At 58.8% G+C, this 54,517-nt stretch carries 61 protein-coding genes and 2 tRNA genes (2 of these 63 only partly in view); 47 read left to right on the top strand and 16 right to left on the bottom strand.

Annotated features, from left to right (window positions below):
- A protein-coding gene (locus ACQ4W0_RS21930; protein WP_070290657.1) for a TerD family protein crosses the window boundary here: on the bottom strand, window positions 1-494 show its 5' portion. It extends 82 nt beyond the left edge of the window; the window shows 494 of its 576 coding nt (coding positions 1-494); it begins with the start codon at window positions 492-494; its stop codon lies beyond the left edge, outside the window.
- 100 nt (window positions 495-594) lie between these two features.
- Window positions 595-1,677, bottom strand: a complete 1,083-nt coding sequence (locus ACQ4W0_RS21925; RefSeq protein ID WP_436578672.1) for a DUF475 domain-containing protein — start codon at window positions 1,675-1,677, stop codon at window positions 595-597.
- A gap of 244 nt (window positions 1,678-1,921) precedes the next feature.
- Between ACQ4W0_RS21925 and ACQ4W0_RS21920 the strand changes: the two genes are divergently transcribed.
- The 3 genes from ACQ4W0_RS21920 to ACQ4W0_RS21910 all read left to right on the top strand — a co-directional run bounded on the left by ACQ4W0_RS21920 (window position 1,922) and on the right by ACQ4W0_RS21910 (window position 6,988).
- Window positions 1,922-2,347, top strand: a complete 426-nt coding sequence (locus ACQ4W0_RS21920; protein ID WP_436578671.1) for a divergent PAP2 family protein — start codon at window positions 1,922-1,924, stop codon at window positions 2,345-2,347.
- Window positions 2,348-2,587: 240 nt separating this feature from the next.
- Window positions 2,588-3,763, top strand: a complete 1,176-nt coding sequence (locus tag ACQ4W0_RS21915; protein WP_436578670.1) for an efflux RND transporter periplasmic adaptor subunit — start codon at window positions 2,588-2,590, stop codon at window positions 3,761-3,763.
- Between the two features lie 3 nt (window positions 3,764-3,766).
- On the top strand, window positions 3,767-6,988 hold the full coding sequence (locus ACQ4W0_RS21910; RefSeq protein ID WP_436578669.1) for an efflux RND transporter permease subunit: 3,222 nt from the start codon (window positions 3,767-3,769) through the stop codon (window positions 6,986-6,988).
- A gap of 205 nt (window positions 6,989-7,193) precedes the next feature.
- Here the strand turns inward: ACQ4W0_RS21910 and ACQ4W0_RS21905 are convergent, their stop codons facing one another.
- The 4 genes from ACQ4W0_RS21905 to ACQ4W0_RS21890 form a co-directional block, all read right to left on the bottom strand.
- Window positions 7,194-8,117 carry an SAM hydrolase/SAM-dependent halogenase family protein gene (locus tag ACQ4W0_RS21905; RefSeq protein ID WP_436578668.1) on the bottom strand — a complete coding sequence of 308 codons (924 nt, stop codon included), beginning with the start codon at window positions 8,115-8,117 and terminating at the stop codon, window positions 7,194-7,196.
- Between the two features lie 18 nt (window positions 8,118-8,135).
- Window positions 8,136-10,649, bottom strand: a complete 2,514-nt coding sequence (locus ACQ4W0_RS21900) for a TonB-dependent receptor plug domain-containing protein (protein ID WP_436578667.1) — start codon at window positions 10,647-10,649, stop codon at window positions 8,136-8,138.
- A gap of 180 nt (window positions 10,650-10,829) precedes the next feature.
- A complete protein-coding gene (locus ACQ4W0_RS21895; RefSeq protein ID WP_436578666.1) occupies window positions 10,830-11,594 on the bottom strand; it encodes a histidine phosphatase family protein in 765 nt (254 codons plus the stop codon).
- Between the two features lie 80 nt (window positions 11,595-11,674).
- Complete coding sequence (locus tag ACQ4W0_RS21890) at window positions 11,675-13,075, bottom strand: L-cystine transporter (RefSeq protein ID WP_436578665.1); 1,401 nt, start codon at window positions 13,073-13,075, stop codon at window positions 11,675-11,677.
- Between the two features lie 276 nt (window positions 13,076-13,351).
- Here ACQ4W0_RS21890 and ACQ4W0_RS21885 point away from each other — a divergent pair, with 276 nt between their 5' ends.
- Both ACQ4W0_RS21885 and ACQ4W0_RS21880 read left to right on the top strand, forming a co-directional pair.
- Window positions 13,352-13,729 (top strand): nuclear transport factor 2 family protein, encoded by a 378-nt coding sequence (locus ACQ4W0_RS21885; protein ID WP_436578664.1) that lies wholly within the window; start codon window positions 13,352-13,354, stop codon window positions 13,727-13,729.
- Between the two features lie 10 nt (window positions 13,730-13,739).
- Complete coding sequence (locus ACQ4W0_RS21880; RefSeq protein WP_436578663.1) at window positions 13,740-14,129, top strand: hypothetical protein; 390 nt, start codon at window positions 13,740-13,742, stop codon at window positions 14,127-14,129.
- Window positions 14,130-14,238: 109 nt separating this feature from the next.
- Here ACQ4W0_RS21880 and ACQ4W0_RS21875 read toward each other — a convergent pair whose 3' ends face one another.
- From ACQ4W0_RS21875 to ACQ4W0_RS21865, 3 genes are all read right to left on the bottom strand, one after another.
- Window positions 14,239-14,955, bottom strand: a complete 717-nt coding sequence (locus ACQ4W0_RS21875) for an SH3 domain-containing protein (protein WP_436578662.1) — start codon at window positions 14,953-14,955, stop codon at window positions 14,239-14,241.
- Between the two features lie 261 nt (window positions 14,956-15,216).
- The gene (locus tag ACQ4W0_RS21870; protein ID WP_436578661.1) at window positions 15,217-15,810 is read right to left on the bottom strand and encodes an IMPACT family protein; all 594 of its coding nucleotides are present in this window, start codon (window positions 15,808-15,810) and stop codon (window positions 15,217-15,219) included.
- Between the two features lie 68 nt (window positions 15,811-15,878).
- On the bottom strand, window positions 15,879-16,136 hold the full coding sequence (locus ACQ4W0_RS21865) for a hypothetical protein (RefSeq protein ID WP_436578660.1): 258 nt from the start codon (window positions 16,134-16,136) through the stop codon (window positions 15,879-15,881).
- A 66-nt stretch (window positions 16,137-16,202) separates the two neighbouring features.
- Between ACQ4W0_RS21865 and ACQ4W0_RS21860 the strand changes: the two genes are divergently transcribed.
- Window positions 16,203-16,979 carry an AraC family transcriptional regulator gene (locus ACQ4W0_RS21860; protein WP_436578659.1) on the top strand — a complete coding sequence of 259 codons (777 nt, stop codon included), beginning with the start codon at window positions 16,203-16,205 and terminating at the stop codon, window positions 16,977-16,979.
- A 192-nt stretch (window positions 16,980-17,171) separates the two neighbouring features.
- On the opposite strand, the gene ACQ4W0_RS21855 is transcribed toward ACQ4W0_RS21860, so the two are convergent.
- From ACQ4W0_RS21855 to ACQ4W0_RS21840, 4 genes are all read right to left on the bottom strand, one after another.
- Complete coding sequence (locus ACQ4W0_RS21855) at window positions 17,172-18,908, bottom strand: hypothetical protein (RefSeq protein WP_436578658.1); 1,737 nt, start codon at window positions 18,906-18,908, stop codon at window positions 17,172-17,174.
- A gap of 167 nt (window positions 18,909-19,075) precedes the next feature.
- The gene (locus tag ACQ4W0_RS21850) at window positions 19,076-19,408 is read right to left on the bottom strand and encodes a hypothetical protein (protein WP_436578657.1); all 333 of its coding nucleotides are present in this window, start codon (window positions 19,406-19,408) and stop codon (window positions 19,076-19,078) included.
- A 168-nt stretch (window positions 19,409-19,576) separates the two neighbouring features.
- On the bottom strand, window positions 19,577-19,999 hold the full coding sequence (locus tag ACQ4W0_RS21845; RefSeq protein WP_436578656.1) for a hypothetical protein: 423 nt from the start codon (window positions 19,997-19,999) through the stop codon (window positions 19,577-19,579).
- A gap of 143 nt (window positions 20,000-20,142) precedes the next feature.
- Window positions 20,143-20,520 carry a helix-turn-helix domain-containing protein gene (locus ACQ4W0_RS21840; RefSeq protein WP_436578655.1) on the bottom strand — a complete coding sequence of 126 codons (378 nt, stop codon included), beginning with the start codon at window positions 20,518-20,520 and terminating at the stop codon, window positions 20,143-20,145.
- 226 nt (window positions 20,521-20,746) lie between these two features.
- Between ACQ4W0_RS21840 and ACQ4W0_RS21835 the strand changes: the two genes are divergently transcribed.
- The gene (locus tag ACQ4W0_RS21835) at window positions 20,747-21,148 is read left to right on the top strand and encodes a helix-turn-helix domain-containing protein (protein ID WP_436578654.1); all 402 of its coding nucleotides are present in this window, start codon (window positions 20,747-20,749) and stop codon (window positions 21,146-21,148) included.
- Window positions 21,149-21,157: 9 nt separating this feature from the next.
- On the opposite strand, the gene ACQ4W0_RS21830 is transcribed toward ACQ4W0_RS21835, so the two are convergent.
- On the bottom strand, window positions 21,158-21,454 hold the full coding sequence (locus ACQ4W0_RS21830) for a hypothetical protein (RefSeq protein ID WP_436578653.1): 297 nt from the start codon (window positions 21,452-21,454) through the stop codon (window positions 21,158-21,160).
- 189 nt (window positions 21,455-21,643) lie between these two features.
- Between ACQ4W0_RS21830 and ACQ4W0_RS21825 the strand changes: the two genes are divergently transcribed.
- The 38 genes from ACQ4W0_RS21825 to ACQ4W0_RS21640 all read left to right on the top strand — a co-directional run bounded on the left by ACQ4W0_RS21825 (window position 21,644) and on the right by ACQ4W0_RS21640 (window position 52,393).
- Entirely contained in the window at window positions 21,644-22,051 is a 408-nt protein-coding gene (locus tag ACQ4W0_RS21825; protein ID WP_436578652.1) for a hypothetical protein, read from the top strand.
- Window positions 22,048-24,147, top strand: coding sequence for a Mu transposase C-terminal domain-containing protein (locus ACQ4W0_RS21820; protein WP_436578651.1), 2,100 nt, complete (start codon window positions 22,048-22,050; stop codon window positions 24,145-24,147). Before ACQ4W0_RS21825 ends, ACQ4W0_RS21820 begins: the two co-directional genes overlap by 4 nt.
- Before the next feature lie 69 nt (window positions 24,148-24,216).
- Window positions 24,217-24,948 (top strand): AAA family ATPase, encoded by a 732-nt coding sequence (locus tag ACQ4W0_RS21815; protein ID WP_436578650.1) that lies wholly within the window; start codon window positions 24,217-24,219, stop codon window positions 24,946-24,948.
- The gene (locus ACQ4W0_RS21810) at window positions 24,949-25,353 is read left to right on the top strand and encodes a hypothetical protein (protein WP_436578649.1); all 405 of its coding nucleotides are present in this window, start codon (window positions 24,949-24,951) and stop codon (window positions 25,351-25,353) included.
- The gene (locus ACQ4W0_RS21805; protein WP_436578648.1) at window positions 25,346-25,672 is read left to right on the top strand and encodes a hypothetical protein; all 327 of its coding nucleotides are present in this window, start codon (window positions 25,346-25,348) and stop codon (window positions 25,670-25,672) included. The genes ACQ4W0_RS21810 and ACQ4W0_RS21805 overlap by 8 nt, the downstream gene beginning before the upstream one ends.
- Complete coding sequence (locus tag ACQ4W0_RS21800; RefSeq protein WP_436578647.1) at window positions 25,669-25,893, top strand: hypothetical protein; 225 nt, start codon at window positions 25,669-25,671, stop codon at window positions 25,891-25,893. Before ACQ4W0_RS21805 ends, ACQ4W0_RS21800 begins: the two co-directional genes overlap by 4 nt.
- A complete protein-coding gene (locus tag ACQ4W0_RS21795; protein ID WP_436578646.1) occupies window positions 25,890-26,237 on the top strand; it encodes a hypothetical protein in 348 nt (115 codons plus the stop codon). Before ACQ4W0_RS21800 ends, ACQ4W0_RS21795 begins: the two co-directional genes overlap by 4 nt.
- Complete coding sequence (locus tag ACQ4W0_RS21790; RefSeq protein ID WP_436578645.1) at window positions 26,237-26,479, top strand: hypothetical protein; 243 nt, start codon at window positions 26,237-26,239, stop codon at window positions 26,477-26,479. The genes ACQ4W0_RS21795 and ACQ4W0_RS21790 overlap by 1 nt, the downstream gene beginning before the upstream one ends.
- A gap of 14 nt (window positions 26,480-26,493) precedes the next feature.
- Window positions 26,494-26,949, top strand: a complete 456-nt coding sequence (locus ACQ4W0_RS21785) for a hypothetical protein (RefSeq protein WP_436578644.1) — start codon at window positions 26,494-26,496, stop codon at window positions 26,947-26,949.
- A gap of 18 nt (window positions 26,950-26,967) precedes the next feature.
- Complete coding sequence (locus tag ACQ4W0_RS21780; RefSeq protein WP_436578643.1) at window positions 26,968-27,585, top strand: DUF3164 family protein; 618 nt, start codon at window positions 26,968-26,970, stop codon at window positions 27,583-27,585.
- Complete coding sequence (locus ACQ4W0_RS21775) at window positions 27,566-27,841, top strand: hypothetical protein (RefSeq protein ID WP_436578642.1); 276 nt, start codon at window positions 27,566-27,568, stop codon at window positions 27,839-27,841. The genes ACQ4W0_RS21780 and ACQ4W0_RS21775 overlap by 20 nt, the downstream gene beginning before the upstream one ends.
- A 23-nt stretch (window positions 27,842-27,864) precedes the next feature.
- On the top strand, window positions 27,865-28,242 hold the full coding sequence (locus tag ACQ4W0_RS21770; protein WP_436578641.1) for a hypothetical protein: 378 nt from the start codon (window positions 27,865-27,867) through the stop codon (window positions 28,240-28,242).
- Window positions 28,242-28,943, top strand: coding sequence for a DUF2786 domain-containing protein (locus ACQ4W0_RS21765; RefSeq protein WP_436578640.1), 702 nt, complete (start codon window positions 28,242-28,244; stop codon window positions 28,941-28,943). The genes ACQ4W0_RS21770 and ACQ4W0_RS21765 overlap by 1 nt, the downstream gene beginning before the upstream one ends.
- Window positions 28,940-29,419, top strand: a complete 480-nt coding sequence (locus ACQ4W0_RS21760) for a gp16 family protein (protein ID WP_436578639.1) — start codon at window positions 28,940-28,942, stop codon at window positions 29,417-29,419. Before ACQ4W0_RS21765 ends, ACQ4W0_RS21760 begins: the two co-directional genes overlap by 4 nt.
- Window positions 29,409-29,834, top strand: a complete 426-nt coding sequence (locus ACQ4W0_RS21755; RefSeq protein ID WP_436578638.1) for a Mor transcription activator family protein — start codon at window positions 29,409-29,411, stop codon at window positions 29,832-29,834. Before ACQ4W0_RS21760 ends, ACQ4W0_RS21755 begins: the two co-directional genes overlap by 11 nt.
- Before the next feature lie 81 nt (window positions 29,835-29,915).
- The gene (locus ACQ4W0_RS21750; protein ID WP_436578637.1) at window positions 29,916-30,452 is read left to right on the top strand and encodes a lysozyme; all 537 of its coding nucleotides are present in this window, start codon (window positions 29,916-29,918) and stop codon (window positions 30,450-30,452) included.
- Entirely contained in the window at window positions 30,449-30,970 is a 522-nt protein-coding gene (locus ACQ4W0_RS21745) for a hypothetical protein (RefSeq protein ID WP_436578636.1), read from the top strand. The genes ACQ4W0_RS21750 and ACQ4W0_RS21745 overlap by 4 nt, the downstream gene beginning before the upstream one ends.
- On the top strand, window positions 30,967-31,209 hold the full coding sequence (locus ACQ4W0_RS21740; RefSeq protein ID WP_436578635.1) for a TraR/DksA family transcriptional regulator: 243 nt from the start codon (window positions 30,967-30,969) through the stop codon (window positions 31,207-31,209). Before ACQ4W0_RS21745 ends, ACQ4W0_RS21740 begins: the two co-directional genes overlap by 4 nt.
- Window positions 31,206-31,589 (top strand): hypothetical protein, encoded by a 384-nt coding sequence (locus ACQ4W0_RS21735; protein ID WP_436578634.1) that lies wholly within the window; start codon window positions 31,206-31,208, stop codon window positions 31,587-31,589. Before ACQ4W0_RS21740 ends, ACQ4W0_RS21735 begins: the two co-directional genes overlap by 4 nt.
- Window positions 31,586-31,894 carry a hypothetical protein gene (locus tag ACQ4W0_RS21730; RefSeq protein WP_436578633.1) on the top strand — a complete coding sequence of 103 codons (309 nt, stop codon included), beginning with the start codon at window positions 31,586-31,588 and terminating at the stop codon, window positions 31,892-31,894. Before ACQ4W0_RS21735 ends, ACQ4W0_RS21730 begins: the two co-directional genes overlap by 4 nt.
- Before the next feature lie 2 nt (window positions 31,895-31,896).
- Entirely contained in the window at window positions 31,897-32,436 is a 540-nt protein-coding gene (locus ACQ4W0_RS21725; protein ID WP_436578632.1) for a DUF3486 family protein, read from the top strand.
- Window positions 32,433-33,965: a hypothetical protein gene (locus ACQ4W0_RS21720; RefSeq protein ID WP_436578631.1), complete on the top strand. Its 1,533-nt coding sequence runs from the start codon at window positions 32,433-32,435 to the stop codon at window positions 33,963-33,965. Before ACQ4W0_RS21725 ends, ACQ4W0_RS21720 begins: the two co-directional genes overlap by 4 nt.
- Window positions 33,962-35,536: a DUF935 domain-containing protein gene (locus ACQ4W0_RS21715; RefSeq protein WP_436578630.1), complete on the top strand. Its 1,575-nt coding sequence runs from the start codon at window positions 33,962-33,964 to the stop codon at window positions 35,534-35,536. The genes ACQ4W0_RS21720 and ACQ4W0_RS21715 overlap by 4 nt, the downstream gene beginning before the upstream one ends.
- A complete protein-coding gene (locus ACQ4W0_RS21710; RefSeq protein ID WP_436578629.1) occupies window positions 35,536-36,792 on the top strand; it encodes a phage head morphogenesis protein in 1,257 nt (418 codons plus the stop codon). The genes ACQ4W0_RS21715 and ACQ4W0_RS21710 overlap by 1 nt, the downstream gene beginning before the upstream one ends.
- Complete coding sequence (locus tag ACQ4W0_RS21705) at window positions 36,776-37,315, top strand: phage virion morphogenesis family protein (protein WP_436578628.1); 540 nt, start codon at window positions 36,776-36,778, stop codon at window positions 37,313-37,315. Before ACQ4W0_RS21710 ends, ACQ4W0_RS21705 begins: the two co-directional genes overlap by 17 nt.
- Before the next feature lie 64 nt (window positions 37,316-37,379).
- Window positions 37,380-37,844, top strand: coding sequence for a hypothetical protein (locus ACQ4W0_RS21700; RefSeq protein ID WP_436578627.1), 465 nt, complete (start codon window positions 37,380-37,382; stop codon window positions 37,842-37,844).
- 234 nt (window positions 37,845-38,078) lie between these two features.
- Window positions 38,079-39,116: a phage protease gene (locus tag ACQ4W0_RS21695; RefSeq protein WP_436578626.1), complete on the top strand. Its 1,038-nt coding sequence runs from the start codon at window positions 38,079-38,081 to the stop codon at window positions 39,114-39,116.
- A gap of 33 nt (window positions 39,117-39,149) precedes the next feature.
- Entirely contained in the window at window positions 39,150-39,551 is a 402-nt protein-coding gene (locus ACQ4W0_RS21690; RefSeq protein WP_436578625.1) for a hypothetical protein, read from the top strand.
- A 55-nt stretch (window positions 39,552-39,606) separates the two neighbouring features.
- Window positions 39,607-40,530, top strand: coding sequence for a Mu-like prophage major head subunit gpT family protein (locus tag ACQ4W0_RS21685; RefSeq protein WP_436578624.1), 924 nt, complete (start codon window positions 39,607-39,609; stop codon window positions 40,528-40,530).
- Window positions 40,531-40,605: 75 nt separating this feature from the next.
- Window positions 40,606-41,073 (top strand): HI1506-related protein, encoded by a 468-nt coding sequence (locus tag ACQ4W0_RS21680; RefSeq protein ID WP_436578623.1) that lies wholly within the window; start codon window positions 40,606-40,608, stop codon window positions 41,071-41,073.
- Entirely contained in the window at window positions 41,070-41,474 is a 405-nt protein-coding gene (locus ACQ4W0_RS21675; RefSeq protein WP_436578622.1) for a gp436 family protein, read from the top strand. Before ACQ4W0_RS21680 ends, ACQ4W0_RS21675 begins: the two co-directional genes overlap by 4 nt.
- Window positions 41,471-41,890, top strand: coding sequence for a phage tail terminator protein (locus tag ACQ4W0_RS21670; RefSeq protein ID WP_436578621.1), 420 nt, complete (start codon window positions 41,471-41,473; stop codon window positions 41,888-41,890). The genes ACQ4W0_RS21675 and ACQ4W0_RS21670 overlap by 4 nt, the downstream gene beginning before the upstream one ends.
- A gap of 280 nt (window positions 41,891-42,170) precedes the next feature.
- Window positions 42,171-43,118 (top strand): phage tail tube protein, encoded by a 948-nt coding sequence (locus ACQ4W0_RS21665; RefSeq protein WP_436578620.1) that lies wholly within the window; start codon window positions 42,171-42,173, stop codon window positions 43,116-43,118.
- A gap of 64 nt (window positions 43,119-43,182) precedes the next feature.
- Entirely contained in the window at window positions 43,183-43,524 is a 342-nt protein-coding gene (locus tag ACQ4W0_RS21660; RefSeq protein WP_436578619.1) for a phage tail assembly chaperone, read from the top strand.
- Between the two features lie 80 nt (window positions 43,525-43,604).
- Window positions 43,605-43,889 (top strand): DUF1799 domain-containing protein, encoded by a 285-nt coding sequence (locus ACQ4W0_RS21655; protein WP_436578618.1) that lies wholly within the window; start codon window positions 43,605-43,607, stop codon window positions 43,887-43,889.
- Window positions 43,882-49,005, top strand: a complete 5,124-nt coding sequence (locus tag ACQ4W0_RS21650) for a phage tail length tape measure family protein (protein WP_436578617.1) — start codon at window positions 43,882-43,884, stop codon at window positions 49,003-49,005. Before ACQ4W0_RS21655 ends, ACQ4W0_RS21650 begins: the two co-directional genes overlap by 8 nt.
- Window positions 49,002-49,901 carry a hypothetical protein gene (locus tag ACQ4W0_RS21645; RefSeq protein ID WP_436578616.1) on the top strand — a complete coding sequence of 300 codons (900 nt, stop codon included), beginning with the start codon at window positions 49,002-49,004 and terminating at the stop codon, window positions 49,899-49,901. The genes ACQ4W0_RS21650 and ACQ4W0_RS21645 overlap by 4 nt, the downstream gene beginning before the upstream one ends.
- On the top strand, window positions 49,898-52,393 hold the full coding sequence (locus ACQ4W0_RS21640) for a hypothetical protein (protein WP_436578615.1): 2,496 nt from the start codon (window positions 49,898-49,900) through the stop codon (window positions 52,391-52,393). The genes ACQ4W0_RS21645 and ACQ4W0_RS21640 overlap by 4 nt, the downstream gene beginning before the upstream one ends.
- Window positions 52,394-52,754: 361 nt before the next feature.
- Here ACQ4W0_RS21640 and ACQ4W0_RS21635 read toward each other — a convergent pair.
- Both ACQ4W0_RS21635 and ACQ4W0_RS21630 read right to left on the bottom strand, forming a co-directional pair.
- A tRNA-Lys gene (locus tag ACQ4W0_RS21635) sits at window positions 52,755-52,830 on the bottom strand.
- 72 nt (window positions 52,831-52,902) lie between these two features.
- Window positions 52,903-52,978 (bottom strand) — tRNA-Lys (locus ACQ4W0_RS21630).
- 118 nt (window positions 52,979-53,096) lie between these two features.
- Here ACQ4W0_RS21630 and ACQ4W0_RS21625 point away from each other — a divergent pair.
- Both ACQ4W0_RS21625 and ACQ4W0_RS21620 read left to right on the top strand, forming a co-directional pair.
- Entirely contained in the window at window positions 53,097-53,555 is a 459-nt protein-coding gene (locus ACQ4W0_RS21625; RefSeq protein ID WP_436578614.1) for a MarR family winged helix-turn-helix transcriptional regulator, read from the top strand.
- On the top strand, window positions 53,552-54,517 hold the 5' portion of the coding sequence (locus tag ACQ4W0_RS21620) for an MDR family MFS transporter (protein ID WP_436578613.1). 534 nt of this gene lie beyond the right edge of the window; 966 of the gene's 1,500 nt are visible here — the first part of the coding sequence; its start codon is at window positions 53,552-53,554; the stop codon falls past the right edge of the window. The genes ACQ4W0_RS21625 and ACQ4W0_RS21620 overlap by 4 nt, the downstream gene beginning before the upstream one ends.

Here is a 54,517-nt window from a genome sequence, read left to right as displayed (position 1 = left end):
CCGTTGTAGCGGTAGATTTCGCCAAAGATCATCGCCGTTTCCGTCGAACTGTCTTCGGACAGGTCGTAGCGGGCGATTTCTTTTTCGCCTTCCGCGTTCAGGCAGCGGATGAAGGCTTTCGAAACCATGCCGAAGTTCTGGCGGCGCGCGTCGGCGTCGTGAATGGTGACGGTGATGCTGATGCGGTCGATATCGGCCGGCACGCGGGTCAGGTCGATTTCGATGCGCTCATCGTCGCCTTCGCCTTCGCCCGTGGTGTTGTCGCCCGTGTGCACGACGGAACCGTCGGTCGACTTCAGGTTGTTGTAGAAGATAAAGTCAGAGTCGCCACGGACTTTGCCGTCGTTTTTCAGGAGGAAAGCACTGCCGTCAAGGTCGAAGGTGGCGCCGTCGGTCGAACGAGGATCCCAGCCGAGGCCGACGATGATCTTCTTCAGGTTCGGTGCTTCCTTGCTCAGGTTGACGTTGCCGCCTTTTTGCAAGCTGATTGCCATGTGGTGCTCCTTTTCAGTAAATAACTCAAACATGCCTTCATGGGATGAGCGCAAGGCGCTCGTGCCATTACTCTCTCAATTGGGGGCGGAACCCCCGATTTCAAGCTTGTGCCGCGTGCCGTTTGCGATAACGCAAGGACGACCACAGCGAGACCAGGATGAAGGCCACGCCCGACAGGCCCGTAAACCACTCCGGAATATGGTACTTGACGGACGCCAGCATGATCAAGGCCAGGATGCCGATCGCATAATGGGCGCCGTGCTCCAGGTAGACGAATTCGTCCAGGGTACCCTTGTGCACCAGGAAGACCGTCATCGAGCGCACGAACATGGCGCCGATGGCCAGGCCCAGCATGATGATGACGACGTCGTTGGTGATGGCAAAGGCGCCGATCACGCCGTCAAAGCTGAACGAGGCGTCGAGTACTTCCAGGTACAGGAAGCCGCCGATGCTGCCGCGCGCCACCGTTTTCACCAGGTCGCCATTGCCGTTTTTCGCCGGTGCGACGCCTTCTTCCGCGTCATCCTGCAAGTCCGGTTCGCCTTCTTCCAGCAAGCCGCTGATCCAGTTCACGCCGATGTAGACGGCGATGCCGACGACGCCCGAAGCGAGCACGCTGTATTTTTCTTCCGCAGGGCCCATCGCCACGCAGGCGGCCACGGCGCCCATGGTGATCAGCACGGCCAGGCCTTCGGTGCCCAGCGCGTTGACTTTTTCCTCAGCCCAGCCCAGCCAGTGCAATTCCTTCTCGTCGTCGAACAGGAAGTTCAGGAACACCAGCAACAAAAAGGCGCCGCCGAAAGCCGCCACTTGCGCATGGTTGTCCGTCAGGTGCTTGGCATACACGTCCGGCGTGGTGGTAGCCATGGTCCACACGTCGACCAGGCCCAGGCCCGTGGCGACCGAAACGATGACCAGCGGGAACAACAGCCGCATGCCGAAGACGGCGACGAGAATACCCACCGTGAGGAACAGTTTTTGCCAGAATGCATTCCAGTGACGCAAGACCGAGGCATTCACCACGGCATTGTCAAACGACAGCGACACTTCCATGACGCCCAGAACGCCCGTGATCCAAAGCGCCTGGATCATGCCCGGCATGCCGCCATGGCTGTAACCCCACCAGCCCGACACCGCCATCAGGATAAAAGTGACTAAAAAGGAAATTCTGAAATGCCGCATGAGGACCCCGTTGCAAGTGTGAAAGACGTTTGATTATCCGTGCCGCTGTGCGCGCCGCACTCTGTGTTGATATACGTCAATTGTTGTATATGCCATGATTTTATATTAGTTGCCGCCGGGGGCGGCGTTTTATAGGCTGACGACAGACAGTTCTGCTGGCGCGGATGATCTGCGATAATTGCGGCGCGCCCATCCGGCTGCCGCTACCCCTGACACACTCTATACATATAAGAAGGAATACCCCGTGGATATCGCTTACCTCGTCACGCCCCTGATCGCCTGGATCCTGGTCGGACCGATCAAATTCCTGATTAACAGTGTCCGCACGCGGCAATGGGCGTTCGGCCTGGTCGGCAATGGCGGCTTTCCCAGCAACCACAGCGCCGTCGTTTCCAGCATGGCAACCCTGATCGCCCTGCGCGAAGGCATAGGCCACCCGGCCTTCGGCGTGGCTGTGACGTTGGCCTTCATCGTCATCATCGACGCCAACAGCCTGCGCCAGCACGTGGGCAAGCAGGCGGCGGCCATCAACCGCCTGGCCGGGGAAGCGGCCAGCGCCGCGCACAAGACCTTGCGCGAGCGCATGGGCCATACCCTGGTGGAAATCGCCGGCGGCCTGTGCACGGGCGTGGCCATCGGTTTCCTGATCAACACCATTTTTGCCCGCTAAGCGTCCTTTCCCCTGAAACGCAAAACCCCGCTTCACGGCGGGGTTTTGCGTTTCAGGGCGTAAAAACTACGTTTCATCCATTGATTAAAGCATTACAGGAAACCGCCGATTGACATGCCCGGATGTGCTCATGGATACTTTGGCGCTTGTGGTTTTAATAAAAATAAATGCCTGCTATCGCCTGCAGCCCTATCCGGGCCGCCGGGACGGTCGTGGTCCTATCTATCCGGAGAATTACCCATGTTGCGCAAAACCCTGTTTGTTCTGGCAATTGCTTCTGCCCTGGCCGCCTGTGGCAAAGAGTCCAAAGATCCTGGCAAAGGCGCTGGCAAGGGCGCCAAGGAACAGGCGGGCGCCGCCGTCAATTTGCTGGTCTCCCCGGAAGACCTGCTGACCATACAAAGCAATGCGCTGGCGTCGGGGCCCGTCATCACCGGTTCCGTGCAGCCCGAGCGCAACGCGGACTTGCGTGCCGAAGTGTCGGCCGTGGTGATCCAGGTCATGAAGGAAAACGGCGAAGCCGTCAAGCGGGGCGACGTGCTGGTGCGCCTGGACGAAACATCCATCCGCGACAGCCTCAATTCGGCCGAGGAAGCCAGCCGCGCCGCCAGCCAGGTGCTGGAACAGTCCGAACGCATGTTCCAGCGCATGAAAACCCTGCGCGCTTCGGGCATGACGTCGACGCAGGCGCTGGAAGACGCGGAAATCCGCCGCAACAATGCGCAAAGCGATTTGTCCGCCGCGAAGAGCCGCGCTGCCCAGGCGCGCCAGCAGTTGCAGCGCACTCTCGTGCGCGCGCCGTTCGACGGCATCGTGAGCGAGCGCAAGGTATCGAATGGCGATACGGCGCAAATCGGCAAGGAATTGATCAAGGTCATCGATCCGACCAGCATGCGCCTCGAAGGTCTGGTGTCGGCTGACAAGATTGGCGTTGTCAAGGTGGGCCAGCCCGTATTGTTCCGCATCAATGGTTATCCAGGCCAGGATTTCGCGGGCAAGGTGCGCCGCGTCGATCCTGCCGCCAACGCCGTCACGCGCCAGGTGGCCGTGCTGGTCGATTTCAACGACAAGGAACAGCCAAGAGTGGCGGGCCTGTATGCGGAAGGGCGCATCGAGACGGACAGCATCAGCGCGCTGATGATACCCGACTCGGCCCTGGTGAAGGCGGGCGACGTCACGTATACGTGGAAAGTCAAGGACAAGGCTTTGCATAAAGTCACGCTGCACATCGGCGCGCGCGACGTGCGCACGGGTCAGTGGGAAGTGCAAAGCGGCCTGGCCAGCGGCGACACCGTGCTGCGCACGCCTGGCTCGACCTTCAAGGATGGGCAGAAAGTGGAATTGACGGCCGGCAAGGCCGTGCCAGCGGCCGCCATGGCCAGCAGCAGCACCGCCGTTGCCGGTAAAGGAAACTAAGCCATGTTCCTTTCCGATTTCAGTATCAAGCGGCCCACCGCCACCATCGTCCTGATCCTGGCAATGATGTGCGTCGGTTTGCTGGCGCTCAAGAAACTGCGCGTCAACCAGAATCCCGACGTCGAAGTGCCCTTCATCGTCGTCAGCATCCCTTACCCTGGCGCATCGCCCGATACGGTCGAGCGCGAAGTGGTGAACCGACTGGAAAAGTCGCTGCAAAGCATTTCCGGCGTAACCGAAGTCAACAGCGACTCGAATGAAGGTTCGGCCAGCATCTTCCTGAAGTTCTCCTTCAATACCAACCTGATCGAGGCGTCCGACAATATCCGCAATGCGATTGCCGCCGTGCGCTACAAGTTGCCGACGGAAATGCGCGAGCCTATCTTGCAGCGCATCGACCCGGCCGCCGAACCGATCATGCAGTTGGCGCTGTCGTCGAATACGCAAAGCCACGCGGAAATTTCGCGCCTGGCCGAAGACGTGCTGTCGGACCGCTTCCGCACTGTTGATGGCGTGGCGCTGGTCAACGTGGGTGGTTCGCTGAAGCGCGAACTGTCCGTGCTGCTGCGGGCGGAAAAGTTGCGTGAATACAATGTGTCCGTCAGCGATGTCGTGACCGCCTTGCGCAACCAGAACACGAATGCGCCGGTGGGCAAGGTGCGCGGCACCCTGGACGAGAAAAGCATCCGCCTGGTGGGCCGCATCGAGTCGCCGGCCGATTTCGAGAAAGTGGTGATCAAGCGCCGCGGCGAGGAAATCGTGCGCCTGGCGCAAGTGGCCACCATCGAGGATGGCTTTGCCGAAATTAACAGCCTGAGCATGCGCAGCGGCAAGCCCAACGTGGGCATTTCAATTACCCGCGTGCGCGACGCCTCCACCGTCAGCGTGGCCAACAAGATCCGCGACATGGTGGCGGAAATCAACAAGACCTTGCCGAAAGGCACGATCCTGCAAGTGACGCGCGACGGCGGCGAAAACGCCCAGCATAGCCTGAACAATGTGATCGAATCGCTGGTCCTGGGCGCCGTGCTGACGATTTTCGTCGTCTACGCCTTCCTGAACTCCTGGCGTTCGACGCTGATCACTGCGCTGAGCCTGCCGACGTCCGTGATTGCCGCCTTCATTGCCGTGTGGCTGTGCGGCTTTACCCTGAACTTCATGACTTTGCTGGGCCTGTCGCTGGCCATCGGCGTGCTGATCGATGACGCCATCGTGGTGCGCGAAAACATCGTGCGCCACATGCAGATGGGCAAGGACCGCCGCACGGCCGCGCTGGAAGGTACGGCCGAGATCGGCATGGCCGTGGCCGCCACGACTTTCTCCATCATCGCCGTCTTCATTCCCGTGGCCTTCATGCCGGGTATCTCTGGCGAATGGTTCCGTCCGTTTGCCTTGACGGTGACGTGCTCGGTGCTCGTCAGCCTGGGCATCTCGTTTACGCTCGACCCCATGCTGTCGGCCTACTGGGGCGACCCGGTTGACGAACACTCGGCGCCGAAAAAGGGTATTGGTCGCGTGCTGGAGAAATTCAACCACTGGTTCGACCATCAGGCCGACCGCTACGGCCGCGTGATTGCCTGGGCCCTGCATCACCGCCGCTGGATGGCCGTCATCGCCTTCGGCAGCCTGGTGGGTGCCATCGTCCTGCACGCAACACATGGCGGCACGAGTTTCTTGCCGGCATCCGATTCGGGCAACTTGATGATCAATGTACGCACGCCATCGTCGAGCAGCATCGAGTATTCACGTTTGAAACTGGAAGCGGCGGCCGTGCTGGCGCGGTCCTTGCCTGAAACCAAGGATACCAACAGCTCCATCAATGCCGGTGGCGGACGCGTGTATGTCGACATCGGCAAGCGCAACACCCGCAAGCGCTCGGCCAAGGAAATCGCCGTCGAGCTGCGCGAGAAGATGTCGCGCCTGGTGGGCGCCGAATACGTGGTGCAGGATGACTTGAGCAACGGTTCGCAAAAACCCATCCAGGTGGAATTCACGGGTCCCGATTCGCGTAAACTCATGGAAATTACCAACGCCTACATGGACAAGCTGCGCGCCATTCCCGGTGCCGTCGACGTGGGCCTGTCCGAGCAAGATCCGAAGAATGAGCTGCAGATCGAGCTCAACCGTGGCCTGGCCAACTCGATGGGTATTTCCGTCAATGATGCGGCGCAATCGTTGCGCGTGGCGTTCGCGGGCGTGGAAGTGGGCGACTGGGTCGATCCGACGGGCGAAACGCGCGACGTGGCCGTACGCCTGCATCCTGATGACCGCGTGGCGTCGGAAAACATCGAGCGCCTGCCGATCAGCGTGACGGGCACATCGCAAATGGTGCCGCTCGACCAGATCGCCACCATTACCATGGGGAAGGGTCCGTCCGGCATCGAGCACAAGAATGGCAAGCGCACGATTACCGTATCGGCCAATGCGCAAGGCCGCTCGAATGGCGAAGTGACGAGCGATGCCATGAAGCTGGCCAATTCCATCGACTTCCCGCCCGGCTACGGCCTGGCGCTCGGTGGTGCCGGCCAGGATCAGCAAGAGCTGTTCACGGAAATGCTGATCGCGCTGGTGATGGGTATCGGCCTGATGTATTTGATCCTGGTCATGCAGTTTGGTTCCTTCACGGCGCCCGTGGCCGTGATGATGTCCTTGCCGCTCAGTCTGATCGGCGTGGTGGTGGCGCTGGTGATCACCAACAATACCCTCAACCTGATGAGCTTTATCGGCATCATCATGCTGATGGGCCTGGTCGCCAAGAACGCCATCCTGCTGCTCGATGCGGCGCGCAAGCGCGAGGAAGAAGGGCATGGCCGCGAAGACGCGCTGATGTATGCGGGCCGCATGCGTTTGCGTCCCATCCTGATGACGACGTTTGCGTTGATCGCCGGCATGTTCCCCGTGGCGCTGGGCCTGGGCGAGGGCGGCGAGTTCTACCGTCCATTGGCGATCGCCATCATCGGCGGCACCATCACCTCGACGATTTTGACCCTGCTGGTGGTGCCGACCTTCTATGACAGCATCGAAATCGCCCGCGATGGCGCCGTAGCCAAGTTCCACCGCCGCGCCGCGCGCATGCCCGTGGCCGTGGCCCTGATCCTGACCTTGATCGAGTGCGTGCTGACCTTGCTGCTGGTGCGCTTCGTCTATCGCATGCTGAAAAAGGCCGTGCTGTTCCTGATGGGACGCCGCACGCCGAAAGCAGCGTCGGTCAGCCTGCAAAAGTAATACCGGGCCAAGGCCAGCTTGCGCTGCGCCGTGGTATTTCAAGAGTCTTCTGCGGAAGGCTCTTTTTTTTGCCTGGACTTAGCCGTACTTAGCTGCTGCGCGGCGGCGGGGGCGTTCCCGCGCCGGTGCCCGTACTCGGCGTGGCAGGTGGCGGGGATATGGTCAGATGGGCCAGGACCGGGTGTCCTGGCCGCGAACGAAGGGTTTATTTGGCGGCAGGGGCCTTGCTCACTTCCACTTCCCAATCCACGCCCGACTCGACGTGGTGTTTGGCGGCAAAGTCCCCCTGGCTGATGGCCACGGCCACGTCGAGCAGGCTGTTCAGGTAGACCAGGGGTTTGCCCTTGGCGACGCCGCCAAACGTGTGCTCGAATGGCGCCGTGACCTTGGCCACTTGCTTGCCCTTGTGCAAAATGCGCACTTGTAGCGGGTCATGCAGTTTCACCTGCAATTCGTCGAGCAGGGATTTCGGGATATTCGTCCACACATTGCCATACTTGACGTCGAGCACGGGCACGATGCCCCGGATGGTATTGCCATCGTGCACAGGTTTTTGATAGGCAATCTTGACCACGGATTCGCTCGGCAATTGCGGACCCACCTGTTCATAGCTGATGGCGCCCGACGCCAGGCGCGCACCCACGTAGGCGTACACGTCGCGGCCATGGAAGGTGTAGGACTCGCCTGATCCAGCCAGGCGGTTGACCTTTTCATCGATTTCGCGCAGTTCGGCCACGCCGTCGCGCTCGGCGATCAGGGTGAACAGGCCGTTGTCCGGCCCCACGAAGTAGCGTCCACCCTTGGTTTTCAGCACCACCGACTTGCGGTTGGTCCCCACGCCCGGATCGATGACGGAAACAAACACCGTGCCTTGTGGCCAGTAATTGGCTGTCTGGTACAAGCGGTAGGCGCCCAGCCAGATGTCGTAGTCGGGAATCTGGTGCGTGAGGTCCGAGATGGTGAGTTTGGGGTCGACGCCATAGGCGACGCCATGCATGGCGGACACGGCGCCGTCGGCCGTGCCGAAGTCCGTCATCAGCACCAGCGGTGCGGCAGCCTGGGCGCTGGACAGCAGGAGGGCGCTCAGGCAGGCGCCGGCGACGAGGTGGGAGATGCGTTTGATGATCATGATTTATCCTTATCCGTGTTAGAACGTGTAGTTGAGCTTGGCGTAGAAATACGCGCCATTGACGCCGATGGGGTTGATGAAATTGTAGGGCTGGGCGCCGCCATACGTGGCGTTATTCGTCTGGCGCACGCGCTGCGGGTAACGGTCGAGGATATTGTTGCCACCCACGCTAACCGTCAGCTGCTTGCTCAGTTTCAATTGGCCTTCCAGGTCCAGCGACCAGACGGCGCCGAAGCGTTGCGCGGGAATGCCGTCGATCAAGGGCGCATCGCTGTCATACGAAAAATCTTTCAACTCGCCGAAGCGCGTGGCGCGCGCCTGCACGCCCCAGCCGGCCGCTTGCCAGTCGGCACCGAGGATCAATTTGCTGGTGGGTGACGCATGTTTGATGCGGAACAAACTCGTCTCCGTCAGCAAGGTCAGACTGGGATCGATATTGGTCAGCGCAGCGGAACTCTGGCGCACCTTGTCGAGACTGGTCTTGTTCAGGTTCAGTGCCGCGTTCAGGTTCAGCTTGCCTGACGTGAAGGCCAGGTCATGATTCAGCACCACGTCCAGGCCTTTTGTACGCGTGTCGAGCAGGTTGGCCAGGTACGCCACGGACTGGATGTCACTGCGGCCATTGGCGGCCAGGTAGGCGGTGACGGCGTCGCTTTGCAAGTCGCTAGAGCGCGTGATGCGGTCGCGGATGCGGATCACGTAGGCGTCCACCGTCACGCTGGTGGCGGCGGCCGGTTTCCAGGCCAGGCCCAGGGACAGGTTGGTCGACTTTTCCGGTTTCAGCTGTTGTGCGCCAAAGTTGCGTGCCAGCGGGTCGCTGGCCGGCAGCAGGGCCGCGGTTTGCAGGGCCGTGCCATCGGCGTTGAAGTTTAACGTGGCAAAGCGGAAACCCGTCTGCACGAGGGCCGGCGCGCGGAAGCTGTTCGACAGCGAACCGCGCACGAGGAAATGCTCCGTCACTTTATAGCGCGTGGACAGCTTGCCCGTGCTGGCGCTGCCGAAGTCGCTGTAGTCGGAATAGCGGGCGGCGGCGCCCACCAGCAGGCGTGGCGTGAGATCGCTTTCCACGTCCGCATACACGGAGCGGATTTGCCGGCTGCCGTCATAGGCGTCGGATGGCCGCAAGCCTGGCCCCGCCTGCGCACCCGGCGGTGCATCGGTGAAACTGCCGGCCGCATACGAGGCGGGGTCGCCGGCCGAGCTGGTGTAGGTTTCGCGCATCCATTCGGCGCCCACCGCCAGGCTCAAAGGCGCGGGCAAGCCGATGTCGATGCTGCGCGTGGCATCGACGTTCAAGGCGTTCTGGCGGAAGTCGAAGCCGGCCAAGTTGAAACGCGTGGGGCTGGCAGCGCCCAGCGAGGCGTTGACGGAGTGGCTGACGCCATAGTCAAAGCGATCGCTGCCGTGGCGCGCGCTGGCGTCCCAGTTCCATTCGCCCGCGCTGCCGCTTACGCCGGCCACGATACTGAGGTCGCGCTTGTCGCCGTTGGTGACGGGGCGGTAGCCGTTCGGATACAGGGACAGTACGTTGGACGGGTCGCCCGGATAGCGGAAGTAGGCGCTGCCGTCGGATTTGCGCTCGTTCAAGGTGGCAAACGAGTACAGGTCCAGGCCGTTGGCGAGGGTGAGCTGGGTGTTGTAGAACAAATAGTTGTTGCGCTGGCGCGAGTCGCCTGACTTGAACAGCACCTTGCCGTCGAGCGCCTGGTCGGCTGGCGTGAAGTTGTAGGAGGTCCAGCCCGCGTCGCTGGGACCGGCCCGTTCCGTGGGCGAGCGGCGCCGCGTTTCCGCGCCGAAGCGGAAGTAGCCGGCCTCGCCCAGCGGCACGCCATAGTCGGCGTTGACGATGACGGTCTGGCCATCCGTCAGGGTTTGATCGGTCGGGTCGAAATGCGTGTGGTTGGCTCCATAGCTGACGGAGGCGGCGCCGCCCGTGCGGGCTTTTTTCAGCACAATGTTGATCACGCCCGCCACGGCGTCGCTGCCGTACTGGGCGCCCGCGCCATCGCGCAGGATTTCGATGTGATCGATGGCGTTCGGCGGAATGGCATTGATGTCGACCGGCACGGTGCCGGCAAAGCTGCTTTCCGTGTCGAGCACGGCGCTCGTGTGGCGGCGCTTGCCGTTGATCAGCACCAGCACCTGGTCGGGCGCCAGTCCCCGCAACTGGATGCCGCGCACGGAGTCCGACGCGCCGCTCGACTCGATACGGGGGAAGTTGATCGAGGGCGACAGGTTTTGCAGGGCCGCGCCCACGTCGCCTGTCGACAGCGCATTGCTCACTTCGCGCGTGCCGAAGCGGTCGATGGGCACGCTGCTGTCGAAGACGGTGCGGTTGCGCGCGCGCGAGCCGACGACGGTGACCTGGTCGATGCTGGCGGTGGCCGTTTCAGCGCTGGTGCCTGCGCCGGCGGTGGCTTGCGCATCTTGTGCCCAGGCGGACGGTGCCCCCAGCATGGCGCAGGCCAGGACGATGGCGCGCAGCGGCGTGGCGGGAGTGGCAGATACAGGATAGAAGTGGCGCGGATGCACGGCGGTGTCCTTTGGGCTCAATTAGTGTTAGTACGGAAACAGTTGCCATGAGCTTAAGGGAGGCGGCGGTGCGCGCTAACGATTCTTTCTGGATATGCTTATGCTGTTGTTTTTATGCCGCCATCAGCGCAGCAGGGAAGGCGTGATGTCGATAGCGTCCATGCATGCCCCCGCGAAGTATCAGGATTTCGGCGCGGCCGGCATGTCGGGCTGGGCCGTGACGGGTGTGCCCGCCGCTTCCAGCGGCGCGACGAAGTTGCACAGGTCCAGCTGCAGCTTGCCGTACCTGCCGAGGGCGGGATTAAAAGCGTACGAGGTGACGCCGCAATTGGGTACGTCGGCGGCCTTGTCGATGGCCAGGATGGCCTGCTCGTCGCAGCGTTCCAGCAGGTAGCGGAAGCAATTGACGATGACCTGGTGGCCGACGATCAGCACCCGTTCGCCCCGGTATTCGCGGGTGATGGTATCGAGCACGCTGCGCAGGCGCAGGATGACGTCGCACCAGCTTTCGCCACCCGGCGGGCGGAAATAAAACTTGCCCACATGCTGGCGCTGTTCGTGCAGTTCCGGGTATTTGCTGGCGATGCCGTGCACGGTCAGGCGGTCGAGGATGCCGAACTCCTTTTCACGCAGGCGCTCGTCGGCCACCACGGAGGTGAGGCTGTCCGCGTCGATGCGCGCCAGCACGGCTTGCGCCGTTTGCTGCGCCCGCACGTAGGGCGAGTACAGCACGACGGTCGGTTGTTGTTCAGGGGGCAGGGTGGCGAACCAGTCGCCCAGGGCTTGCGCCTGGCGCCCGCCCAAGTCGGAGAGGGGGACGTCGACATCGCGCTCGGCGATGGCGATCAACAGCTGTTTTTCCGCTTCGGCGGCATCGCGCGCCACGTTGCCGGCGCTTTGGCCGTGACGCACGATCCAGATTTGCTGCGGCCATTTCTGCTCCATCGCCTTGCGCCTTCCTCTGTATTGATTATGTGTCAATATAGACGAAAGCGGCAAGGCGCGGCGCGCCGGTGCGGGCCGCCTTAAGCTGCGTGCTCCGCCTCGTCCAGATCGGGCGCGTCGTCGCTGTTGTAGACGGCCAGGTCGGTCTCGCCCATGACCCGGCTGGTGACGGTGCCGGCCGTGATCGAGCCGCTCACGTTCAATGCCGTGCGGCCCATGTCGATCAGTGGTTCGACGGAGATCAGCAAGCCGGCCAGGGCGACGGGCAAGTCCATGGCCGACAGCACGATCAGGGCGGCAAACGTGGCGCCGCCGCCCACGCCGGCCACACCGACGGAACCGATGGTGATGATGGCGAGCAAGGGCAGCAGGAAGCTGACGGTGAACGGGTCGACGCCGACGGTAGGGGCGATCATCACGGCCAGCATGGCCGGATAGATGCCGGCGCAGCCGTTCTGACCGATGGTCGAGCCGAACGAGGCGGCGAAGTTGGCGATGCCTTCCGGCGTGCCCAGGCGCTGGGTTTGCGTCTGCACGCTCATCGGGATCGAACCGGCGCTGGTGCGCGAGGTGAAGGCGAAAGCCAGCACGGGGAAGACTTTTTTCACGAAGCGCAGCGGGTTCAGGCCCACGCCGGCGATGATGGCCAGGTGCACCAGGAACATCAGTATCAGCGCGCTGTACGAGGCGACGACGAAGTTGATCAGTTTCAAGATGTCCGTGTAGCTCGACGAGGCCACCACTTCAAACATCAGCGCGAACACGCCGTACGGCGTCAGGCGCAGCACCAGGGTGACCATGCGCATGACGATGGCGTGCGCCACTTTCATGAAGTTTTCGAAAGAAGCGAAGATTTCCGGCTTTTTCGCGGCGATGCCCGTGGCCGAGATGCCGATGAAGATGGAGAACACCACCACGGCGATGGTCGACGTCTTGCGCGCGCCCGTCATGTCGAGGAAGGGGTTGGTCGGCACGAAGCTGACCAGCAGTTTGGGCAGCGACAGGGCTTTCGCCGTTTCCAGCGAACCTTGCAGCTGCACGCCGCGCGCCACTTCGGCGGCGCTCGACGTCAGGCCCACGGCCGTCAGGCCGAACAGCTTGGCCATCAAAATGCCCAGCGCGGCGGCGATCGTGGTGGTGATGAGCAGGGTGCCGATGGTCAGCGCGCTGATCTTGCCCAGGGAACTCGCATCCTTGAGTTTTAAAATGGCGGAAATGATGGAGACCATGATCAGCGGCATGATGATCATTTGCAGCAGTTTCACATAGCCGCTGCCGACGATGTCGATGTATTCATTGGTGCCCGCGATGATGGGCGAGCCGGCGCCATACAGCGCTTGCGCCGCCGCACCCAGCAGCACGCCCAGGCCCAGGCCCGTGAAGACGCGCACGGTAAACGTCGCGTGTTTGCGTTGCTGGTGGAACATGAAGGCGAAGACGGTCAACGCAACGAGCAGGTTCAGAATGATGTTAATTGCCATGAAGGGGCCTTATCTTGGTTTTATTCGAGACTGCAGAGAGCATGAGAACTTTACTACAAGTAATTGCTGCCCCAGCCCGGGGCGAAAGGGCAAGCACTGTACAGTACTATGGGGGCGTTTTGCGCAATACCGCTGCGAATATTACGCTATATAAATATGCTTCACAGGCATAAACGCAGGTATAGGTCTGCCGGATGATTGTGAAAAGGAAGATTTCATGCCAGCATTGCACGTTTGTTCGTTTGCTAATGTGGCGTACTATTTTTAAGGAAAAAGATGAATGCTTTAACGGAAGCTCAAGTACTCGATGCGGAAGAGCGCTTGCGCCTGGCCATGATGGCCTCCGACGTGGCTGTACTGAATGTGTTGCTGGCCGATGACTTGTTGTTTACGAATCACCTGGGGCACTTGCTGAGCAAGCATGCGGACCTGGCAGCGCATGAGCAGCGCTTGCTGACCATCACCGATCTGCGCGCCTCCGAGCGCCATGTGCGCGTCAACGGCCACATGGCCGTCGTCTCCGTGCGCATGCAGCTGACGGGCAGTTATCACGACGTGGAAACGCATGGTGATTTCCGTTTTACGCGCGTCTGGACGCAGGATGCTGCCGGCGCGCTGCAAGTGATCGCCGCCCATTCGGGCGTCGTGGCATAGGGGTGATGTAGTGGATCATCGTTCCAAAGGGCAGCTGTTTGAAGCTGTCATCGCCGCCGGCCCGGCCACCCTGGCCATCACGGCCGGCTATCCCGTGCTGTTGTACAAGCTGGTGCGCACCTGGGCCGATGCCCCCGGCGCCAATGCCCTGGCCGCCTTGCTGCTGACGGGCGGCCTGTGGGCCTTGCTGGAATTCTGGCACATAGCCCTGGCGACGGTGGCGCGCAAGGCGTATGCCTTCAACTGGCGCTTCTGGCTGGCCATCGCCGGTTTTCTCGCCTGCTTCGTGCGCTTCGTGCCGGACATGCCGGCCGGACTGATGCTGCTGTTGCTGGTGCTGCCGGCGCTGGCGTGGATACATTTCATCTTGCTGCAGATCAAGCGTCCCGCCAATCTTTAACGGTTTGCTGGCGGTAACAGGTTCGGACGACTATGCAACTCAGCTCGTCGTCCGCACCTTGGGGCTGTGCTAGTTCATCCTCTTGGATAAACCGCTGTGGAGGGTTTCCTTAGTTAGCGCCATCTTGTATGGTAGGAACAATGGTGTGATTGCGCAAGTTGCGTTCGATTTTCAACAGGACGATCAATAGAATCAGACCGACGAAGCCAAGGAACAATACCCCTGCCGCATACAGCGACCACATCGCTTGTTGCTGTTTCGATAGCGCATCGTTTTCTGCTTGCTGGCGCTGGTTGGCGATACGGTTCGCTTGTGCTTTATATTCACGTTGGCTATGTTCCAGGATTGCGTTGAATTCAGCTCCCACGTCCTTTTTCAATCGCACGATAATTGCCGGATTGGTGCTTGCCGTATTTAATATGCCGACAAATTGCGTGAGAAATGGACGGCCAAGCTCCGGATTTTTTTCGATCTCGCGAAAAATATTGTTCACCACTTCAATATTTAATACGAAGTCAGGGATGGCTGTCGTGCCTAATTTCTTGAGTGCACCTGAAAACTCTTCGAGCAGGGGATCTTTTGCTTTTGTGACTGCATTCTTGCCATTATGGGCAGAGTCGCCATGTGTTGCCAGGTCGCCCGATGGTTTGTAGTCTGCGAGGCTGATTTTTATGTCATCCTTCACCGGTACGGCTTGCGCATCGTGCTCCATCAAATAACGTCCGCCAAGAATGAAGGCAATGACGATGGCAATGGTGGCAAATAATAAAAAAACGACGCGCAGGAACTGCAGGTAGCCAGATTCCAATTTCTGAATAAGTGACATATTGCCTCTAATGGTGGTTAAAGTTACATTATGGCATTGGAATAAGTAAAAGGAAAAAATTGATGGCGGGAGGCGGAGGCTGGTGTTGTTTTATTCAGGGGGAGAAGATATAAATCCTTGTATTGCGCAATGTCAATGCAGTCAGAATTTATGTGACTTTTATTCCCTTGTGGATGAGTGTCTGTTTTATTGCGAGAATTGGGCACTGGAACTCATTCTGTTTTGTTTTGCCTGCCCAGGCCGGTGTCGCTTGCGCGATACTCAGTCCTGCGCATCCAGCCAGACTATCCGTCCATTGCCCGCTTCGTCCAGATGGGCCAGCAGGGCGGTGGCCGCCGTTTCAGGCAGGATGAAGTCGAACAGCACGTCTTCGCCGTGCGCCACGTTCAGCAGGGTGGCGCCGGCGCTATCGAGTTCGCGGCGCAGCATGCCTTCCATTGCATACGGCACCTTGCAGCGCAAGGTTCGCTGGCGCACGATGGCCGTCTTTTCCGCCTGTAACAGCGCTTGCGCCACGCTGTCCGTGTAGGCGCGCACCAGGCCGCCTGCGCCCAGTTTGATCCCGCCAAAGTAACGCACGACGGTGGCCAGCACGCCTTCCAGGTCCTGGTGGCGCAGCACGTCGAGCATGGGCCGTCCCGCCGTGCCGCTCGGTTCGCCATCATCGACGGCCGCCGACTGCCCGCCCGCCAGCAGGGCCCAGCACACATGGCAGGCGCCCGGATGCTGCGCCTTCAAGTCATTGACCACCTGCTGCGCGCTGGCGCGGTCCGTCATCGGCTGCACGCAGCCGATGAAACGGCTTTTCTTGATGATCAGTTCGCTGTGGACGGGGGTGGCAATGGTAAACGGCATGGCGGGTGCGAGGGCAGGCAAAGCAGCATGATAGAGGAAATGCGCGCCGGGCACGAGTCAGTGCCCGCTCACGCGGCGGAAGCTGACACCAGTTCGCGCAGCGCAAGGTCGCGCACCTGCAGGATGTCGAACAATCCCAGCGCGTGCAGGGCGGGCAAGGCGTCGAGGATGTCGCGTTCGGCGCTGCTTCGCTCGGCGCTGCTACCGGCGTCGTCCAGCCATAGCCGGGCATTGGCGAGGAAGGCGCCCACAGTGCCTTTGCGCACGGTGATGCCATTGAACTGGCTCTGATTTTGTTGATCGGGTAATACGTCTTCTGCACGCATGGTGAACTCCTGAACGATGGAAAGACTCCACTGTATGATGGCGGGATTGTCTTGCCTGCGGTGTTTATGTCATTCGATACGTCAAATCCGTCAATCTTGCCATCGTCTCCGTCGCCGCTGCGTGCCGTGCGCATGGCCCAGCCGCAGGAACGGGTGACGGCGGCGCACAGCCATGCCAGCGGCCAGCTGTTCGGCGCCATGCGGGGCTTGCTCTCCGTTGCTGCCGACACCGGGCAGTGGGTGGTGCCGGCCAGCCACTGCGTGTGGATGCCGCCCCATCACGTGCATGCGCTGCGTTCGCATGGCCCGTTTGCGGGCTGGAGTGTGTATGTGGACGAGGCCAGTTGTGGTGACTTGCCCATCGCGCCTTGCGTGATGCGCGTCTCGGGCTTGCTGCGCGAGGCGGTGGGCCGCGCCAGCGCCTGGAACGATGGGGCGTTCGATGCGCGGCAGGCCCGGGTGGCGGGCGTGATCCTCGACGAGATCGCCGCGTCGCCGCACGAGGCCTTCGGCTTGCCCTTGCCGACGGACCCGCGCCTGCTGCGCGTGGCGCGCGCCGTGCTCGATGACCTGACCGACGAGCGCGGCGTGGAAGCGCTGGCCGCCTGGGCCGGTGTGTCGCCGCGCACCCTGGCGCGCCGTTTCACGATCGAGACCGGCTTTACGCCCTCCGCCTGGCGCCAGCGCGCCCGCATCCTGCGCGCCCTGGAACTGCTGGCCGCCGGCCAGCCCGTCACGCATATCGCACTGGACCTGGGCTACGACAACGTCAGCGCCTTCATCGCTATGTTCAAGCGCGTGATGGGCGTGACGCCGGGCAGGTATGGAGAGGGGATGGCATAGCTGGCGCGCAAAACAAAAAAGCCAACCGCGAACGGTTGGCTTTTTACTTGCCGCGCATTCCTGACAGGCGGTGATGGATTCGAATGCGAGACCAGCATCACTATGAGTGATGAGCGTTTTGCCTAGCGCAGTCGCTCTACCTGTCACTGTTCTTACTGTATTTCTTGATGACGCTGTAGGCTTTTTTCAATTTCATATATTTTTCTTGCAACTGGCATCGGTCGGAAACTTGATGGTGCTTATCAGTTTTTTAAGATCGCTGGCTGGCGGCGTATCCAGTTGAAACATGGAGAATGCCATGACTTTTGAAATTGGCGAGATTGCCGGAGGTTCAAATTCGAAAACTAGCACATGCCGCGAAATATTTCCTTGTTTATCCCTCGTTGCCACGACCATACCTGCAGGCGGTCTTGCTCCGCTTGGCACGTTCCAGCCAAAGAAGCATCCCGCATCGACGACCTCCATTTTTTCCAGCACCTTGGCTATGCTGATATTCGTGGCACTTTCCGCTTCGGCTAATGGAAAGTATTCCAGACTGCCCAAATCTTTAGCTGATGATTCAAGAAGGTCCTGGGCTGGAAATTTTAAAATCCTGTACTGTCCCTTAGAAAAGAAGGAGGTGCGGGCTTTTTGCAGGAAATTCGTAATTTCAGGTGTCCAGTAAGCTGGCAAATTTACCGCAAGTTCAGTTTCCGTTAAAATAACTTCAATTGGCGAGGGGGTAAAGTACGCAGTGCCATAAACCTCTTCCAGTGTTTTCTTTATTCTGGGTTCTGTTTTCAGGCAATTCATGTAAAATTTTGGGCTGGTGCGCCACTTTTCACCGCTTGCCTCATCTAATGCGGCATCTACAACAAGTGCTCGATCAAAGGCATTGAAGCCCAGGTCTCGCAGTGTTGAAAATAGAGCGTCACATTTATTCCACTTCAAATCCCTGAACTCCTGCATGTTTGTTGGAACGTCAGAGTTCAGCCGTTGATATACAGACTGAATGCCAGGAATTTTTGGATAATTCAGCATCGCATGTCGTGATACCGCAGTTCCTTCCTTCAGCTTTCCCGCTTCGTCAAAGTCTTGATCATTAAAAAATGCCGAGCGCCGGGTCCTGATCCCGATATTTATCTCGATGGCAGGTTTGATGCTCTTGTCCGAGCGGATGCGGGCGATTGCCGTCCCTGTATCTTCACTTGTAAAAAAACCTGTATTTCTTTCGCCGATAAGAATGTTTACTTTCTTTCCTGTATACCCGTTGGCAATATCCTCCCAATTGAAGTGCAAAGGAATTGTTGCATCTATTTCACTTTTTCGTCGATTGTTGAAATCTCTTGAAAAGTAGTCGATCAAGACATCATTAGTTATTTTTGTCAGCCCAACCACAGTAACCGATGCTCCACCGGTAACTATCCCGCTGGCGACCGTCAGTAAGCCTTGCATCGGTTCGATAATGCTGAGATTTTCTTTGCCACTGGATTGAAATTGCAAAATAATGGAGGGCTCGTCTTGGTCCATTACTCCATTTTTTATCTTGAATGGGGATAGCGGAATGATAGGGATGGCGCTGCGCCAGGCGGTTTTGCATTTTTTATCCTTATTGTCTAGCGTATAGCTTGCAATAGGATTGATCTTGCTCGATTCCACGCCAAAAAAACCTGCGGGCTGTGCAGTGATTGCCAGGTCCAGAAAATCGTTGATAAATAAACCTGTTAGGCCAGAGTTGGTCAAAAAAACGCATTGATTGCCGCTGGAATTGTCAACTTCTGCTGTAACGTATATGTACGCATTATCTGTATAGTCATCTTTGAAGTATGGCTTTTTTGTTATTTTTTTCAGGTCCTCAGTGTTGAAGGTGACAATTTTCTCCGCGCTGACCTGGCCGGCCATCAAAAATATGCTTAACGCAAAGCCGAGATGGTGGAAATGAATAGGCATGACCGTTCCTTTTTCCATGTAATATTGATTATCAATATCGCATTGATTTTGTCTTTAAATCTAATCAATTGTCACTGGAAGTAAGAATATTTCTGCGCATTGATGGTTACGTTTTATTGCTTTGGGTGTTCATGTGGGGGAACAAGAGATATGGCACAAAGGTAAAGCTAGTGCAAAGGAAGTGGGATAAGGCGGGATGTGCTGGGAGAATGCGGGATGTCGGTCAATTTCAGCATGAAGTACCAAATGGCACAGTTTTGCTGCCGAAGCCGAAAAACGCCGTGAGATTTGGCACAGAAAAAAATCAACATTAGAGCAAGCATGGCCGATGGATCATCCTGGGTCATACCGTCATTGGCTGATGTCCAGTCGTTTGGCGCGAGGCGCCCTGAAACGCCGTCGATGCAGTCCATCAAGGGCTTTAAGAGGTCATTTGGCTCTACTGGGGTGGACCAGGCCGCCGCCATAGCGACGACCCATTGATATTGTTCGAAAGACATAACGTATTCTATAACGCAATGTTTCCTTAGTTACTGCCTTCTTGGTAATTGGCTCAACACCTCAGGCGCTTCTGATCTAACTGCCAATGAAAGAGTAGTAGACTTCCTTCCCCTTTCATCGGCATAACCCCCATTTTTTGGCACTTGACACTTCCAATGGTCCCCTGCTTACTTACTCCATTTGTCGAGAGTAAAGGTTCGACATTCTGTCGGAGAGCCACTCGAATCCATCTTACCGATCAGATCGGTAAAACTATTGTCAGCTTTGAGGTAAGTAAGCACTGTCATTGCAGTAGATCTATCAACGTCACCGTGTTGGAGGTCATTTTCGATATCGTAGAAGCCTTTGAAACTGCGCAACTCGTCAGGATCGTTCCAAATACCATCGAGAACCTTCGTCGTGTGATTGAATTGCTCTTTTGATATGAATCCAATACCTTCAAGCTCATCTTCGATGACGCTTTCAATGCCATTTAGAAGACCATAAATCCGCGAATCCTTTGCGCTACAAGGGACATTCTGGTTCTTTTGAAGGCGGTATATTTCGCCAAGAATTTTTCCGAGCAAAATTTGGTTGTTATCCAGTGCCATTGCGACTTCTCCCAGTGGTTGTTGAATGAAATATTACAGTATTAGCAACTGGTGTCTCATTCTTGGAAATCAAGTACCCGCAGGCAAACTATTACCGTTGACGGCAGTGTTCCCGATGAGCCCAATGGCGCACATCAGCCACTTTATGCCGCATTTCCCATTCTTCCTTTACCGATGCCATCCGGCGTGATCATCTCCTGGTCAAGCAGGTACTTGTAGAACTGTATTGCTTTCGTCGCCGTCTGCTTTGGTGTCTCCCCTGGCGCCGCAACCTGCATCATGCCAACGAACGCCGCTATCAGCGCATCCTCATTGATATGTGCTTTTGCAGGTGCAACTTTCCCAGGAGCAGCAGATGTCATCAGCATTTCCCCCTTCCCGGTAAAAAGCCAATTTACGTTTATATCTACGCGTGCAAGCATTTCTATTGCTTCCGCACCAGGTTTCCTGTGCTCACCTTCGTAGTTTTTCAGTGTGGAGAGCGGGAGGCCTGTATGCGCACAAAAAGCATCTTGCGTCATGCCAAGGGACTTTCTTACCGCTACAAGGCGCGTGGCAAATGAACTAGACATCGATTCCCACTTTCATCTGAAGAGTAGGCAAAAAAAGCGGGCATTGAAAAAAGTGTTCCCACTTAACGTAACTCATTGAAATCATTGTAAAAAACCAGAAAAAATAAAAAGTGGCCTAGTTTTAAAGTGGGCACAGCAAAAAAAGGTTCCCAAATGGGATTGACAAGGTTCCCAAATGAAAACTATCATTCATGTACTGCATTCCAACCACGAAAGGCAAAACATGAATACCCAAGGCCCAAAAAAATCCAGTCAAGAGGACTGGCACCCTGCAGACATCAAGGCGGCACTGCAAAAGCGCGGCACGACTCTTTCACGCGTTGCCCTGGACGCAGGCCTGACCAGCTCGTCCAGCTTGTCTGCTTGCCTGGCACGGCCGATGCCAGCCAACGAAAAGCGTATTGCTGCCGCCCTGGGTATGGAACCAGCCGCCATCTGGCCAAGTCGCTACAACGTGGATGGCACACCCAAACTGCGCGGCATCCGCGCGATCTGCTGCTCTGCAGATGAAATGCGTGCACGTTCTGCCGCAGGAAAACCCATCTTGCACAACTCGCGCCAAGCACTGGCTGCATGAACATCAAGGTTACACCGTGCCAGGCCGCACAACAGTGTCGGGCCGAACACGAGTTAGCTCGTCGTGATCGATGCATTGCGCTATCAGGTCAATGTGTTCGGCCGAATCTCGTATCCCTCGCCGATCACAGTCATCAGCCTGCGCTTGCAGATGATGAGTCAGTCGACTGGTTTGAAGGACGCCAGATTCAATCAAGGCATTTGCTAAACCGATAAACGCCGATTCTAACGCATAGAGCCTTGTTTCCTCGTCAAAACCAATGTCTTCATCGGAATGGTCTAGCGGTGGCAAATAAGAGTTCGGCATGCATAGCTCCTTGTTTATTGAGGTGTGTTTTAGAGCCTCCATTGTTGAATATCCGCACCGGAATCACCAGCGGTGCGATTGGATGATGTGTTTTTAAGGATATCCAAAATGAGTACACGAATAGGAAGACGTTCCACGCGCCGCGCCAATAGCATCGGCGAGGCCACTCAGCTGTGCCTGGAGTTCGCCATGAAGAAGCACAACCGCAGCGCAAAGCGCATTGCCGACCTGATGGGCGCGAAGCTGGACACCCTGTACAAGTGGCTGGGCGAGACCCGGATGCCTATCAATATGATCGCGCCGTTTGAAGCCGCTTGCGGGGTGACGTATGTCACCGAATACCTGTGCGCCCAGGCACACCTGCTGGCAGTCGAGATGCCCTCTGGCCGCAAGCTGACACAGACCGACGTGATGCAGCTGCAAAAGCACTTCGCAGAGACAACCAGCATGCTGATTGGCTTCAATGAACATGGTACCGATGGCGAGGACACTACGGCCGCGCTGACAGTGCTGATGGGAGAGATTGGCTGGCACCGGGCCAATGTTGAGCGTTGCACCCAACCTGATCTACCACTTTTCGGAAATGAAGCGTCATGAAAAGCATAGTGCAACCATCAATTGAGCGCGTCACTTGGTCGGAAATTGCTTCAGCGCTTGGAATGAGCAAACGAGGCGTGACAGCACGCGCAAGTCGTGATGCTTGGAGATTCGATGAAGTATCCAGTATAGGCGGAAAAAAGCGCTTCTACCCGCTTGCCAGCTTGCCGAAGGACGTGGCAAATGCTGTGCACATCCATGCGATGAGTCGCTCCGAGCTGGCGCCGCTAACCGAACAATCATCTGTGCCGGCTCCGCGTTCGGCTCCCATTTCGATTGATCCGCATAGCCTGACCACGCACCAGCTGGAGGTCGAGCGCGCCCGCGACCGCATTTTCGCTTTCGTCGACGGCTATCACGGCTCGACCAAGGCCGCACTGACCTGGCTGAACGACCAGAAATCTGCCGGCACGCTGACCGGGCCGATGCTGTGGGCGTATGAACGTGCCTGGGACAAGCCGCGCGCCGCCAACAAGCTGAACGCCAAGACCTATTACAACTGGGCAGCGGAAAAGAAGGAGCGCGGCCGCGCAGCACCGCTGAAAATCCAGAAGGATATGAGCGTCAAGCCGTGGCATGCCCTGGCCGTGGCGTTGAAGCAGCGGCCGCAGGGGTCGATGTTGGTCTGGATCGCTGAGGAGATTGCCCACCAGTGGAATCCTGCCTGGGGCAATGACGTTCCCACCAAGCGCGCCATCGGCTACTTCCTCAATGAAAAGTTCAGCGCGCTGGAGTTGCTCAAGGGGCGCCATAACGGGTCCGCCTTGCGCGCCCATATGCACTACACCAAGCGCAGCAGCGCCGGCATGCGGCCCTGGGATGAAATCCACGCCGACGGCTGGAATACCCACTTTACCGCGCCTCACAAGGTGACCGGGGAATTCGTCACCTACGAGGTGTGGCATGCACATGACGTGGCAACCCGCTTTGTGCCCCCGTTTGGCCTGGGCTATACGGAGAATTTCGACGTCATCGCCGCCTGCATTGAAAACACCGTTCGCTGCTACGGCGTGCCGGTGATCCTGCAGACAGACAGCACGGCCATCGTAAAGAAAAGCGAAAGGCTCAAGACGAACCCGGCCACGTCGCTGGCGGACCGCGCCGGCTTCACGATTGTCCACCCGCAGGAGGTCGGCAACAGCCAGGCCAACGGGATAGCCGAGAACTTCAACAGGTACCTGGACCGCTGCAGCCGGGAACTGGCGACCTACCAGGCCAAGGACATGGACAGCCTGGCGTTAAAGCGGGTCAAGAAGCTGACCGGGAAAATGGTGGCCGCAGCCGCCCGTGGCGAGACGGCGGAATACAGCAAGTTGAAGCTGGAGACGGAACGCATGGGCAAGGGCCGCGTCTTCGGCAGTTATGCCGAGGCAGTGGAGTGGCTAGATGAGAAGCGTGTGGCATTCAACAACCGGCCGCACTCCAGCCTGCCAAAGATGCGCGACCCGGAAACGGGACGGATGCGCCATCAAAGCCCAGCCGAAGCGTTGGACATACACCGGGCGGAAGGCTGGGAACCGGTCATGGTCGACGAGGCCCACCTGGTCGATATGTTCTGGCAGCACGTACAGAAGAAAGTGGTACGCCAGCGTGTCAGTCCATACGGAAAGATGGTTTTCCACGACAAGGTTTTGGCCGACTGGGAAGGCAAACAAGTCGTCGTCGCATTCAGTGACCGGGACGATACGCGGGTATGGGTCAAAACCATGGACGGCGAAATCATCTGCGAGGCGCAGCGTACCTATGAAAGCGCTTATCGCTCACAAACAGCCTTTGAGGCCGGCGAAGAGAAACGCGCACTGCAGGTCATCAGGCGCCTGGAGAAGAAAGCCGAAGCAGTCCGCACCCGCATCGGTGGCCTGGTCATCGAGAACGAAGGCGGCATGGTCGACGAGCCGCGCATGAAGTCGATTGCCGATTTTGTGGATGTCGATGCCCGCCCGGTGGAAACGGCGCTGTTGACTGCGGCCGACTTCCTGCCGGAACCGTCCGACACGCAAGAGCGCTCATGGAGCCGCGAAGAGACAAACATGTGGTTGCACGGGGAAATAGAGGAAGACGGCAAGGCGATGGAAAAACAAAGTGCCGCCGCGTAGTTACAGCTACGCAGCGGCGGTAAAGCAACTACTTAGAACAACCACTCATTACAACCAGAAGGATGATACATGAAACGCCATTACGTTAAAACCGCCAACCATCAACGCTTTTCCGCCGGCATTTCGGCCGTCGAAAACCGGGGCAGCCCCGAAGCCTGCATCCTGCTGCTGACCGGCGCCCCCGGCACTGGCAAGAGCACCACCGTCGACCATTGGGCCTCGGACCGCGATGCTATCTACCTTGAAGGTATGCCAGGCATGAGCATTACCTTTGTGCGCGACTACCTGGCCGACCAAACCGGTGTGCCGGCCGGCGCCAAGTTTGCCGAATACAAGGCGATGGTGGCCCACTTCAAGCGCAGCGGCCAGCCGATCATTCTGGACGAAGCGCAGCACGGGCTGGCGAACAAGGCGGAGTGCATCGAGTACCTGCGCCGCATTGCCGAACAGGCCGGCGTGATCCTGGTGCTGGTATGCCACACCAGCGAACGCTTCCGCTTTGCAGAAGACCGCCTGGCGCACATTGCCACGCGGATATCAGATGCGCCGGTGCTGTTGCCGGCCAACGTGGCCGACTGCGCCTCCTACCTGACCGAACTGTGCGAGGTGCAGGTAGATGACGCGGTCGTGAAACTGGTCTTTGAACAAAGTCGCGGCCGTTACCGCCTCATGGCCAATGCCGGCCGCACGCTGGAGCTGATCGGCGCGAAGCTGGGCAAGACCAGCCTGGCCGGCACCGATGTGAAGGGCATCAGTCTGTGCGAAGACGCCATGAAGGCTCTGAAAAAGGGAGCTAAATAAATGGTGCGGATCGTCTCAGATTCTGACAGCACTTCCGTACCAACGATTCGCGCCCGTGAGCGCAAGTCCAGCTGGGGACTGCGCAACAGGGCGTGGTGGCTGATCCGGCGCCGACTCACATTCACACTGATGGAGCTGCTTGACGTGTTGGCCACGGGTGAAGAGCGCGATGCACCTAGCAATCTGCGCAAGTACCTGCAGGCACTGGCACGCGCCGGCATCCTCAGCATGGCCGAGAAGTTGGTACCAGGGCCTGCGCTGACTAGCCCAGGAGCGATTAAGTATCGGCTGGAGATTAACTGTGGCCGCCAGGCGCCGGTGTGGCGTAAGTCACGTCAAGAAGTCTATGACCCGAACACTGGCCATATCTACAGCATCGGCAGTAAGGAGGCCAAAGATGCGTGATGCCCGGCTGTTGGCAGTAGCGCAAGCCGCTGTCGTTGGCGCTGGCAGCATCGCTGCCGCCGCCACGGCGATAGGGGTATCGCGGCCCTACCTCTCGCGCTACCTGAATGACGACCTGGACGGCGTGGAGCAGATCGAGGCAAAGATTGCCCAGCACTACGACCGCCGCCAGTGTCCGCATACCGGCCTGGAGATCACCCCGGACGTATGTCAGCGCAAAGCGCTGTCACCTGAACCATTTGGCGGTGGCGCGCGGCTGGCGCAATGGACCACCTGCCAAACCTGCAGTCATAAACCCACGAAGGAGATAGCACGATGAAATTACTAAAATTGTTGTTGCTCAAAATTCGCGTGACTATCGTCATGCAGCGATTGGCCATGATCGACAACCGCCAACGCCGTACGGTCGCGGACCTGGTATCCGCTGCGGACTATCGAATACAGGCACAGCTCGATTTTGCTGCCCGCAGTCAGTACAACGCGCGCTGTAAGCGTGCCTTGCTGGAAAAATTCGATGCTCTCTTGGGGAGCTTGTCATGAGCGACTGGAAAACCCGCATCGAGGCCAAGCTGGCCAATGGCAAAAAACCCACCTATGACGAGCTGGAAGCGGCGTTGCTCGGCGCCCTGGAGGAACGCAAGCTGTTTATCAGCAATGCCAACGTCAAGGCGGTCGCGCTGCTCGGTGCGCTGGAGCAGCATAAGGCCATGGTCAGTGTCAGCGAGGCGCAGGCCCAGGCGCTCGATGACATGACGTTGTGGCTGGGGAAGATTGCCGATGCGTTCCTCAAACATGACGCCGGCCGTATGGCGCAAGTCGTCCACGAATTTGTGCAGGAGCGCGTGATCGTCGTCGAAACGCCAGCCAAGGGAGAGGTGCACTGATGGATGCTCAACGCAAAGCGGCCGCGCAAGCGGTCAACATCCGGCAGTCGGACAAGCCGCCTGTCATGCCTGCCTGCAAAAACTGCAAGCACCACAGCTACGACGCTGGTGAGCGCATGGGTGCCAAGGGCGAGTACTTCGAAAAGACCAACCGCCGCTGCACTCAGCTGCTCATCAAGGTCACTACACGCCTGGTGTGCGATCTGCACGAATTCCGGCATGCCGACCACCGCGACGTTTAACCAGGAGAACATGAATGAAAACCCCCTACATTTACACCGGCCTGGCCCTGGCCATCACCGTGGCCATCACCGGTAGCCTGTGGTACTCCACCGGCGAGGCTGTCCCTGCGGTCGTCTTCGCAGCCATGCTGCTGACGATCCTGGTGCTGGGCTGGGCCGGTGGCGCCAGCGCGCAGCAGCGGCCCAATAAATCACCGGCGGCGTTTGCGCTGGCTGTCGGGTCGATCTCCAACACGATCAAAACAGTGTTTTCCCGTGCAGAGGCGGAGCAGGAACTGGCGGCGCTGAACCCGCCAGGTCAATACCCTGCCTGGCGCATCGTCCCGCTGTTTTGTGACGATCCGCAGTACGCAGAGTTTGAGTGCGCTCGCCCTGGATCGCAGTGCTGCGGTTCTATCGAACTATGCCCCCGTGACAAGTGTTTGCTGACCGCTGTCAGTAAAGCAGCCATCAACCAACCTTTAGTTTAATTACCGATGAAAGAACCTATGACGCAAACAACTATCCCTGACGGCTACAAGATGGATGCCCGTGGCCACCTGGTGCCTATCGCCATGATCCGCCCTATCGACCTGGCGCGCGACAGCCTGGTGCTGGAGATCATGACCAAGGCCAAGGCACTGGCCGAGCAGATCGCCACGTTAAAGGCGGGCTTCTTTAACGATGTCGCCGCCTTTGTGGCGCTCAGCGCCGAGCAGTACGAGGTCAAACTGGGCGGCGAAAAGGGTAATGTCAGCCTGCTGTCATTCGACGGCCGCTACAAGGTGCTGCGCGCCATTTCGGAAACGCTGGTCTTTGACGAACGCCTGCAGGCCGCAAAGGCGCTGATCGATGCTTGCTTGCAGCGCTGGAGCGAAGGCGCCCAGCCGGAAATCAAGGTGCTGATCAATGATGCCTTCCAGGTCGACAAAAGCGGCAACATCAATACCGGCCGCGTGCTGGGCCTGCGTCGCCTGGCCATCGAAGACGATGAATGGCAGCGCGCCATGACCGCCATCGGTGAGGCGCTGCAGGTTTCCGGCAGCCGCAGCTATATCCGCGTGTACGAACGGGTCGGCACCTCGGACAAGTACCAAGCGATTGCCCTTGATCTTGCTGGGGCTTGAGGTGGCGACCCGTGCCCCAAAAGCCGCTGTAGCGATGTGCATCGTCCAAATCGGCTACGAGAACTACGCGCTGCCAGTTGCCGCTGGCCTGCGGATTGTCGAGTTGATGAAGGACGCCAAGCTGGTTGATCAAGGTTTTGCGAGAGTCATGACGTACTACACGCATGACGAACCGGTCAGGCTGACCTTGGAGGTCGTCAGGGCCAGCCAAATTGTGGCCGGCCCTGCGCCAGACCGTGAAATAAGCGAATCTTAAAATTAGAATGAAAGACGGACATCATGAAACTGAAGCAATTTGCAGGACCCAAAACGATTGAATTGATTCGCGCTCAGTGTTTGCTGCAGCAGCTGGTGTGCGACAGCACCCTGTTTGACCAGGGTAAAAGCGATTACATCATCGTGTTCTCGCCAAAGGCGCCCGAAGCAAAGGTCTTTTACTCCGATGTAAATGGCCGCTTTTTCGGCCGTAATGATCGGGGCTACGAGTTCACCTCCGAGGTTCCGCTGGACGGCACGGACTGGTTCGATGCATTGCTGGCATTTTTCAATGAACCACTGCCGGCAGGCGCTGTGACAGCGGCCACTGAAAGCCAGGCTGCCTTGCCGGCCGTTGTCGTCGATACGACGCCGGCCGACGCCGAGCTGGTGGAGGCGTAATGGATAAGGCGACCGCAATCGAAAAAATCCGCAAGTGCATGGCGTTGTCGACGTCGGCCGAGCCGCATGAGGCCGCTGCCGCGCTGCGCCAGGCGCAAAAACTGATGGCCCAGTTTGAAGTCGATCACAACGAACTGCTGGCGGCCGGCGTGACGGAACACTGGGCGCGCAGCTGCGCCACCAGGGTGCCGCCACGCTGGGAGGTGGCCTTGGCCAGCTTGGTGGCTAGGTCATTCTGCTGCGAGATGATCTTTACGCGCCGCCTGAATGGTCCAGGTACCGCCATCCTGGGCGGGTATGCACTGATCGGCGCGGCGCCAGCACCGGAGGTCGCAGCATATACGTTCAAGGTGTTGACGCGCCAGCTCAAGGCGGCGCGCGTGCGGTATGTCCAAGTGGCTCTCAAGCGCCACCGTAAAAACCGCGTCGCAGCGGCCGACCAGTTCTGCGTCGGCTGGGTATATGCCGTGCGTGGCCTGGTTGCGGCCATGGCGCCGACTGCCGCCCAGGTGCTTGCCATTGACGCCTACAAGCGGGTCAACTACGCCGAGACGAGCAAGCTGGCGCCGAGCAATCGACAGTTGATCGGTCCACGCGCAACGGAGCATGGTGCCATCGGATTTTTCGTCGGGCAGCAAGCGCATCTGCATCGGGGCGTCGGAGGCACCGCGTCCGGGCAAGTGCTGCTGGAGGCGCCATGAAGCCGGTGAGCGTCGAGGCGCTGCGCAAGCGCGAGCTGGCGATGATCCACGTCGCCAAGAAGGAACTGGCCTTGCCGGACGATGAGTACCGCAGCCTGCTGCTGGCTGTCACTGGCAAGTCGAGTTCGGCCGCCCTTGACTGGCAGGGCCGTAAGAAGCTGCTGGATCACTTCAAGAAGGCCGGCTTCAAAGTGAAGGCCAAGGCCGGGGCGCGGCCGCGGCCCAGCGTTGCGCCCGACCGCATGGCGCGCATGCGCAAGATCGAGGCGCTACTGGCCGATGCCGGCCGCTCCTGGGCCTATGCCGATGGCGTGGCCACGAAGCTGTTTGCCACGACTACCCGCGTCGAGCGCATCGAGTTTTGTGACGGTGAGCATTTGACGAAAGTCATTGCCGCCCTGGTCGTCGACGCCAAGCGGCGCGCCAAGAAGGAGGCGCCTGTTTTAACCCCATCGGGAGATTGCCATGCAACCTGATGTATCCCATTTGCCCGAGAGCGCGCAGCGCCTGGTTGCACTCATTGGCCTACAGGCCGCCGTGCTGCTCATCGAGCGCCACGGCGGCAAAGAACTGGCGCTGTACGTGCGCGGCGATAGCGTGGCACGTCTGGCCGCGAGTATCGGTGACGAGCCGACCGATGCGTTACTGCGCCATTTCGGCAGCGATCCGTTTAACGTGCCGCGCTGCACGGCCGCGCTCAAAGCGGTACGCAATAGCAGGATGCTGGCGGACTATGATAGGCTCACGTCGACCGAGCGCACGCACTCCGGGCGCGAGGCGATTCACCACCTGGTGGAGTCCTACGGGCTGACCGAGCGCCAAGTGTGGCGCATCTTGAAAACGGTTCCCAAAATGCCAGTGATCGACAACAGTCAACCAAGCCTGTTTTAATCCTTCGCTATCCCGTTGACAGCTGTACTGCTGTCAGTTGTCACCCTGAGACGCCGCCCCGCGCGTGCGTACAGTGTGACAATGAAATTCTCTCCCGCCGCCTCCGCCATCATCCGCTCGTTCGAGGGCATCCTCGACGGCGATCCTTCAACCGTCAATTACGACCCCTACATGGACCCGTCCAAAATCTGGACGATAGGCTGGGGCCACGCCATCTGGTATCGCGGCCGCTTTCTCACTGGCGAGGCCGACCGCGCGCTGGCACGTTCCCTTTATCCAAACGGCCTCACCCTGGCCGAGTGCGTCAAGCTGCTTGACGCGGATATGGCCAAGGTCGAAGTTTTCCTGAACAAGGAATTTACGCGCCTGACACAGCCCCAGTTCGACGCCCTCGGCTCGTTTGCCTTCAACTGCGGCATTGACGCCCTGGATGGCTCCACCCTGGCGCGCAAGCTGCGCCAGGGTGACGTGGCCGGTGCCGCCGCCGAGTTCCCTCGCTGGAACAAGTCCAAGGGCGTGGTACTGGCCGGACTGACCCGGCGCCGTGAGGCCGAACGCTTGCTGTTCCTCACCCCAACCGCCATTGCTGGCAAAACCACGACCATGGAGAAAAAATGATGGACCCGATTACCCTGGCCGTCAGTCTGGCGCAGTTCGCGCCGGGGCTGATGCGCTTCTTTGGGGCGGGCGATGCGCCCGCCGCCGTTGCCCAAAAGGCAGTTGATATTGCCATGGCCGTTACCAAGGCCGGCGACGGCCAGGCGGCTCTCACTGCGCTGGCAGCCGATCCGGTACTGGCACAAGCCTACAACCTAGCCGTGCTGGCAGCTGATACCGAGTTGGTGAAGGACTACCTGGCAGACGTTCAAGACGCCCGCGCCCGCGATCTGGCGCTGCACAAAACCGGCTACACCAACCGGCGCGCCGACTATATGGTGGCCGGTGATGTGATCGGTCTGATCGCCTGTATCGCCATCCTGGTGTTGTTCCGTTCCCAAATCCCTGGCGAAGTTGTCGGCTTGCTGTCGTCAATTGCCGGCATTTTTGGCTGCTGTCTGCGCGACGCGCACCAGTTTGAATTCGGCAGCTCGCGTAGCAGCCGGGAAAAGGACGTCATGCTGGGGAAACTCCAATGACCGACGTTTTTGACCGCGCAAGCGAGGTTGAGGAGATTGCGCGTCTCGATGCCCTGCGCGATCAGCGGCGCCGCGCCGGCCTGGCCGGCAAGACGGTCGCTGACTCCGCCCATGACTGTTCAGTGTGTGACGAGCCAATCGCCGAGAAGCGCCGCGAGGCAGTGCCTGGCGTTCAAACCTGTATCGAATGCCAGGAAGAACTGGAACGCGCGACCTATCCGGTCGGGGTGCATGCATGAAGGTAGAGCTTGAGTTCTGGCAGCTCGTTACGCTGCTGCTGGCCTTTTTTGGTGCAGTCGCCGCTGGCGCAAAAATGATGTTTGGCCAGTTTGAACGGCGCCTGGGCGACCGGTTCATGTCCCAGGAGTCGGCGCTGGCCACGTCCAACAAGTCGATCAATGAATTGCTGACGCGGCATGTGGAGGAGCAAGGAAAAGTCGTCGACAAGATGAACGAGTTGGAGCGCGACATGCTCAAGTGGCGCGCCGAGTTGCCGCTGCAGTACGTCCGCCGCGAAGACTTCATCCGCAACCAAACCATCATCGAAGCCAAGCTGGACACCATTAATCAGCGCGTACAGAACATTCAACTCTCGGGCAAACAACCAGGACAACCATGATCGACCATCAAAAAATTCGCCGTGAGGCTATGCGCTGGTATCTACTGCTGACCCTGCATAACGCCGCTCCCGTGGGCTGCTATGAGGACGTGCTGCTGTCCACTATCAGTGCTCTCTATCCCGATACCACGGCGCTGGAAATCCGCAAGGAAGTCGGCTACCTGGAGTCGCGCAAGCTGGTGGCGATCAAGCGCGAGCCAAGCGGTCGCTGGTTTGCCGAGCTTTACCACTATGGCACCGACATCGTGGAATACACGATTGACTGCCTGCCTGGCATTGCTCGTCCTGTCAAAACTTGGGCCTGAGCGTGCCGCCCCGTTCAAAGCTGGAGCAACTGCCAGCCGATATAAAACAATGGCTTGATAGCGCCCTGGTTGAATCAGGGTTTGCTGGCTATGAACTATTGGAAAAGGAAGTAAACAAGTTGCTGGAGCAGGCCGGCGCCGAGTTTCGCGTCGGGAAGTCGTCCATTCATCGGTATGGCAGCGCGTTTGAAGAGCGCATGAAGTCGCTGCGCATGGTCAGCGAACAGGCCAAGGCCATGATCGATGCCAGTCCTGACGAGGAGGATGCCGTCAGCCAGGCGTTAATCCGCATGACCCAAGAAAAGCTGTTTAACGTCGTCCTGGACCTGAACGTCGATCCGTCGAAATTGAACCTGGCCGGCATCACCCGCGCGATTGCCGACCTGGCGCGCGCCTCGATCAGCAATAAGAAATATGCGACCGAGGTCAAAGCCCGTGCCATCGCCGCACTGGCGTCTGTCACCGCCGTGGTTAAAAAGGCTGGCTTGACGCCGGAAGCGGTTGACCAAATCCGCCGCGAGATCCTGGGCATTGCAGGATGACCCTGACCGCACCAACCGTCCTGTTGCCGTATCAGCAGAAATGGGTCGGCGATCAAGCCCAGGTAAAGGTCTGCGAGAAATCGCGCCGCGTCGGTATCAGCTGGGCCGAGGCGGCCGATGCGGCGCTGACCGGCGCTGCCAGTCGGACAGCTGGAGGCGACGATACCTGGTACATCGGCTACAACCAGGACATGGCGAAGGAATTCATCCTGGACGTGGCGTTCTGGGCCAGGCACTACCAGCTGGCGGCCGGCGAGATGGAAGAACAGGTGTTCATCGACCAGGACGAGGACAAGCAGGACAAACACATCCTGACCTTTGGCATCACCTTCGCCAGCGGCTTTCGCGTCACGGCACTTTCCAGCCGTCCGTCGAACCTGCGCGGCAAGCAGGGGCGCGTGGTGATCGATGAAGCGGCATTTCATGGCGATCTGGCCGGCCTGGTCAAGGCGGCTATTGCTCTGCTGATGTGGGGCGGTCGCGTGCGCATCATTTCAACCCATGATGGAGATACCAATGCATTTAACGAGCTGGTGCAGGACTGCCGCGCCAAGAAATTGCCGTACTCGGTGCATCGCATCGACTTCAAAACGGCGGTGGAACAGGGGCTGTTCAAGCGCATCTGCTTGTCGACATCGAAGGTCTGGACGGAAGCTACCGAAGCGACATGGGTCGCGGGCATGCGGGCGTTCTATGCGAGCAACGCGGCCGAAGAGCTTGACGTCATCCCCGGAACCGGATCAGGAAGCTACCTGCAGCGTGCCGTAATCGAATCGTGCATGCGGGACGGTATCCCTGTCGTGCGCCTGGCGCTGCCGGATGAATTTACGCTGCTGCCACCGCATATCCGGGAGGCGGAAGCTGCGGACTGGTGCCGGGATCACCTGCAGCCGCTGCTCAAGCTGCTCGATCCGAACCTGGACCATCACTTCGGGCAGGACTTTGCGCGTAAGGGCGACTTGTCCGCAATCTGGCCCCTGGTACAAACCCGCGATTTGCGCCTGGTAACGCCTTTCATCCTGGAGATGCGCAATGTGCCGTTCGATCAGCAACGCCAGGTGCTGTTCTATCTGATCGACCGTTTGCCGCGTTTCCGCTCTGGCGCCATGGATGCGCGTGGCAATGGCCAGTACCTGGCTGAGGTCACGATGCAGGCGTATGGCGCGCAACGCATCGCCCAAGTGATGCTGTCGGTAGAGTGGTACCGCGACAATATGCCCAGGCTGAAAGCCGCGTTTGAAGACCAGAACCTGGTCATACCAAAAGACGCGGACGTGCTGAACGACCTGCGCGCTATCAAATTGGACAAGGGTGTGGCCAAGGTTCCTGACAATGCGCATACCCAAGGATCGGACGGCCATATGCGCCATGGCGACACCGCCGTGGCACTGGCATTGGCCACCTACGCCGTCTATCAGATGACCGCTGACGGCGTTTGTGACGGCTTCCAGTCGGTGAGCCGGCGCGGCCAAGGGACCGTTTCCCACAACGATGATTACAACGATTCTCGCTCACGGAGCATGTTATGAGCACCATAGTAGACCAGCACGGCCAGCCAATCGACCGGACCGTATTCATTGCCCCGCAGACTGCGAACGTCACCGCGTTGGAAAACCGCTACCTGACGCCCATGCTGGGCGGCCTGACACCTGCCAGACTGGATCGGGTATTGCGCGAGGCCGACGCCGGCAATCTATTTGAGCAGCACCGTCTGTTTGCCGATCTGGAAGAGCGCGACGCGCATCTGCGCTCGGAGATGGACAAGCGGCGCAATGCCGTAGCCAGCCTGCGCTGGAGCGTTGTCCCACCGCGCAATGCCAATGCGGCAGAAAAGGCTGCAGCTGAATGGGTGACTGAGATGTTGACCGATGCGACCGACCCGCTGGAAGACATACTACTGTCGCTGATGGAGGGCGTAGGCCATGGTTTTGCGGCAGTGGAACTGGAGTGGCGCCGAGAGGGGCAGTTGCGCTTGCCTACCTATTTGCCACGCCCCCAGGAGTGGTTCACCCTGGATCAGAGCCGCAGCACCATCAATCTGATCGATGGTTCCTCCTATGGCGCCGCCTTGCGTCCGTTCGGCTGGGTCATGCATACCCATGGCAAGCCGAAATCCGGCTACATGGGACGTGCGGGTCTGCACCGCACGCTGGTATGGCTGTTCCTGTACAAAGCCTACGCCCTGGGCGACTTCGCCGAGTTCCTGGAGACCTACGGGCTACCGATCATCATTGGTAAATATTTTGCGGGCGCGTCGGCCGATGAGAAATCGTCCTTGATGCGCGCCGTGACCGCCCTTGGCCACGATGCGCGCGCGATCATGCCCGATGGGATGTCGATTGATATCAAGGAAGTAAGTGGCTCGGGCGGCTCCGCTCACCTGGACATGATCAACTGGGCCGAAAAGTCGCAGAGCAAGAGCATTCTGGGGCAAACGTTGACCACCGATGTCGGCGCCGGCGGTGGCGGCAGCTTCGCCCTGGGGAAAGTACACAACGGCGTGCGGCTGGACCTGGCACGCGGTGATGCTCGTCAGATTAGCGGCACTATCACACGGGATTTGATTTATCCGATGGTAGCCATCAATCGGCCAGGCATCGAGGGCCTGGCGCGCTGCCCACGGTTCGTGCTGGAAACCAGCCAGCCGGAAGATATGACCGCTTACGCCACGGCGCTACCAAAAATGGTGGCTGTCGGCTTCAAAATTCCACGCAGCTGGGCCCAGGAGCGGCTGCACATTCCAGAACCCAAGGGCGACGAGGAAATCCTGGTGCTTCAGCCACGCTCAGCACAGACGCCTGCCGTGCCAGCTGCACAAGTGGCGCTATCAGCGACCATTCCAGCGCCGGCAGCGGCCCGTAAGCCCAGCCTGGTCGACGGTATCGTCGACCAGCTGGCCAGCGCGGCGAATCCGGTCTGGGCCAGCCAGATTGGCCAGGTCGGGGCAATGGTAGCGAATGCAACCAGCTTGGCCAGCCTGCAGGACGACATGGTGGCGGCGTTCGGCGGCGCGCCGCAGGAAACCATGGTGCAGCTGATGGCGGCCGCGTTCGCTCTGGCTGAGTTGAAGGGGCTGAGCGACGCCCAAGGCGGCGCGTAATGCCGGTTCCTGCCAATTTCCCTGGGAAGGACGCGGCCGGAAACTATGTCGCCAATCCGTTCGCCGAGCAACTGAACTTCTTTGAACAAAAGCTCAACCTGCCTACGGCCCGCTGGGACGACATCATGCGCAGCGCGCACGACCGCGCGTTCATCGTCGCCGGTGCCGCCAATGCCGATCTGCTGAATGACCTGCACGCGGCGGTTAGGAAGGCAATCGAGGGCGGCGCCGGCATCGACGCGTTCAAGAAGGACTTCGACGCTCTGGTGAAGAAAAACGGCTGGACCGGCTGGACTGGCGAGGGTTCGAAGGCTGGCCAGGCATGGCGCGCGGCGGTGATTTATCAGACCAACATGGCCACGAGTTACGCGGCCGGCCGATGGAAGCAGCTCACCGATCCGGGCCTGCTATCGCTGCGCCCGTACTGGGAATATGTGCATTCCGATAGCGTGCTGCACCCGCGCCCGCTCCACCTGTCCTGGGACGGCATCGTGCTGCCGCACGATCACCCGTTCTGGCTGACGCACTTCTGCCCGAACGGCTGGGGCTGTGAATGCCGCATCATCGCGGTAGATGCGGCCGAACATGCCAAGGCGCAGAAGGCGGGCCTGGACGAGCCACCTGCAGGCTGGGACGAGATCGACCCGAAAACCATGGCGCCAGTGGGAATCGACCGGGGATTCGACTACGCGCCTGGTGCAAACGTCGCCAAGCCGCTGGCCGAGCTGGTCGACGCGAAGCTGATTAAACTGGACGCGGCGGTGGGCGCCGTCATGAACCAGGCGCTGCGCCCTGCATTGCAGCAGGAGCGCGATGCCGCCTACAGGACGTTTGTCAGCGAAGCGAGGGCAATGCCGACGCCGGCCGGCCGCACGGCCGTGATAGGCGCGCTATCGCCTGAGACCATCGCCTGGATGGCGAAAAATCAGGTGCCAGTGCCAAGTGCGGCGGCCATCAGCATTCGGGACAGCGTGATCGCCAACAGCCAGGCCGCGCGTAGCCAGGCTGCTGGAGCACTGAGCGCCGACGATGTCGCGCGCCTGCCAGCCATACTGGCCCAGCCGGATCAACTGCTGTTCGATACCCGCACCGGGCGCCTGGTGTATGTCTCCTATGCCGGTGAGCCGCGCCAGGCCGTGATTGCAGCTGAAACGCAGCTCAACGAACGAGGCGTCTACGAGCTGGTCTCGGCTTACCAGCCAACAGGCGGCCTGCAGGCGGACATTGCAAAGGGACGTTATGCCATCATCCATTAACACATCGGGAGACGCAGTTTCCATCGCCCTGGGCCAGCTGCAATACAAAATCGGCCATTTGTCGCCGGTGCTGATGGTGTTGGGCGAGGATATGGTGGAGCGCGTCAAGCAGCGCTTTGCGGCCGCCACGTCGCCGTCTGGTGTTGCCTGGCGCCCAAACACGGCCGTCACGTTGGCCAACTACATCCGCTCGCGCGGTGGCACTTCAAAAAAGACCGGCAAGATGCTGGCCAAGGGCAAGCTACTGGCCGCTGCCAAACGTCCCCTGCAGGGCCGATCTGGCGCACTGGCGCGGCAGATATTCTCTGCAGTCACTCAAACCGACATGGGTGATGCGCTGACCATGGGGTCGACGATGCGATACGCCCGTATGCAACATGCCGGTGGCACCAAGGCGGCATGGCGGCACCTATGGGGAGATATTCCGGCGCGACCGTTCATGCCGCTGACACCGACTGGAGAACTGGAAAAAACGGAGGAGGATTTGATCGTCGAAGGCATTCGACAGTACATCATGTCATAGATAACAGTCGGCCTTGTCAATTACGCTATTATCTCGTGATTAAGCAGAGACAGGACATATGGCGATGAGTACTGAAAACGCATCACCTCAGTTTGTAATAACCATCTCGTCGAATGTTGATTACAGTAGCGAATGGCCGGGTGCGGCCCTTCATCGGGATGCTACCGCATTAAAATTACTTGGCGACTGGAATGGCGCGATAGAAAAACTCAAGCTGGCCAAGGTCGAGATGCTGAAACACGGAGATCACTCTGTTTATAGCTGGTGCCGTCTTCCCTTCTTTTTGCAATATGCAGGGCGTTACGCGGAGTCGATGCAGGAGTTTGATTTTTTGATCGAGGATGTTAAGCGCCAGAGTCTTGAGTGCCACACGTTCGCGTCAGTTAAAGAGAGAGGCATGTTTATCAGGGCTACTCGGCATGAACTCAGGGTCGAGCGCACGAGGGTCCAAGCCAGGGAGGTCCGGCGGCTGAAGAAATTGGCTGCTCCTCCAAAACGTGAGCGGAAAAAGGCCGCAATCAAGAAATAACGGCATTTCTCAGAGAAATGGTAGACAACGCATTTAAGCGCCGCTACGGCGTTTAAATGCACCCGGCTGGCACATCGCCTCATCCTATCGGGAAAAACGGCTATTAACGGGCCTGTAACGGCCTTGCTGGCGATTCCGCTAAGCAACTTCCCCCTCCAAATACTATTTTCGACCGTAATTAGTGCTGTCAGCTGACAGTCTTACATCCTCGCGCGCGCCTGACATGATGGCTGCATGTCCAAAGCCCTCCCAAAAAAACAACCTATTCACGCACCCCAGGTGGCCGTCGCCGCCTGCTCGATGGCCCTGCCTGAAAGCAGCTCGCGTGAAATCCAGTTGACGCCAACAGGCGAGTTTCGCTCATTCGATGGTAGACCAGTCGAAGCGAAAGCCTGGCGCATGACCGCCAGCCTGGCGCAACCGCTGATCGCCGCTGCGGCTGCGCGTCCGACGCCGTATGTCATCGACTACGACCACCAAATCTTGCACATTGAGAAAAACGGCCAGCCAGCGCCTGCAGCCGGCTGGTTCCACAAACTGGAGTGGCGCGAAGGCGTCGGACTGTTCGGCGTCGACGTGGAGTGGACCGCAAAGGCGTCGGGAATGATCGACGCAAAGGAATATCGTTTTATCTCGCCCGTGATCGGTTTCGCCGCGAATGGCGACGTCACGGGCTTGTTTATGGCGGCCCTCACCAACAACCCCGCAATTCTTGGCATGGATGAAGTCCTGACCGCTGCCGCCTCAATGCAATTTTCTTCCCTTAACGCTACAACTACCCAGGAGTCCCTAATGAGCTTGCTCGAAAAACTGATCGCCATGCTGAAACTGCCAGCTGAAAGCACGGACGATGCTGTTGCCGAAGCCATCCAGAAACTGATCGATGCGAAAGCCCCCGACGCTGCCAAGCCCGATCCCGCCAAGTTCGTTCCCGTCGCTGCCCTGACGGCGTTGCATAGCCAGGTTGCCAGTCTGAACGCCCAGTTGAGCACGCAATCCCTCGACAGCGTCATTCAAGCGGGCCTGGACAGCCACCGTCTGCTGCCATCGATGGTGGACTGGGCGCGCGAGTTCGGCGCTAAAGACACGGCGGCGCTCTCTGCATACATCGCCAACCTGCCTGTCGTGGCTGCACTGAATGGCACCCAAACCAACGGCCAGCCACAGAACAAGGTTAGTGAACTCAGCGAATCCCAAGTGGCGCTGTGCGCGGCCATGGGCGTCTCGCAAAAGGACTACCTGGCGACGCTGGCGGCTGAACCGCGCAACTAACGTCCTGCACACCCATTTCACTAAGGAGCCACTGTGTCACTTACCTCTGACCGCAACACGCAATACAAGCATGCCAACGCCATCCCCGTCGCGGTTGCGGCCGGCGTCAAGATTTTCGCCGGCGCCATCGTCTGCGCCAATGCCACTGGCTTTGCCACCCCTGGCGCCACCGCAACCACGCTGACGTATCTGGGCCGCGCCGAAGAATTGGTCGATAACACCGGTGCGGCCGATGGCGCCCGGACCATTCTGGTGCGCCGCAGCGAAGCGTTCAAGTGGGCCAATTCGACGCTGGACCCAGTCACCCAGGCTGAATTCGGCAAAACGGTCTACATCGTCGATGACGAGACGGTGGCCAAGACCAGCGGCACCGGCACGCGCTCGCCAGCTGGGCGCGTGGTCGGTATCGATACCGATGGTGTCTGGATCGAATAACAGCGCCTGCAGCAGGTATAAATCGAACCCGTAACACAACCCTATTGGAACGCTCATGTTAATTAATAAAAGCAACCTGTCGAACTTGTTCATCTCGCTCAAGGCGATGTTCAACAACGCATTTGACGCCGCGCCTACATCCTGGGCAAAGATTGCCATGCTGGTGCCGTCGACTTCCGGCCAGAACGACTATGCCTGGCTGAGCGCGTTTCCCAAGATGCAACGCTGGATCGGCGCCAAGGCGGTCAAGAACTTGAAGGGTTTCAAATATTCGATCACCAACGAAGACTTTGAAGCGACCATCGAAGTCGAACGCAACGATATCGAAGACGACAACCTGGGCATCTATGCCACACAAGCCAAAGGTGCTGGCATGTCGGCGAAACAGCTGCCAGACGAGATCGTGTATGACGTCGTCAATGCCGGCTTTACCAATCGTTGTTTCGATGGTCAGTACTTTTTTGACACGGACCACCCTGTCGTCCAGCCAGATGGTCACCTGGGCAGTGTGAGCAACATGTTTGACAAAAAGCTGTCGGCCGAGTCCGTGGCAGAAGCCCAAGCCAGCCTGGGCGCTGCAGGCATGGCGATGATGGAATTCAAGGATGACGAAGGCCGTTCGTTGAACGTAAAGCCGAACGTGCTGCTAGTCCCACCCGCCTTGATGTTCGTCGCCAACCTGCTGATGACGACAGATCGCCTGGAAGACGGCAAGGCCAACCCGTTCAAGGGTGCCTATGAAGTGGTCGTCGAACCGCGCCTGCGTTCGCGCAGCGCTTGGTTTTTGCTGGATACCACCAAGCCGGTGCTTCCGTTTATCTACCAGGAGCGCAAAAAGCCGGTACTGGTCGAGCAGACCGATCCCCAGTCGGACGCCGTTTTCAGCACCAAGAAATTCAAGTTCGGCGCCGAAGCTCGCGCGGCCGGTGGCTACGGTTTCTGGCAGACCGCGTTCGGCTCGACCGGTACCGCCGCGTAACTGTCACGGGTCATGTGTGTCGCCCTGGATGACATCCAGGGCAGCGCTACAGCGTAATTTCTTCAGGAGTAACCCATGACAAAAAAAGATATGCCCTCCGCAAAGTCAGCGACAGCGAGCGGTATGGGCGCCCAGGGCGTGCAAAGTTTGGATGGCGCGAACGGCGCCCAGGGCGAGGCAAGTACCTCTGGCCAAGAAGCCGCATCGAAAGCGGCGGATACGACAGGTACGAATGGCTCGATGTCGACTGACGCCGGCATCAGCGGCAAGCCAGGTGCCGATCTGGTGGCCGCCATCGCATCGAGCTTGGCTGTCGTGCCTGGTGATCTGCTTGACCAGGTGGAGGGTGTGAGCGTGCCAGGCCTGCAGGTTGTCGCGCGCTACGACGGTTTCCGCCGCGCCGGCCGCGCCTGGAGCACACAGCCAACGGTGGTGCGCCAGGACGAACTGACACTTGATCAGATATGGCAGCTGGAAGACGAGCCATGCCTGCGTGTGCAGGACGTGGACATCACACCAGGCATGGACGGCGACGACAAATGACCACGACCTACGCCACGCGCGCCCAGCTGGTGGATCGCTACGGACAAGCCGAGGTGACCCAGCGCGAGTCGATGCTGCCTGCGGGTGCGGTCGACAAGGCACTGTTCGCAGCATCTGCATTCGTCGATGGGTATATCAGTGGCCGTTACAGCGCGCCGCTGAATCCAGCGCCGGAAATCGTCGTGCAGTTTGTTTGTGCCATTGCCCGTTACAACCTGCTGGGCGAAGCGGCCAGCGAACGCGCCCGCGACGACTACACCGATGCGGTGAAGTGGCTCAAAGACGTACAGGCCGGGAAAGTGGCTCTCGACGGCGCTGCAGGCGTCCCTGGGAATACCGCGTCGGCCACCGTGTTGTTCACCACCAGCCCTGCAGTATTTCGACGCGCGGGCCGGCCATGATCGACGAGATTATTGACCGCCTGGCCAGCATCGAGGCGTTACAGCTGGTGGGTGGCGCTGCCGATTTTCAAACTGCGGTCGAGAACAACCCAACAGTCACGCCATGCGCGTTTGTAATCGCCCTGGATGAAAAGTACGGGCCAAGCCAGGACGCCACCACCGTGATTCAGCGGGTCGAGGCCACGGTGGGCGTGGTGTTCGTCGTGCGCAATGTCAGCGACGCGCATGGCGCTGCCGCACGTCAGGAACTTGCGCCGCTGCGAAAGGCCGTCAGCGAACTATTGCTCGGCTGGGAGCCAGTTTCAGGCTATGCCCCGCTGGAAGGCGCAGCGGCTAATTTGTTGGTGTTCAAGGACGGCCACATGTGGTGGCAGGACGTCTATATCACCAGTTTCTATAACAGGAGCATCTTATGAAAACCCCTGCACCTGGCGCCCCCGACCTTCACTGGGGACAAGGCGGCCAGTACGTGATTGATCCTGCGACTGGCCTGCGCGCTCGCCTCGGCACACCGGCCGCAGCACCTGGCACGTATGCCAGCAGCCTGGCAAGGCCTGACACAACATCGAGCGCGCCCCAAGCCGAAACGACGCCGCCGGCTGCCCTAGCTGACGCCCTAGTTGTCCAAACTGACCTGGTCATCGATGCCGCTACCCAGCGCGCGGATACCAACCAACCGAAGAAAGGTACGAAATAATGGCTAATCTGATCGTCAATCCACGCAAGTGGCGCAACAAAGCGCTGGTGCTGGCAACGGAAGCAACCTACGCCCTGGATGCAGCGCCGACCGGCCTGCTCAACTGGATCGAAGCGCGCAACGTCTCGTTGACGCCGATGGATGTGGACCGTGCCGAGCGCAACATCGATCTGCCTTATATGGGTACGTCGGGCAGCGTCATTGTCAGTACTTGGGCAAAACTGGCATTTGACATTGCCATTGCTCCGTCTGGCGTCGTCGGTACTGCACCTAAGTGGGGCGCATTATTGATGGCCTGCGGCCTGGCCGAAACGGTAACGGCCGCCACCTCCGTCGCCTACAACCTGGTGAGCAATGTTTTTTCGTCGGCGACTGCTTACATGGTCATCGATGGCACGCTGCATAAACTGCTGGGCATGCGCGGCGAAGTCAAAGCCAAAATGAGCGCAAAAGGCTTGCCGATGCTGTCCTTTGCCTTTGACGCCTGTTATGTCACGCCCGTGACTGGCGCCATGCCAACGGTCGACCGTACCGGCTGGACGCTGGAAGAAGCCATTAACAGCGTCAACACGGGGCCAGTCAACATCGGTGGCGTACCGCTGTCGTTCTCCGAATTCGACTGGGCGCTGGGCAACAAAATTGCGCGCATGGACAACCCTGGTCCGCAGCGTGAAATTTTGATTACGGATCGTAAGCCTACGGCATCGATCACGGTGCTGGCGCCTGACCTGGCCACCTTCAATCCCTTTGCCCTGAATGACTCAGGCGCAACGCTCGACCTGACCTCGATGCATGGCACGGTCGCAGGCAAAAAGTTTAAAACGGAAATGAAGGCGCGCATCACAGGCGTCGAATATGCCCAGATTGAAGAAATGGTCGGTTACAAACTGACGCTGGAGCCGTTGCCGGTCAATGGCAATGACGAAATTGCCTTGACCTGCATGTAACACATTCGCACCAGGGAGCATCCCTGGTGCATTTTCTCTCCCCTAATAAATAGAAGGAAATACCATGTTTAAAGTCGCCCAACTCCCTGCCTATACCTGGCCTGTCACTGTCGATTTTCCTATCGATGGCGGAAAAACGCGTGCAGTGCAATTTACTGCCAAGTTCCGCCGCCTGTCGCAAAGCGAGATCGTCAAACAGCAAGAGGACATTAATGGCGGCGCCATCGGCGACCGCGACATTATCGATGCGGTACTGATCGGCTGGTCGGGCGTGGCAGATGAGGCGGGTGTTGATCTGGAGTTCAACCACGCCAACCTGGATACGGTGCTGGAAATGTTCCCTGTTCGTCCAAGTATCGTGCGCGCCTATTTTGACTCCCTGAAGAACGCCAAGCAAAAAAACTAAGTGATGCTGCCGCCTTCTGGGCTGGCGGCAGCATCGCCCAGGGGGCCGATGAACTGGCCTCGGACTTCGAGGTGCTTGGGATGGCGGAAGAGGCCAGAACCTACGCTCATCGGCCAATCCCGGTTTTTGAGGTATGGGCCGAAAACCAAGTCATCGTGGATGTGTTTGTTTCGATGGACACGCAATGGCGGTTTGCCGTTGGTATGGCGTCAATCAGTTACATCGGACTGGACTACAGCGCGTTACGGGCTACGGTGGAGTTGATGGGATTGCGGCGCACTCAATGGGCAGATGTATTCACAGGCATCCGCGTCATGGAAGCCGAAGCATTGAAAATATTTAGAGAAAAGGCATCGCGTGGCTAATAAGGTCGTTGAGTTCGGAATTCGTATTGCGGTGGATGGCCAGCAAGCCACACCAGAAATCGAACGTATCGATACGGCCGCCAAGAAAATGGCGGCTTCCGTTGAGCAGGCCGGCCGCGCGATGACGACCGAATTCACGACCGGCACCGAGGCCGTTGCCAAGTCGGCCGACGCTGTCGTCAAGATGGCCGAAAGCGAAGAAGCCGCGACCGCACGCATCAAAGCAATGGTCGCGGCTTCGCGTGAGCAGACGGCGGCGCTGGATGCCGAGTCACGTGCCGCCGAACTGTCCGCTGTCAGTACGCGCCGCTACGCGGACGAAAATACCAACCTGGCCGCGTCCTTGGCACGCGCTTCTGCACAAATGAGTGCGCAGTCGGCGCATACCACAGGCGCAGGAGCCGGCAATGTCGCCTCCGAGGAGTCGCAGAGGTTTGTCGCAAACCTGCAGCGTCAATATGACATGCTGGGGAAAAACGCGGCCGAATTGGCGCAATACGAGGCAAAAATGCTGGGCGGCACGCGTGCCACCCAGGCACAGGCCGGCGCCATCGTCAGCAACACCGAGGCACTGCGGAACATGATTGCCGCCGAGGAGCGCCAGGGCGCGGCGGCTGACAATTTTATCGCAAGGCTCAAAGAACAAACTGCCACCATCGGTATGTCGCGCAGCCAGCTCCTCGCGCACCAGGCGGCCCAGCTTGGCGTCACGCAGGAGGCCGCGCCGCTGATCGCGCGCTTCACTGAAGCCAGCGAGGCGGCAAAAAAACATGCCGACGATGTATCCAAGGCCACCAAGGGACATCACGAATTCAGTTTCTCAACGGCCCAATCGAAAAAGGAACTGATCGTTCTGGCGCATGAACTGAGTCAGAACCGGTTTTCCAATTTCGGTGGCTCCCTGATGGTGCTGGCCGAGCAGACCGGCGCCGCATCGTTTCTGTTTAGCGGCATGGGCCTGGCCATTCTGGCCGCCGCTGCTGCCGTTGCAGGGCTGGGCTATGCCTTCATCAAAGGCGGTATGGAACAGCGTGAGATGAACAACGCGCTCATTTTGACGGGGAATTACGCCGGCATGACGGCCGACTCGCTCAATGCCTTGGCCCATTCCGCTGTAGAGATGGGTGGTACTGTTGGCGCGGCAAAGCATGCCGTTACCGAGCTGGCGGCCAGCGGCAAATTTACTGGCACGCAGATCGGCTACATCACTGAGGCAGTTGTCGCCCTGGAGCATGGTGCGGGCGTATCAATCGAAAAAACCATCAAGCAGTTTGAAAGCCTCGCCGTTCAGTCGATGGGCAGCACCACGCGCGCCACCGAGGTCATCTCGCGTGCCACGCTCAAACTCGATGACCAGTATCACTTCCTGACAGAAGCTGTATATGAGGAAATTCGGGCGCTGGAAAAAGAGGGTGACGCCAAGGGAGCGAGCGCACGGGCGACTGAGGAGTTTGCGCGTGTTCTCAATGATCGCAGCCACGAAATGGTTGCCAACCTGGGCAATATCGCCAAAGGGTGGCATGAAATCCGTGCTGGCGTGAGCGCTGCAGTTGATGCGGTAGGCAACTGGGGGAAGCGGGCCACGCCGGGATCGAATGTTGGCAAATACAGCTTCCAACTTCAGCAGTTTGACTCCGGGCTAGCAGAGAGCAACGAACGACTGGGCCGTGCGCCAGATGCAATGAGCGCCAGCCTGGCCGAGTCACGCATGAACATCGTGCGCAAGCTGACAGCCGCCGTCACCGAGTTGAATAAAGTGGATGCTGAGGCGAATGCTGAGGGTGCACGGCAACTCGTCCAATCGACCGGGGAGCATGCTGCATCGCGTGTATTAGCTGACGATCAGAGATTGCAAAAGCGTGGGCTGGGCGAACTGAGAGTGGCATTGGATGGCTATTACGAGGACATCAAGAAGATAAAAGAGGCCAATCCTGACAGTGTTCTGGTCACGCCAGAAGCGGTTGCCGCGCACGTCAAGGCACTCACCGCCGCCCATAGTAATAAGCCCAAAGCGGCTAAAGCTGATGCCGCCGACAACATTGAGCTGGCCGATCAAATGGCGCGCATTCAAGACTATGTGAATGCTGAAAAAACGATGATCGCCCAACTGGGCCGTATGGACGACCTGTTCCACAGCGCAGGCAAGATGGGCGACGAGGAATACTATAAAAATAAGATCGAATACGCGCAGGCCGCTGGCAAAGAAGAAATCGACGGCTATGCCCGCCAAATCACGGCCCTTCGCGCCCACCACAATTTGACGGCGGCGGAAGAGGCAAAGCACGCCAAGCAGATTGGTGACCTCACCGCAAAAAGCAAGGCCGCGCAACAGAAGACCGACGACGATGTCAACCTGCTGGGAGCAGCCGAATTCCTGCGCCAGGAGGCGGTTGTTTCCGCATCCGACGACGCCATGAACAAGTACATCAGTGGCCTGAGTGCTGAAGCTGACAAGATCGATGCCGCAAATATTGGTCGTGAAGAGTCGCGTGGCGCTATCGAGCGCGAAACCGCCGCACTCCTGGCCCTGGCAATCGCCAGCCAAAAACAGTTTATTGAAGAACAGACTCTCTCCGGCGCGGCGGAAGCCGAGATTGAGCAGGCGCCGAAAATTCTGAAGTACCTGGAGGATCAGCGCACAGCGCGCTTGCGCCTGGCCGATGGCCTGGATCGCCAGGATGTTGACAAGGGGCTGAAAAAAGCGGCTGAACGGGCAATTCAGGATTGGAAGTATGTCGGCACATCCATTGCAGAGAGCCTGAGTTCCGCGTTTGGAGCGGGCGGCAAAGCCATCGGTGGGATGGTCAAAGCCTATTCGGACGCTGCAGCACGTCAAGTTCAAATTGGTAAAGACCTGGCCGAGGCCACCAAAGGACGCGCTGACACTGACCCCGAAAAATTCCGGCTTGCCTCAGTCGCACAGCGGGAGTCGGCACGCGCCCAGGTCAAATCCTACGGCGACATCACAAGTGCGGCGAAGGGATATTTCAAGGAAGGCACTGCGGGATATAAGGTATTGCAGGCAACTGAACGTGCGTTCCGCGCAGTCGAAATGGCGATGGCAGTGCAATCGATGGTGCAATCGCTGGCAGCGACGTCGACCAAGACAACCGCAGTGGTCGCAGGCAAGGGCTTTGAGTCGGCAGCGATGATTGGCGCCGCCACCGTCGATACAGCGACCACTGGCGTGTCCGTGGCCAATAGCGTGGTCAAAACGACCGCCTCGACTATCGCTGGCGTCGCCAAGGCGTTTGAACAGCTGGGTGTGTGGGGTTTCGTCGGCGCGGCCGCAATCATCGCATTCATGGCTGGCATGGGTTCCAGCATGAGCGGTGGCGGCGGTGCGGTGGCGACCACGTTTGAGGAGCGCCAGAAAACCCAGGGAACCGGCACGGTCTTGGGCGATTCCACGGCCAAATCCGAATCGATGGCGCACTCGCTCGACATCATGGAGAAAAATTCCTCGCTGGAGCTGGGCTATCAAAACTCGATGTTGACGGCGCTGAAAAATATTGAGTCGGCATTGGGTGGGGCCGCCAAGGGCATATTTCAGACTGCTGGTCTTACGAAGGGGAGTGCCTTTGGCACTCAAAACTCATCGACCAAATCGTTTTTCGGCAGCGATAAGAGCACAACCATTACCGATTCTGGCGTCAAGTTCAGCGGTTCCCTGGGCGATTTGCGTCGCGGTAAGGGTAACGGTATCCAATATGAGGATGTAACGAAGACAAGCGATGGCGGCTGGTTTCATGGCAATTCAAGCGATAGCTATGTGAATAAGGCGCCCCTCAGCCCAGCTGCGCTCAAGCCATTCACCCTTATTTTTGACAATATGGGGCAGTTGATGGTCGATGCCGGCGTCAAATTGGGCGCCGATGGTAAAGCACTCACTGATGCGATTAATGCGGTGGTTATTGATTTTTCAGTCACGACTAGGGAGCTTAAAGGACAGGACTTAATTGACGCGCTATCAGCTGGCATCAGTGTGGCATTTGACACACTTACCACGGCGATTTATCCGCAGATGGAAGGTTTTCAAAAGGTTGGAGAGGGGCTGGGTGAAACGTTGGTACGTATTGCCTCAAATTATGCCAGCCTCGATGCGATTATGCGTTCCATCGGCACGACATTTGGCGCCGTTGGAATGAGTAGCCTGACGGCACGCGAATATCTACTTGATCGTGTCGGTGGCTTAGACAAGTTGCAAAGTCTCACAGAGGCGTTCGCTACTGATTTCCTGAGTGAGGCCGAGCGCCTGGCGCCTGTCAGTAAAATGGTCACTGAACAGATGGCCTTACTCGGATTGGCCGGCGTGACAACGCGAGATCAATTCAAAGACACTGTGCTGGGCTTGGCTAACTCGGGTGTACTGGCGACTGTAAACGGCGCTAAGCAATATGCGGCATTGTTGGCCCTGGCTCCAGCCTTCGCTAAAGTCTACCCAGCAGCCGAGGATGCCATCGAAGCAGCCAAGAAGATCACTGAGGCATGGCAGTCTGTTACCGATAGCATTATTGATGAAATCAAGCGCATTCGTGGTCTGCTGGGAACGGATGCCACACAATCCTATGCGGCAGCACAAGCGGCGTTCGCCATCGCCACAGCGAAAGCACGTGCAGGGGACCAGGAGGCCGCCAGCAGCTTGCCGGCATTGTCGCAAGCCATGCTGTCGCTGGCCGAGTCGCAGGCCTCCACCGCCCAGGAATTAGCGCTGATTCGTGGCCGGACGGCCGGGAGCCTGGAGGCTACGGCCGCCACTACGGTGCAGTATGGCGTCAAGATTCCGGGATTCGCTGCAGGTGGCGACTTTGGCGGCGGCTTGCGCCTCGTCGGTGAAAATGGGCCCGAGTTGGAAGTCACTGGGCCGTCGCGCATCTATAACGCGATGCAGACCTCAGCCATGCTCTCTGGTAGCGATAACTCTGCCCTGTTAGCGGAAATGCGTGCGATGCGCGAAGCGCTGAACCTGTTCGCCGGACAGTCGCAAGATGGTGATATTGCTATTGCACAGAATACCGGCGCATTGGTGCGTCTGTTAAAGCGCGTTGACGGTGAAGGCTTGCTTGTGCGGGCCGATGTTGATCTGCCGCTGCCGGTAAAGGCGGTGTCCGCATGAAGATTATCCGTCCCCTCGTGATCACCGATGAAATGCTGAAATACAGCAATATTGTCGAGAATGATTGTCCGCTCTACAGCTCGTCGGTGAGCTACAGCATCGGTGCCCGCATCATGGTCATCGGCCCAGATATCCACAAGATTTACATTTCGCTGCAGGCTGGGAACATGAGCCACGCTCCCGCGACCAGCCCCACATACTGGGTCGAGGAAAGCGCGACGAATCGTTGGAAAATGTTCGATGCCAGCATCACGTCGCAGGCGTCAAACATGGACTCCATCGTCGTCACGTTGGCCACGACGGGCATCGCCAATGGGATAGCCTTGCTCAATGTCGACTGCGCCATCATCCGGGTAACAGCATCCGATCCGGTCCTGGGCGTCGTTTTCGATAAGACGATCAATCCTGCGACCACGTCAGGCATCAATGATTGGTATAGCTATTTCTTTGAGCCGATTGTCAGGGTAAATGACATCGCCTTTACCGACCTACCTCTGTATTCAGACCTGACAATCACGATCACGCTTACCAATGTTGGGCACCTCGTCTTATGCGGTGGCTTGATCATAGGCCATGCCAAAACGCTCGGCATGACCCAGCGTGGGGCAAAAATCAGCCTGACTGATTACAGCGTTAAAGCGCGCGATGCGTTTGGCAATTTTAACGTGGTCGAGCGCGCGTTCAGTCGTCGCGTGACGCTGCCGTTGTGGCTGGATTCTAGCGCGGTCGACCAAACATTCACCCTGCTGGCCCGCTACCGCGCGACGCCGATTGTTTACATCGGGATAGTCCGCTTCGGTTCCTCCATTGTGTACGGGTTCTACAAAGACCTGTCCATCGATATTACCTACCTTAACTACGCCGTTTGCTCAATAGAAATAGAAGGATTGACATGATTACACCACTGCCACCGGCCCCATCGCGCGGAGATGATTCTGACGTTTTTGTCGCACGCGCTGATGCGCATATTACCGCTCTAGCGCGCTGGACCAGCGAGGTAAATGTCTTGGGCGAAATATTCAATCTCAGTGCAGCCAATGCGACTCTAGGATACTTGCCCCCTGTTGAGTATGCTGCTGGCTTGTTAATGAAAATCGCGACCCAAACAGTTCAATATGGAGATAACACCTACGCACCAATCCTGCTCAAGCTCCCGTTCACTACGTCAGGTACCTTTGAGGCAGATAAGTTTAGGCTGATCCAAGGCTTGACCTCGGCTGACTTAGCATTACCGACCGGTGCTGCCGGTGTGGGGTACGGTACTAGGACGGTGGATGCCGCGCTGCGCGAATTTCCTAGCGTGGTGGACCATGGCGCCGTTGCTGGCGCAGCATTGGACAACACTGCCGCGATTGCCGCATGCGAGGCGGACACGGCCACAGATACATTCCACGTGCCACCTGGCTATTTCAATACCAGCGCCAAAAAATTGCTGAAACGCTACATAGGGCCGGGCTATGTGCGTACGGGCTGGATAGATACGAATTTTGGCACCGCCTATCCGGTACTGAAGGAAAATTCATGGCATCCTGACCAGGTATTTACCGCTGATCGCCCCGTGTTATTCCTCCCGCCAGCGATCCGGGCTGCATATAACAAGGGTTCATTGCTCGGCGTCATCGCCGGCGATTCCATTTCCGAGGTGTGCGATTCATTCTATGGTAACGGCGTCGCCGCTATGGTCCAGACCATGATGGCTAAACGGATGCCGTTCTGCAAAATTCGCGTCCTGAATATGTCGCTTCTTGGCCGCGCCCTGGACAATCTGTCCTCCCCCGCATTTGTTGCTGGTGATCCGGCCACTACGGGGCAAAATGATGGCGGATCGTTCTGGCGCGATGCATTTCCGCATCGGGGTGGTGGTAGCGAAAGTATTGGCACAGACAGTAATCTCCGTAACGACGTGTGGCCGAACGGAACCGTCACTGGAAAATCATGGCTGGCGCACGTGCGGGACGCTCAACCTGATTTTATTGTCATCGCTCACGGCACGAATGCATATGGCGGCAATGAGGTTTCATGGATCGCGCATATGAAATCAATATGGACCTCGGTGCAGGCGTGGGAGAAGGTTCCGTTTCTGGTGCTGGTGCCGCCCTCAATCCCGTCGATTATCCAGGCGTCGGGGGTCATACCGGTCACTCAGGCGATTGCTGATGCGGCGCGGGCGATGGCTCTGCAGTACGGGTGGGGACTCATCGACGTCAATGCCCTGAGCCGCGTAGTCCTGACCGGTACGCATACCGACAATGCCCAACGGCTCCGTGAACGCAATTTTAACGGCTGGGCAAACGCCGCGCTGTGGAATGTCGGCACCGGCATGATGTATGCAAAAACGAGTTCCTCGGCCGGCTACACCTGCACCGTCACAGCTACCGGCGCCAATTCGTATTCCACGCGCAGGATCAAATCGGCCGACGTCGATATTTCCGCCACATTCACGCTGGCGGTGGCTGGCACGATCGCATTCCTGGTGGCCAGGTCGCCGTCAGAGTCAGAAACGGGCGGCCTGTTGGTCAGGCTGGAGGCCATGGGGGCCACTTTGCGTGTGTATTCCGGGACGACGCAGCTGCTGTCTATAGCGACTGGACTGACAGTGCCGGTGGGCGGTGCTGTGCGGCTGCGGGTGCGTCCAACCGGCGGTTATCTCGAAATATGGGTCAATAATTCCAAATTGGTTGACGGCTACGGCTACGCGCCATCGTTTTGGGCTGGAGCCGTTGGATTCGGATACGCAGCCGGGAATGGCGTCGTGTCGGAATTTGAATTTGAATATACTCCAGACTTGGTGCTCAGCACGCCAATCGTCGATGAATATCTTGTTTTTGGTGGCACCCCTGGCCTGGTCGGTGGAACAATTGGTTTTCGAGAAGAGTCAGGGTTCCATGGCGGCGATGGTATTCATCACCCTAGCGGTGATGGGCTTCAGCGGCTCTACACCCCGGCTGTCGGCCGATTTGTTTCTGAGTTTGTGGAGGCGCTGCGCCGGCCGGTACCAGCCGTGGCGACACAATTTTCAGCACAGACAACTACCAACGCGGCTGCAAGCATACCTATTGCCGGCACGACGGTATCTGTAATGAGTCCTGCCCCAGCTAATGCTGTGCCAGCCAAATGCGAAATCACAATTTCGTTTCCATACACCAATACAGAAGCTGGCGGTGGCGCGGTGCTCTCACTATATTCGGGGACAGAGACAGCACCAGGTGCCACGCTGCGGGCGTGGTATTTGGATGGATCGACGGCCTATCGCAAAAATATATTCACCCGCGTTCTACTGGATATTGGTGCCGGCCCCATCAGTTTCCACTTGCAGTGGCAGGGGGCGGCATTAACTGCTGGCAGTGGGGTATACCCTATCGAGGTGGCAGCCACGATTTTGTCCTAGCAAGTCGGACTGCGTGTTTGAATCAGGGGGGGCGTTACGCCGCTGTTAGTGATATATATTTCACTATTCTTCTTGGATTGTACGCGCCACAACCCGCTTCAGCGGGTTAGTAGTAGTGCTAAATCTAATGTCTTATCGTGCTAAATCTCGCGGCGCTTTACATTCACCGATTGCATCGGCGAGTGCGCTGGCGCGGACCCGGCCAAGAGGTGTTCGGCACCTCGCGCGTGGCGGTGACACTTGCTATCGAAGCAATACCGGAAATGGGGAATGAAGCCTGACATTTTGCCCAGGACGGGCAGGAAGCTGCCAGAAACAAAAAAGCCCACGAACCGAAATTCGTGGGCTTTCCTGAAGTATTTGGTAGGCCGTGCGGGATTCGAACCTGCGACCAACGGATTAAAAGTCCGCTGCTCTACCAGCTGAGCTAACGACCCAAAAACTTTTTCAACTGAACTGCGGTAACGCTGTGCCGTATCAACATGCTTGCCATGATGACGACTGAATCTTGGTAGGCCGTGCGGGATTCGAACCTGCGACCAACGGATTAAAAGTCCGCTGCTCTACCAGCTGAGCTAACGACCCAAGGGCGGCTATTATGACGGCCAACGGCGGTTTTGGGAAGGGCAGGGGTGGAAAAAAGCCTTGCATGGCCCTCATGCACGGTCTAATATGGGTAGGTAGCCTACCTATTTATATCCTTATGCCCACTACCGAAGACCTTCCCATCCCCGCACGCGCGCTGGCGCTGTCCGATGAATTGCGCACGGCGTTCAAGCGTCTGCTGCGCTGCATGCAGCGCGAAGGGGGTGAGCTGGACGCCCACGTGTCGATGATGCAATACATGTTGCTGGCGCTGATACACGAGCAGCCCGGCATTGGCGTGGCCGCGCTGGCGCGGCTGCAGAACGTGCGCGGGCCCACCGTCAGCGCCCAGGTCAAGTCTTTGGCCGAGGCGGGGCTGGTCGAGCGCAACGCGCCCGATCCGCAGGACCGGCGCCGTTCGGGCCTGCAAGTGTCCGCGCAAGGCTTGAACGTGCTCGAGACCCTGCGCGCGCGCCGCCGCGATGCGCTGGCGCGGCGCATCGCCCGTTTGTCGCCGCAGCAGATCGATGCGCTGGCCGCCTCCATGCAGCCGCTGCTCGAGATTGGCCAGGCATGAGCGGCCACGATCACGCCGCAGGCGCAGAAAAAGACCCGGCCAAACCCGTCACCGGGCGCGAAGTGCGCGCCATCTACCTGGGCTTGATGGCCGTGCTGGGCCTGGGCGCGCTGGACCAGAGCATCGTCGCCACGGCCTTGCCGCGCATCGTCGATGACCTGGGTGGCATGGCGCACCTGTCGTGGGTGGTCACGGCCTATGTGCTGGCGTCGACGGCCACCATGCCCCTGTATGGCAAGCTGGCCGACCAGTATGGCCGCCGCCCCATGATCTTTACGGCCCTGCTGACCTTTTTGCTCGGTTCCGTGCTGTGCGGGCTGGCGCAGAACATGACGGAGCTGATCATTTTTCGCGCCATCCAGGGTCTCGGTGCGGGCGGTTTCATGCCGCTGGCGCAAATCATCATCGGCGACATCGTGCCGCCGGCCGAGCGGGGCAAGCGGCAAGGCATGGTGCCCATCGTGTTTGCCGTCACCAGCGTGCTCGGTCCGGTTCTGGGTGGCGTCATCACGGATGCCTTGTCATGGCACTGGATTTTCTATGTCAACCTGCCCATCGGTGCAGCCGCCTTTGTCATCATTGCGCGCGCCATGCGCAAACCCGTGCGCACGCATGCGCACAAGATCGATTATCTTGGCTCGGCCTTGCTGACGGGCGCCATCACGGCGGCCCTGCTGGTGCTGGCGCTGGGCGGCACGGAGTGGCCCTGGGATTCCTTGGCCATCAAGGTCTGCGGCGGCATCGCCCTGCTGCTGGGCGGCTGGCTGGCGTTCCACGTGGGTCGCGTGGATGAACCCGTGCTGCCGCCCGACCTGTTCGAAAACCGCACCTTCAATATCGCCAGCCTTGTGATGGCCATGACTTTCATGGGCTTGATGGGCGCCAGCGTCTTTTTCCCCCTGTTTTTCCAGCTGGTGATGGGCACCAGCCCCGCCGAATCGGGCGTGATGACGGTGGCGATG

Source organism: Janthinobacterium breve (assembly GCF_051380895.1).
Taxonomy (GTDB): domain Bacteria; phylum Pseudomonadota; class Gammaproteobacteria; order Burkholderiales; family Burkholderiaceae_D; genus Janthinobacterium.
The sequence above is the reverse complement of the archived record's forward strand: the minus strand, read 5'-3'. Positions and strand labels throughout refer to the sequence as shown.

Excerpts from the sequence above, each read along its gene's own strand:
- ACQ4W0_RS21805 (WP_436578648.1), top strand. The coding sequence starts at position 25,346 with ATGCGTGATGCCCGGCTGTTGGCAGTAGCGCAAGCCGCTGTCGTTGGC.
- ACQ4W0_RS21745 (WP_436578636.1), top strand. The coding sequence starts at position 30,449 with ATGATGGACCCGATTACCCTGGCCGTCAGTCTGGCGCAGTTCGCGCCG.
- ACQ4W0_RS21820 (WP_436578651.1), top strand. The coding sequence starts at position 22,048 with ATGAAAAGCATAGTGCAACCATCAATTGAGCGCGTCACTTGGTCGGAA.
- ACQ4W0_RS21780 (WP_436578643.1), top strand. The coding sequence starts at position 26,968 with ATGACGCAAACAACTATCCCTGACGGCTACAAGATGGATGCCCGTGGC.
- ACQ4W0_RS21710 (WP_436578629.1), top strand. The coding sequence starts at position 35,536 with ATGCCGGTTCCTGCCAATTTCCCTGGGAAGGACGCGGCCGGAAACTAT.
- ACQ4W0_RS21685 (WP_436578624.1), top strand. The coding sequence starts at position 39,607 with ATGTTAATTAATAAAAGCAACCTGTCGAACTTGTTCATCTCGCTCAAG.
- ACQ4W0_RS21890 (WP_436578665.1), bottom strand. The coding sequence starts at position 13,075 with ATGGCAATTAACATCATTCTGAACCTGCTCGTTGCGTTGACCGTCTTC.
- ACQ4W0_RS21835 (WP_436578654.1), top strand. The coding sequence starts at position 20,747 with ATGAAAACTATCATTCATGTACTGCATTCCAACCACGAAAGGCAAAAC.
- ACQ4W0_RS21830 (WP_436578653.1), bottom strand. The coding sequence starts at position 21,454 with ATGCCGAACTCTTATTTGCCACCGCTAGACCATTCCGATGAAGACATT.
- ACQ4W0_RS21750 (WP_436578637.1), top strand. The coding sequence starts at position 29,916 with ATGAAATTCTCTCCCGCCGCCTCCGCCATCATCCGCTCGTTCGAGGGC.
- ACQ4W0_RS21675 (WP_436578622.1), top strand. The coding sequence starts at position 41,070 with ATGACCACGACCTACGCCACGCGCGCCCAGCTGGTGGATCGCTACGGA.
- ACQ4W0_RS21875 (WP_436578662.1), bottom strand. The coding sequence starts at position 14,955 with ATGTCACTTATTCAGAAATTGGAATCTGGCTACCTGCAGTTCCTGCGC.
- ACQ4W0_RS21815 (WP_436578650.1), top strand. The coding sequence starts at position 24,217 with ATGAAACGCCATTACGTTAAAACCGCCAACCATCAACGCTTTTCCGCC.
- ACQ4W0_RS21665 (WP_436578620.1), top strand. The coding sequence starts at position 42,171 with ATGGCTAATCTGATCGTCAATCCACGCAAGTGGCGCAACAAAGCGCTG.
- ACQ4W0_RS21720 (WP_436578631.1), top strand. The coding sequence starts at position 32,433 with ATGACCCTGACCGCACCAACCGTCCTGTTGCCGTATCAGCAGAAATGG.
- ACQ4W0_RS21695 (WP_436578626.1), top strand. The coding sequence starts at position 38,079 with ATGTCCAAAGCCCTCCCAAAAAAACAACCTATTCACGCACCCCAGGTG.
- ACQ4W0_RS21870 (WP_436578661.1), bottom strand. The coding sequence starts at position 15,810 with ATGCCGTTTACCATTGCCACCCCCGTCCACAGCGAACTGATCATCAAG.
- ACQ4W0_RS21740 (WP_436578635.1), top strand. The coding sequence starts at position 30,967 with ATGACCGACGTTTTTGACCGCGCAAGCGAGGTTGAGGAGATTGCGCGT.
- ACQ4W0_RS21895 (WP_436578666.1), bottom strand. The coding sequence starts at position 11,594 with ATGGAGCAGAAATGGCCGCAGCAAATCTGGATCGTGCGTCACGGCCAA.
- ACQ4W0_RS21915 (WP_436578670.1), top strand. The coding sequence starts at position 2,588 with ATGTTGCGCAAAACCCTGTTTGTTCTGGCAATTGCTTCTGCCCTGGCC.
- ACQ4W0_RS21625 (WP_436578614.1), top strand. The coding sequence starts at position 53,097 with ATGCCCACTACCGAAGACCTTCCCATCCCCGCACGCGCGCTGGCGCTG.
- ACQ4W0_RS21850 (WP_436578657.1), bottom strand. The coding sequence starts at position 19,408 with ATGTCTTTCGAACAATATCAATGGGTCGTCGCTATGGCGGCGGCCTGG.
- ACQ4W0_RS21755 (WP_436578638.1), top strand. The coding sequence starts at position 29,409 with ATGCAACCTGATGTATCCCATTTGCCCGAGAGCGCGCAGCGCCTGGTT.
- ACQ4W0_RS21800 (WP_436578647.1), top strand. The coding sequence starts at position 25,669 with ATGAAATTACTAAAATTGTTGTTGCTCAAAATTCGCGTGACTATCGTC.
- ACQ4W0_RS21640 (WP_436578615.1), top strand. The coding sequence starts at position 49,898 with ATGATTACACCACTGCCACCGGCCCCATCGCGCGGAGATGATTCTGAC.
- ACQ4W0_RS21825 (WP_436578652.1), top strand. The coding sequence starts at position 21,644 with ATGAAGAAGCACAACCGCAGCGCAAAGCGCATTGCCGACCTGATGGGC.
- ACQ4W0_RS21705 (WP_436578628.1), top strand. The coding sequence starts at position 36,776 with ATGCCATCATCCATTAACACATCGGGAGACGCAGTTTCCATCGCCCTG.
- ACQ4W0_RS21680 (WP_436578623.1), top strand. The coding sequence starts at position 40,606 with ATGACAAAAAAAGATATGCCCTCCGCAAAGTCAGCGACAGCGAGCGGT.
- ACQ4W0_RS21840 (WP_436578655.1), bottom strand. The coding sequence starts at position 20,520 with ATGACGCAAGATGCTTTTTGTGCGCATACAGGCCTCCCGCTCTCCACA.
- ACQ4W0_RS21760 (WP_436578639.1), top strand. The coding sequence starts at position 28,940 with ATGAAGCCGGTGAGCGTCGAGGCGCTGCGCAAGCGCGAGCTGGCGATG.
- ACQ4W0_RS21670 (WP_436578621.1), top strand. The coding sequence starts at position 41,471 with ATGATCGACGAGATTATTGACCGCCTGGCCAGCATCGAGGCGTTACAG.
- ACQ4W0_RS21905 (WP_436578668.1), bottom strand. The coding sequence starts at position 8,117 with ATGATCATCAAACGCATCTCCCACCTCGTCGCCGGCGCCTGCCTGAGC.
- ACQ4W0_RS21715 (WP_436578630.1), top strand. The coding sequence starts at position 33,962 with ATGAGCACCATAGTAGACCAGCACGGCCAGCCAATCGACCGGACCGTA.
- ACQ4W0_RS21700 (WP_436578627.1), top strand. The coding sequence starts at position 37,380 with ATGAGTACTGAAAACGCATCACCTCAGTTTGTAATAACCATCTCGTCG.
- ACQ4W0_RS21735 (WP_436578634.1), top strand. The coding sequence starts at position 31,206 with ATGAAGGTAGAGCTTGAGTTCTGGCAGCTCGTTACGCTGCTGCTGGCC.
- ACQ4W0_RS21645 (WP_436578616.1), top strand. The coding sequence starts at position 49,002 with ATGAAGATTATCCGTCCCCTCGTGATCACCGATGAAATGCTGAAATAC.
- ACQ4W0_RS21845 (WP_436578656.1), bottom strand. The coding sequence starts at position 19,999 with ATGGCACTGGATAACAACCAAATTTTGCTCGGAAAAATTCTTGGCGAA.
- ACQ4W0_RS21770 (WP_436578641.1), top strand. The coding sequence starts at position 27,865 with ATGAAACTGAAGCAATTTGCAGGACCCAAAACGATTGAATTGATTCGC.
- ACQ4W0_RS21765 (WP_436578640.1), top strand. The coding sequence starts at position 28,242 with ATGGATAAGGCGACCGCAATCGAAAAAATCCGCAAGTGCATGGCGTTG.
- ACQ4W0_RS21925 (WP_436578672.1), bottom strand. The coding sequence starts at position 1,677 with ATGCGGCATTTCAGAATTTCCTTTTTAGTCACTTTTATCCTGATGGCG.
- ACQ4W0_RS21795 (WP_436578646.1), top strand. The coding sequence starts at position 25,890 with ATGAGCGACTGGAAAACCCGCATCGAGGCCAAGCTGGCCAATGGCAAA.
- ACQ4W0_RS21790 (WP_436578645.1), top strand. The coding sequence starts at position 26,237 with ATGGATGCTCAACGCAAAGCGGCCGCGCAAGCGGTCAACATCCGGCAG.
- ACQ4W0_RS21885 (WP_436578664.1), top strand. The coding sequence starts at position 13,352 with ATGAATGCTTTAACGGAAGCTCAAGTACTCGATGCGGAAGAGCGCTTG.
- ACQ4W0_RS21660 (WP_436578619.1), top strand. The coding sequence starts at position 43,183 with ATGTTTAAAGTCGCCCAACTCCCTGCCTATACCTGGCCTGTCACTGTC.
- ACQ4W0_RS21655 (WP_436578618.1), top strand. The coding sequence starts at position 43,605 with ATGGCGGAAGAGGCCAGAACCTACGCTCATCGGCCAATCCCGGTTTTT.
- ACQ4W0_RS21730 (WP_436578633.1), top strand. The coding sequence starts at position 31,586 with ATGATCGACCATCAAAAAATTCGCCGTGAGGCTATGCGCTGGTATCTA.
- ACQ4W0_RS21855 (WP_436578658.1), bottom strand. The coding sequence starts at position 18,908 with ATGCCTATTCATTTCCACCATCTCGGCTTTGCGTTAAGCATATTTTTG.
- ACQ4W0_RS21910 (WP_436578669.1), top strand. The coding sequence starts at position 3,767 with ATGTTCCTTTCCGATTTCAGTATCAAGCGGCCCACCGCCACCATCGTC.
- ACQ4W0_RS21860 (WP_436578659.1), top strand. The coding sequence starts at position 16,203 with ATGTCATTCGATACGTCAAATCCGTCAATCTTGCCATCGTCTCCGTCG.
- ACQ4W0_RS21865 (WP_436578660.1), bottom strand. The coding sequence starts at position 16,136 with ATGCGTGCAGAAGACGTATTACCCGATCAACAAAATCAGAGCCAGTTC.
- ACQ4W0_RS21785 (WP_436578644.1), top strand. The coding sequence starts at position 26,494 with ATGAAAACCCCCTACATTTACACCGGCCTGGCCCTGGCCATCACCGTG.
- ACQ4W0_RS21810 (WP_436578649.1), top strand. The coding sequence starts at position 24,949 with ATGGTGCGGATCGTCTCAGATTCTGACAGCACTTCCGTACCAACGATT.